At 35.0% G+C, this 42,236-nt stretch carries 43 protein-coding genes and 6 pseudogenes; 37 read left to right on the top strand and 12 right to left on the bottom strand.

What is annotated here, in order from left to right; translation table 11 throughout:
* A partial coding sequence (locus HNQ98_RS08605; protein ID WP_184285047.1) for an IS3 family transposase occupies nt 1-675 on the top strand: 675 nt, incomplete at its 5' end.
* A gap of 101 nt (nt 676-776) precedes the next feature.
* On the opposite strand, the gene HNQ98_RS08610 is transcribed toward HNQ98_RS08605, so the two are convergent.
* Complete coding sequence (locus HNQ98_RS08610) at nt 777-1,142, bottom strand: hypothetical protein (RefSeq protein ID WP_015007089.1); 366 nt, start codon at nt 1,140-1,142, stop codon at nt 777-779.
* 229 nt (nt 1,143-1,371) lie between these two features.
* Between HNQ98_RS08610 and HNQ98_RS08615 the strand changes: the two are divergent.
* The 3 genes and pseudogenes from HNQ98_RS08615 to HNQ98_RS08630 form a co-directional block, all read left to right on the top strand.
* Nucleotides 1,372-1,548 (top strand): annotated as a pseudogene (locus HNQ98_RS08615) (DUF536 domain-containing protein); the annotation flags it as partial.
* A gap of 201 nt (nt 1,549-1,749) precedes the next feature.
* Nucleotides 1,750-2,424: an N-6 DNA methylase gene (locus HNQ98_RS08625; protein WP_019040190.1), complete on the top strand. Its 675-nt coding sequence runs from the start codon at nt 1,750-1,752 to the stop codon at nt 2,422-2,424.
* A 7-nt stretch (nt 2,425-2,431) separates the two neighbouring features.
* Nucleotides 2,432-6,832, top strand: a complete 4,401-nt coding sequence (locus HNQ98_RS08630; RefSeq protein ID WP_184285049.1) for an Eco57I restriction-modification methylase domain-containing protein — start codon at nt 2,432-2,434, stop codon at nt 6,830-6,832.
* A gap of 194 nt (nt 6,833-7,026) precedes the next feature.
* Here HNQ98_RS08630 and HNQ98_RS08635 read toward each other — a convergent pair whose 3' ends face one another.
* From HNQ98_RS08635 to HNQ98_RS08645, 3 genes are all read right to left on the bottom strand, one after another.
* On the bottom strand, nt 7,027-7,329 hold the full coding sequence (locus HNQ98_RS08635; protein WP_019040192.1) for a type II toxin-antitoxin system YafQ family toxin: 303 nt from the start codon (nt 7,327-7,329) through the stop codon (nt 7,027-7,029).
* Nucleotides 7,319-7,597 carry a plasmid mobilization protein gene (locus tag HNQ98_RS08640; protein ID WP_003625288.1) on the bottom strand — a complete coding sequence of 93 codons (279 nt, stop codon included), beginning with the start codon at nt 7,595-7,597 and terminating at the stop codon, nt 7,319-7,321. Before HNQ98_RS08640 ends, HNQ98_RS08635 begins: the two co-directional genes overlap by 11 nt.
* A 291-nt stretch (nt 7,598-7,888) precedes the next feature.
* Nucleotides 7,889-8,152, bottom strand: a complete 264-nt coding sequence (locus HNQ98_RS08645; protein ID WP_002823325.1) for a transposase — start codon at nt 8,150-8,152, stop codon at nt 7,889-7,891.
* A gap of 177 nt (nt 8,153-8,329) precedes the next feature.
* On the opposite strand from HNQ98_RS08645, the gene folE reads away from it, so the two are divergent.
* Complete coding sequence (gene folE / locus HNQ98_RS08650; protein ID WP_019040193.1) at nt 8,330-8,977, top strand: GTP cyclohydrolase I FolE; 648 nt, start codon at nt 8,330-8,332, stop codon at nt 8,975-8,977.
* 8 nt (nt 8,978-8,985) lie between these two features.
* Nucleotides 8,986-9,747 (top strand): SDR family oxidoreductase, encoded by a 762-nt coding sequence (locus HNQ98_RS08655; RefSeq protein ID WP_184285050.1) that lies wholly within the window; start codon nt 8,986-8,988, stop codon nt 9,745-9,747.
* Between the two features lie 224 nt (nt 9,748-9,971).
* Here the strand turns inward: HNQ98_RS08655 and HNQ98_RS08660 are convergent, their stop codons facing one another.
* Nucleotides 9,972-10,118: a hypothetical protein gene (locus HNQ98_RS08660; RefSeq protein ID WP_221429602.1), complete on the bottom strand. Its 147-nt coding sequence runs from the start codon at nt 10,116-10,118 to the stop codon at nt 9,972-9,974.
* A gap of 148 nt (nt 10,119-10,266) precedes the next feature.
* Between HNQ98_RS08660 and HNQ98_RS08665 the strand changes: the two genes are divergently transcribed.
* A complete protein-coding gene (locus tag HNQ98_RS08665; RefSeq protein ID WP_068222488.1) occupies nt 10,267-11,445 on the top strand; it encodes an IS256 family transposase in 1,179 nt (392 codons plus the stop codon).
* Between the two features lie 180 nt (nt 11,446-11,625).
* On the opposite strand, the gene HNQ98_RS08670 is transcribed toward HNQ98_RS08665, so the two are convergent.
* The 4 genes and pseudogenes from HNQ98_RS08670 to HNQ98_RS08685 form a co-directional block, all read right to left on the bottom strand.
* A complete protein-coding gene (locus HNQ98_RS08670; protein WP_019039877.1) occupies nt 11,626-11,997 on the bottom strand; it encodes a DUF488 domain-containing protein in 372 nt (123 codons plus the stop codon).
* A 32-nt stretch (nt 11,998-12,029) separates the two neighbouring features.
* On the bottom strand, nt 12,030-13,241 hold the full coding sequence (locus tag HNQ98_RS08675) for an NAD(P)/FAD-dependent oxidoreductase (protein WP_019039876.1): 1,212 nt from the start codon (nt 13,239-13,241) through the stop codon (nt 12,030-12,032).
* A gap of 182 nt (nt 13,242-13,423) precedes the next feature.
* Nucleotides 13,424-13,792, bottom strand: a pseudogene (locus HNQ98_RS08680) (transposase); the annotation flags it as partial.
* Between the two features lie 126 nt (nt 13,793-13,918).
* Nucleotides 13,919-14,845 carry a glutathione S-transferase C-terminal domain-containing protein gene (locus HNQ98_RS08685; RefSeq protein ID WP_003688755.1) on the bottom strand — a complete coding sequence of 309 codons (927 nt, stop codon included), beginning with the start codon at nt 14,843-14,845 and terminating at the stop codon, nt 13,919-13,921.
* 97 nt (nt 14,846-14,942) lie between these two features.
* On the opposite strand from HNQ98_RS08685, the pseudogene HNQ98_RS08690 reads away from it, so the two are divergent.
* From HNQ98_RS08690 to HNQ98_RS08745, 12 genes and pseudogenes are all read left to right on the top strand, one after another.
* Nucleotides 14,943-15,332: pseudogene (locus HNQ98_RS08690) on the top strand (transposase); the annotation flags it as partial.
* 784 nt (nt 15,333-16,116) lie between these two features.
* Nucleotides 16,117-16,413: a DUF5839 family protein gene (locus HNQ98_RS08695; protein ID WP_019040614.1), complete on the top strand. Its 297-nt coding sequence runs from the start codon at nt 16,117-16,119 to the stop codon at nt 16,411-16,413.
* Nucleotides 16,414-16,822: 409 nt separating this feature from the next.
* A pseudogene (locus HNQ98_RS08700) lies at nt 16,823-17,044 on the top strand (IS30 family transposase); the annotation flags it as partial.
* 722 nt (nt 17,045-17,766) lie between these two features.
* Nucleotides 17,767-18,150 (top strand): annotated as a pseudogene (locus HNQ98_RS08705) (TrlF family ATPase); the annotation flags it as partial.
* Nucleotides 18,151-18,489: 339 nt separating this feature from the next.
* Nucleotides 18,490-19,047, top strand: a complete 558-nt coding sequence (locus HNQ98_RS08710) for a recombinase family protein (RefSeq protein WP_019040612.1) — start codon at nt 18,490-18,492, stop codon at nt 19,045-19,047.
* 64 nt (nt 19,048-19,111) lie between these two features.
* Nucleotides 19,112-19,273: a hypothetical protein gene (locus HNQ98_RS08715; RefSeq protein WP_019040611.1), complete on the top strand. Its 162-nt coding sequence runs from the start codon at nt 19,112-19,114 to the stop codon at nt 19,271-19,273.
* 87 nt (nt 19,274-19,360) lie between these two features.
* Nucleotides 19,361-20,152 carry a ParA family protein gene (locus HNQ98_RS08720; RefSeq protein ID WP_019040610.1) on the top strand — a complete coding sequence of 264 codons (792 nt, stop codon included), beginning with the start codon at nt 19,361-19,363 and terminating at the stop codon, nt 20,150-20,152.
* 64 nt (nt 20,153-20,216) lie between these two features.
* Nucleotides 20,217-20,417, top strand: coding sequence for a hypothetical protein (locus tag HNQ98_RS08725; protein ID WP_019040609.1), 201 nt, complete (start codon nt 20,217-20,219; stop codon nt 20,415-20,417).
* Nucleotides 20,418-20,449: 32 nt separating this feature from the next.
* The gene (locus HNQ98_RS08730) at nt 20,450-20,791 is read left to right on the top strand and encodes a hypothetical protein (protein ID WP_015007079.1); all 342 of its coding nucleotides are present in this window, start codon (nt 20,450-20,452) and stop codon (nt 20,789-20,791) included.
* 874 nt (nt 20,792-21,665) lie between these two features.
* Nucleotides 21,666-22,703, top strand: a complete 1,038-nt coding sequence (locus HNQ98_RS08735) for a replication initiator protein A (protein ID WP_015007077.1) — start codon at nt 21,666-21,668, stop codon at nt 22,701-22,703.
* 156 nt (nt 22,704-22,859) lie between these two features.
* Complete coding sequence (locus tag HNQ98_RS08740; protein ID WP_019040607.1) at nt 22,860-23,045, top strand: hypothetical protein; 186 nt, start codon at nt 22,860-22,862, stop codon at nt 23,043-23,045.
* Nucleotides 23,045-23,725: an ATPase gene (locus HNQ98_RS08745; RefSeq protein WP_184285058.1), complete on the top strand. Its 681-nt coding sequence runs from the start codon at nt 23,045-23,047 to the stop codon at nt 23,723-23,725. The genes HNQ98_RS08740 and HNQ98_RS08745 overlap by 1 nt, the downstream gene beginning before the upstream one ends.
* On the opposite strand, the gene HNQ98_RS08750 is transcribed toward HNQ98_RS08745, so the two are convergent.
* Nucleotides 23,715-23,993 carry a hypothetical protein gene (locus HNQ98_RS08750; RefSeq protein WP_015007074.1) on the bottom strand — a complete coding sequence of 93 codons (279 nt, stop codon included), beginning with the start codon at nt 23,991-23,993 and terminating at the stop codon, nt 23,715-23,717. The two genes, HNQ98_RS08745 and HNQ98_RS08750, sit on opposite strands and share 11 nt — an antisense overlap.
* 21 nt (nt 23,994-24,014) lie before the next feature.
* The gene (locus HNQ98_RS09350) at nt 24,015-24,299 is read right to left on the bottom strand and encodes a hypothetical protein (protein ID WP_019040605.1); all 285 of its coding nucleotides are present in this window, start codon (nt 24,297-24,299) and stop codon (nt 24,015-24,017) included.
* Between the two features lie 275 nt (nt 24,300-24,574).
* On the opposite strand from HNQ98_RS09350, the gene mobQ reads away from it, so the two are divergent.
* The 18 genes and pseudogenes from mobQ to HNQ98_RS09325 form a co-directional block, all read left to right on the top strand.
* Complete coding sequence (gene mobQ / locus HNQ98_RS08760) at nt 24,575-26,602, top strand: MobQ family relaxase (protein WP_184285051.1); 2,028 nt, start codon at nt 24,575-24,577, stop codon at nt 26,600-26,602.
* Between the two features lie 71 nt (nt 26,603-26,673).
* Nucleotides 26,674-26,994 carry a hypothetical protein gene (locus tag HNQ98_RS08765; protein WP_019040603.1) on the top strand — a complete coding sequence of 107 codons (321 nt, stop codon included), beginning with the start codon at nt 26,674-26,676 and terminating at the stop codon, nt 26,992-26,994.
* A gap of 35 nt (nt 26,995-27,029) precedes the next feature.
* Nucleotides 27,030-27,656 (top strand): hypothetical protein, encoded by a 627-nt coding sequence (locus HNQ98_RS08770; RefSeq protein WP_019040602.1) that lies wholly within the window; start codon nt 27,030-27,032, stop codon nt 27,654-27,656.
* A gap of 6 nt (nt 27,657-27,662) precedes the next feature.
* Nucleotides 27,663-28,007, top strand: a complete 345-nt coding sequence (locus HNQ98_RS08775; protein ID WP_015007068.1) for a CagC family type IV secretion system protein — start codon at nt 27,663-27,665, stop codon at nt 28,005-28,007.
* Nucleotides 28,008-28,039: 32 nt separating this feature from the next.
* Nucleotides 28,040-28,390: a hypothetical protein gene (locus HNQ98_RS08780; RefSeq protein ID WP_019040601.1), complete on the top strand. Its 351-nt coding sequence runs from the start codon at nt 28,040-28,042 to the stop codon at nt 28,388-28,390.
* A complete protein-coding gene (trsD, locus tag HNQ98_RS08785; protein WP_019040600.1) occupies nt 28,371-29,024 on the top strand; it encodes a TrsD/TraD family conjugative transfer protein in 654 nt (217 codons plus the stop codon). The genes HNQ98_RS08780 and trsD overlap by 20 nt, the downstream gene beginning before the upstream one ends.
* Before the next feature lie 105 nt (nt 29,025-29,129).
* A complete protein-coding gene (locus HNQ98_RS08790) occupies nt 29,130-31,055 on the top strand; it encodes a VirB4 family type IV secretion system protein (RefSeq protein ID WP_376698404.1) in 1,926 nt (641 codons plus the stop codon).
* Nucleotides 31,048-32,466, top strand: coding sequence for a conjugal transfer protein (locus HNQ98_RS08795; protein ID WP_184285053.1), 1,419 nt, complete (start codon nt 31,048-31,050; stop codon nt 32,464-32,466). Before HNQ98_RS08790 ends, HNQ98_RS08795 begins: the two co-directional genes overlap by 8 nt.
* Nucleotide 32,467: 1 nt before the next feature.
* Nucleotides 32,468-33,622, top strand: a complete 1,155-nt coding sequence (locus tag HNQ98_RS08800) for a phage tail tip lysozyme (protein WP_184285054.1) — start codon at nt 32,468-32,470, stop codon at nt 33,620-33,622.
* A 12-nt stretch (nt 33,623-33,634) separates the two neighbouring features.
* Nucleotides 33,635-34,252: a hypothetical protein gene (locus HNQ98_RS08805; RefSeq protein ID WP_019040599.1), complete on the top strand. Its 618-nt coding sequence runs from the start codon at nt 33,635-33,637 to the stop codon at nt 34,250-34,252.
* Nucleotides 34,242-34,607 carry a thioredoxin family protein gene (locus tag HNQ98_RS08810; protein ID WP_019040598.1) on the top strand — a complete coding sequence of 122 codons (366 nt, stop codon included), beginning with the start codon at nt 34,242-34,244 and terminating at the stop codon, nt 34,605-34,607. Before HNQ98_RS08805 ends, HNQ98_RS08810 begins: the two co-directional genes overlap by 11 nt.
* 5 nt (nt 34,608-34,612) lie before the next feature.
* Complete coding sequence (locus tag HNQ98_RS08815) at nt 34,613-35,071, top strand: conjugal transfer protein (protein WP_184285055.1); 459 nt, start codon at nt 34,613-34,615, stop codon at nt 35,069-35,071.
* On the top strand, nt 35,068-36,630 hold the full coding sequence (locus HNQ98_RS08820; protein ID WP_019040597.1) for a VirD4-like conjugal transfer protein, CD1115 family: 1,563 nt from the start codon (nt 35,068-35,070) through the stop codon (nt 36,628-36,630). The genes HNQ98_RS08815 and HNQ98_RS08820 overlap by 4 nt, the downstream gene beginning before the upstream one ends.
* 12 nt (nt 36,631-36,642) lie before the next feature.
* A complete protein-coding gene (locus HNQ98_RS08825) occupies nt 36,643-37,038 on the top strand; it encodes a hypothetical protein (RefSeq protein WP_019040596.1) in 396 nt (131 codons plus the stop codon).
* A 16-nt stretch (nt 37,039-37,054) separates the two neighbouring features.
* On the top strand, nt 37,055-37,891 hold the full coding sequence (locus tag HNQ98_RS08830; protein WP_015007094.1) for a conjugal transfer protein TrbL family protein: 837 nt from the start codon (nt 37,055-37,057) through the stop codon (nt 37,889-37,891).
* Between the two features lie 19 nt (nt 37,892-37,910).
* On the top strand, nt 37,911-40,079 hold the full coding sequence (locus tag HNQ98_RS08835; protein WP_184285056.1) for a type IA DNA topoisomerase: 2,169 nt from the start codon (nt 37,911-37,913) through the stop codon (nt 40,077-40,079).
* A gap of 115 nt (nt 40,080-40,194) precedes the next feature.
* Nucleotides 40,195-40,413 (top strand): hypothetical protein, encoded by a 219-nt coding sequence (locus tag HNQ98_RS08840; RefSeq protein ID WP_015007092.1) that lies wholly within the window; start codon nt 40,195-40,197, stop codon nt 40,411-40,413.
* A 2-nt stretch (nt 40,414-40,415) separates the two neighbouring features.
* Nucleotides 40,416-41,291: pseudogene (locus HNQ98_RS09325) on the top strand (ArdC-like ssDNA-binding domain-containing protein); the annotation flags it as partial.
* A gap of 673 nt (nt 41,292-41,964) precedes the next feature.
* On the opposite strand, the gene HNQ98_RS09330 reads toward HNQ98_RS09325, so the two are convergent.
* On the bottom strand, nt 41,965-42,069 hold the full coding sequence (locus tag HNQ98_RS09330; RefSeq protein WP_015007090.1) for a putative holin-like toxin: 105 nt from the start codon (nt 42,067-42,069) through the stop codon (nt 41,965-41,967).
* Nucleotides 42,070-42,236: the final 167 nt, after the last annotated feature.

Below are 42,236 nucleotides of genomic sequence, written 5' to 3' on the forward strand. Positions count from 1 at the left end.
AAAGCTTTGTTGCGTGAAATTTGGCAAAATAACTATAAAGCTTATGGCGCGCCACGTCTGCGATTAGCATTAGCTGATCTGAATTTGCATCATGGCACCAACCGAGTTCGTCGTTTAATGCGAGAAGCTGGCATATACTCTGTCATGAGTCGTCGATTTAACAAACCAACGACAACTGTTGATTATCGTCAACGTCCCAACTTAATCAGGCATTTACCCGAAGCCAACGCTTGGCGCATGGACATCACTTATTTAAAGTTGAGTAATGGTCAGTGGGTCTATTTAGCGTCAGTTTTAGAGTTACAAACGCGTAAGATATTAGCCCATCAAATCAGTGCCACGATGGATACCAAATTGGTAGTTACAACACTACAAAGATCGCTGTCAACTGATAAAAAACCAAATTATTTACATATTGATATGGGCAGTCAGTTCACTAGTTTTGGTTTTGAAAATTTGTTAAAGCGACATAAAATTGATCATTCGTATTCAAAACTAGGACATCCATATGATAATGCCAAAATTGAAAGTTTTCACTCCCTATTAAAGCGTGAAATGATTTATCAATTCCGGTTTCCATCGATTGCACATCTAATTTTAGATGTGTCCAAGTATATTCATTGGTTCAACAACGAAAGAATCAGTCTTGCCAATCAAAAAATAAAAGTTGCCTAATCAGTTCAGCCCTAGATAAAAAACATTCCGAATTATTGACATATGAGCAAGCCACCGCCTTAACTTCTCTACTTGAACCATTATACAGGAGAAAGCTTGATTTACCTATTGATAATTAATGCTCTAATATCCTGAACGGCTAGTTTTCTATTTTCAATATAAATATAATTATCCGACATGTTTTCAATGAAGCCAGATATATTTTTTTTGGTTTCATGATTGAAGTTGGTTTCATCTAATTGAATAGTTACAGTATAATAATTTGCTAGTGCATGCATTGCATTATGAAATATTTTATCCGTAGTCATTTTGGGTAACTTTTTTTCACTATACACATTGTCCTGATCCATTTTCCTTAATGCAGAAGTATGGTCGCTTAAAAAGAAGCCACGCCACTTTTTAATGCCCCTATCTCTATAATCATGTTGAAAGTAATTATTAATTAAAGCGCTAAAATCTTGATCCATTGCATTTCTCATTTCAATTTTTTATTCTTCAATTATACGAACATTTGTTCCCTTTTGCAACTTAAAGCATAAAAGTTCTTATTGTTATATTATTATATATAAGTAAGTAAATTTTATTTTTTAACTATTTACTTGTATTTTGTTCACCTTCAAGCATTCTGCGCCCTTCTTTAACAGCAGTGCTTGGATCTTCAGATGGCGTATTTCTTAATATTTACGTATTGAAATTGAGGAAATTAAAGAGAACCGGGATAAACAATTAGCTGTGAAAGATAAGCAACTAGAAAATAAAGATTCACAAATATCTCAAATGCATAAGTTACTAGACCAGCAACAGCGATTAGCTTTGCAAGACAAAAAATTGCTCGAAGAATACAAGGAAGAAATAAAGGAATTGAAATCTCTTTAAATACCATTATCTGATAAAAATGAAATGGATTTGATAAATGATAGAGAACAAATTGAACGTTTGAAAGCTGAAGTGGTCTTCTTTAAAAAAGAACTATCTAAAATAGCAGAACAGCATGAAGTAAAGAGATACTCCAAAAAATGGTGGCACTTTTTTGGGGATAATTAAGCAATCTTTTTATCAGATAGGAGGAGTACTGTGGACTATGAAAAATTAATCAAGTCAAAAGAGCGTGTGCAACAGCACGGAGAAGTTTTCACCCCTCAATGGATGGTTCAAAAAATGTTAGACATTGAAGGGATTAAAAAAGCTAGCGAAAATATAGATGCAACATTTTTAGAACCTGCCGCAGGAGATGGTAACTTTTTAGTGAAAATTTTAGAACGTAAATTAAAATCTGTCACTGATAATTTCACTTATGGACACTGGAAAACAAAATCATTATTTGCTTTGAGTTCGATTTATGGAATTGAATTTTTAGCAGATAATTTAGATATTGCACGTTCTCGAATGTTCATTCAATATTTAAATTGGTATGAAGAAGTTTTTAAAGAGGAATTAAAAATCAAATCAGATGTTTACAAATCTGCGATATATATCATAAATCACAATATTGTACGAGGGAATACTTTAACAAAAAAACATCCTGATTATGATAGTCCCATTGTGTTTAATGAGTGGAAAAGAGTTCCGGGATCTAGTAGTAAAGTGGAAATAATACAATTCTCTTTTTCAAGTTTATTTGAGAATGAAGAACCTCTAGGTAAAATCATTCCAGAAGGTCAGTTAAGTTTATTTGATTTTGAAATGACTAATGAAAAACTTTCTTTAGCAAGAATATTAGATATTAAGCAAGTTTATCAGATAGGATAAGGATGACATGTCAAATTTTGATTTTTTAACTTTGGAAATAGAAACAAGTAATTTATTTCAAACCGCTAACTATGCTGAAAAAAATTACGCAGAAAAAGATTATGAAGGCACACTTACGAAAGCCAGAAAGTTAGCTGAAAATACAGCACGAGAAATAGCTCTAAAAGAAAAAATTAGCTTGTCAGATCGTGACAGCTTTAATGATATTCTGCGTGAGCTTAAAAAGTTTCCAATTGATCATTTTATAATTGAGGCGTTTTATGACATTAAACGTCTTGGTAATGATTCAGCTCACAATCTAAATAGTCATAGCTCAACCCAAGAAAATGCGAAGCAAGTACTTCATAAAATTTTTATTATTTTAGTGTGGTATATGAATAAGTATTTTACCATTGAGATTCAGAAGGAATATTTAGATTTTTTAGAGCCACAAGCTGCAAAACTCTTTCAATCATACGAGCGTAAAGTAATTTATGTTCAAACAACCGATAATTCATCTGGAATGTTTCCAGCCTATCAGGATGCACAAAAAATAGGTGAAACTACAGCTCCGGATGACGATTTTGAGGTGGACTGGTCGCCAAATAGTGAGTTTTTAAGAAAAATAGGTGAAACAAGAGTTAATAAATACATGAAGACTTCAGGGCTTCCATTTGTACTGGAGTGGGTAGAGTTAGCATGGAAAAAATCAACAAAGACTTGGTTTAGTGACCATGATGTTCATGAAGTATTAAAGCGAGCAGGCATACAGCGTCCGCAATTCCTAGATGGAGCAGAATGGTTTAAAACAGATTTAGAAACAGCCAAATTAGCAATTAAAGCAGTAAAAGAAGGTCAATCTGCACTAAATAGTGTTGAAAAAGAAAATTCTGACGATCATATTATTCTTCGTCCAGAACAATCATTAGCGGTAGAAAAAACTCGAAAAAATTTCAAAAAGAATAAAAAAATGCTATGGAATGCCAAAATGCGTTTTGGGAAAACTTTGACATCCTTAGAGCTTATAAAAGAGCAAAAATATTCTAAAGTTTTGATCATGACCCATCGTCCGGTAGTTTCTGATTCCTGGTTTGAGGATTTTGGAAAAATGAACATGGCTGAAGAAGGATATCGTTATGGTTCAGATGGTGCACATTTTAAATTGAAAGATCTAAAATCAGGAAACACGCCATTTATCTACTTTGTGTCTATTCAAAAGCTCCGTTATGGAGGAGGGAAAGTTAATCTGAAGGAGTTTTCTGATGTTGACTGGGACTTAATCATCGTTGATGAAGCACATGAGGGGACACAGACTGAACTTGCAGAAAATGTATTGAAATCACTTGAAAAGGACAATACCAAAGTGTTGTCATTGAGTGGCACTCCGTTCAATATTCAAGATCAGTATAGTGAGGACTCTGTTTACACATGGGATTACACAATGGAACAATCGGCGAAACTCCGTTATTCATTGGAACATCCCACAGAGAAAAATCCTTATGAATCATTGCCAAGAGTTAATATGTTTACGTTTGATATGAAGAATAAAGAACGTTTTTCGGACGAGTCAAAATCTTTTAATTTCCGTGAATTCTTTCGTGTGAATGAAAATAATGAGTTCGTTCATAAGTCTGATATTCAGTCATTCTTAGATAATATTACTAACGAAAATAGTAAAACTAATTATCCCTTTTCAACTAATCAATATCGTAACGAATTGCGGCATACATTATGGTTATTACCTGGAGTTAAAGAAGCAAACGCTTTCGAAAAGTTACTTAATGAGCATCAGATTTTTGGAAATGAATATAAAATTGTCAATGTTGTGAAAGATGATAAGTCAGATATAAACGAAGTTGCAACAGAAGGTGATTTGGATAAAGTGCGGCAAGCAATAGGAGATCCGAGTCAGAGTAAAACCATTACACTTACTGTTCGTAAACTGACAACGGGGGTTAATATTCCGGCATGGACAGCTGTTCTTTTTCTTTCCAACACTAATAGTGCTATGAATTATCTTCAGGCTGCCTTCCGAGCACAGACGCCATTTTCTCATGAAAAACTAGGAATGAAGAAAAATTCTTATATATTTGATTTTGCGCCAGATCGCGCACTTACTGTCATGGCTGAAAGTGTACAAATTAATTCTGGGGTGGGAAAGAAAAATACAATACAACAAAAAGCATCTATGACACAATTGCTAAATTTCATGCCTATTTTGGGACAAACAGAAAACGGTATGAAGGTTTTTAATGTTGATAAAATGCTTACCCAACTAAAAAAAGTTTATGCGGAAAAAGCTGTTCGTTCAGGATTTGAAGATGATTCACTTTACAATGATGAATTACTTACGCTTAATGAAGCAGATTTGAATGATTTTAATAACTTGAAAGAAATTGTTGGAAAAACTAACCTATCAGGATTACCGAAGAAAGTTGAAATCAACGTCAATGGATTAACGGATGAAGAGTATGAAAAAGGAGAAAAAGCCCAGAAAAAGAAGCCTCGAGAACGTACTGCAGAAGAAAAAGAAGTTATTGAAAAAATCCAAAAAGCAAAAAAACAACGAAAAACAATGATCTCAATTTTGCGTGGGATTTCCATACGAATTCCAATGATGATTTATGGTATGCCTATAGAGATTGATAAGGAAATGGGGATTGATGAATTTGTCAATCATGTTGATAGCGTTTCATGGGAAGAATTTATGCCAACTGGAATTGAAAAGTCTGATTTTAAGCGGTTCGCAAAGTATTATGATCCAGAGGTATTTGTCGAAGCTGGTCGAATTATCCGACAGAAGGCTCAGTCTTATGATGATTTAGAATATACAGAAAGAGCAGAGAAAATTGCAGAACTTTTCGGAACATTCAAAAACCCAGATAAAGAAACTGTTTTAACTCCATGGAGAGTAGTTAATCTACAACTTTCTAAAACAATTGGCGGATTGCGTTATTTTGATGAAAACTTTGAAAATACCACATTGAATGGGCAAGATTCGATCACTTGGGTTGATACAGAGATCACAAAAGAAGTATTTGAGGACAATACTAAAATTCTTGAAATAAATTCTAAAACAGGCCTATATCCTCTCTATGTAGCAAGTTCATTATTTTATCAAAAACGAAATAAGCTAAATGATGATCTGGCAGGAAAATTCAGCAAGATTGATGAAGATAAAATAATACAAGAAATATTGAGAGAAAATATTTACGTCATTGCTAAGACACCTATGGCCAAAACGATCACGCAGCGCACACTAGTAGGATATAATAATTGGACAACTAATATTTTATATGTAGAAGAAATTAATAAAAAAATTAGTGAAGATATATCGGATACCATAGAGGAAATACAAAAAGGATTGAATATAATGAAATTTGATGTCATAGTGGGTAATCCTCCTTATCAAGAGAATGATAACGATAGTGGTAACGGAAGTGCTAAGCCTCTTTATCACCATTTCATAGAGTTATCTATTGAGTTAAAACCTGAATTTATAACGTTAATTACGCCCAGTGTATGGTTTACTGGTGGGAAAGGACTAGACTCATTTAGAACTAAAATGCTAAATGACGTGTCTCTTGAAAAGATAGTCAATTATGTAACACCAAAAGAAGTATTTCCTACAGCTAATTTACGAGGAGGGGTTAATTACTTTCTTTGGAATAAGCATTATAATAACGAAAAAGATGGTGTTTTGATACAAACTATCAAAAATTCTGAATTGAAAGAATCAGGAAATCGCCCCCTTACTTTTGACGGACTAAACATACTAATAAGCAGTAATACTAGTTATAAAATTATTAATCGTTTGGTAAAAAATAATAGCATTATATTAGATATTGATTCTAAAAATATGCTGTCACATTATGTTTCTTCTCGTAATCCTTTTGGTTTTTCTACTACGTTTACCAAAACTAATGATTTTAAGATCACTGATAAAGATATAAATTCTCCTGTAAAAATACATGCAAGCGGTGGTAAATTGGGATATATTGACCGAGATACAATAGTTCGTAATACTGACTGGGTTGATAGAGTTAAAATATTAACGCCGTTCGCCAATAACATCGGAACAGATTTAAATGATGACAATCTAAACACAATAATTGTTGGGGAAAATGAAATTGCAACAGAAACATATCTAGTTATTGGAGCGGAACTAGAGTTAAATAAAAAACAAGCGGAGAATGTGGAAAAATATCTACATACTAAGTTTGTCCGATTTTTGATTAGTCTAGCTAAAGCCAATCAGAATGGAACTCGATCGACTTATTTATTCGTACCTATGCAGGACTTTTCGCTTAATTCTGATTTGAATTTTGATACATCTGCTAATAACCTAGATACTCAGCTATTCAAAAAATATCATTTTTCAAATGAAGAAATCGATCATGTAAATAACCATATCAAAGATATGAGCTAAGATGTAATGTTTCAATTTTTTAATTTAATTTTACGGTAATGACCCTAAGACGGCTACCGGATCAATTATAATAATAGGGGTGATATTATACAAATCGCCCCTCAAAATCATTGTTAAAATAGCCCCCAATATCTATATTATAGATATTGGGGGCTATTTTAATTTATTTTTTTATAAGTGCCCCTAAACTATAGTTATTGATTCAAGATTTCATGGGAGCCAGTTGCAACCAATAACAAAATCAATTCATCATGATCTAGCTGATAAATAACAATCCAGTTGTCATAATTTTTACCATAGTTTCCATATCTGGCAGGGTGAAATTCACGATAGCCACGCCAATTTCCTTTTAATGCATGATCTTTAATCTGTTTCAAAACAAGTACATCTTGTTCAACAATTGCTTCTAAACAAGGCTTCAAGACAGTTATTGGGAAATGTTCTTTGACTAGTTTTTTTAATTCACGTTCAAAAGATTTGGCCTGTTTAATTTGCATCTAACTTATCGATCCAATCTTCAAAGTCAGTCAATGAACCAATATTTTTGACCTGCCCTGTTTCTGCTTCTTTTTTAGCGGCTAAGGCTTCCGGAGAATCTAAAAAGCTGACTAATCGAACTTCATTATTGGCCGCTTTAACTAACGATAAGCGTATATACTCAGAAACGGTTAGCCCTTGTTTTGCTAGATTAGCTTTAGCCCGTTCACTAATGTCAGGTGTTACACGAGTTGAAATTGTCTTGTTTTTAATAATAGTATTACTCATACTAATCCGCCTCCTTTAAGTTTACCATCGTACTACATTATAATATTCGATTTTTAAGTTTTCTGCAACTAAATTAATTTTAAAGTAAAGGAACTAACAGCTTATGCAACAAGTTGTCTTACCCATCAAAGATCTGGCTTTTTAAAATCGTATCTTGTTTATCATGACGACTTATCTGATAGTGTTTCCAATGATAATACGTACTTTTAGAAAGCCCTAAGGCTTTCAAGATTATCCAGAGGCGGTGTTTACATAATTGTTCGTTGATAAAGTCTATGGCTTTAACTTTGCCTAATGCCTTCCCAGTAACACCGCCGCTGCTTTTAAAATTTCATTTTCTTCTTTTAACTGCTGGTTTTCTTTCTGTAGTTGCTTGAAGGCTTCAACACTCGTTACGCCACCGTCAGGTAGTTCAACTAATTTGGCCCGCTTGATCCAATGACTGATGGTGGTTGGATGAACCCCATATTCATTGGCTAAGGATTTCTTTGAACGATTTTCATTGTGATAAAGCTTAACGATGTTGTTTTTAAATTCATCTGAATAATATTTCATAAAAAAAACTCCTATTCTGATTTTTATCATTATGACACAAAATCTAATGAATTTGGTACCAAATTTCAGTATAGGAGCAGACTCGTCTTTTTTGATGCAAAGTTGAAAACAAATCGTTGTTCAAAATCATGAACTTGAAGTAGACTTAAGTTATTATTGAGTTAGGAGATTCATATCATGACAACAAACAATGATCATTACAATGAAGCTGAATTACTTGCCAGCTATTTTTTCGAAACTGCAAATAACTCAGAACTATTACAGCAAAAGTTAACTGATGTTCAACAAATCGAACAAGCACTGCAAACTTTAATGGCTCTCTGTGGTCAAGACGACAATAATCCCGATTTAGATAAAACGCCCTTTCGTGTGGTAAAAGCCTTTCTTGAATACACCAGTGGTTACCGCGAAGATCCTACTGCCCATCTAGAAAAAGTCTTTGATATTCAACAAAATGATCCTATTATTGTAAAAGATATCGAATTTTATTCGATGTGCGAACATCATTTTGCACCCTTCTTTGGCGTAGCTCACGTTGCATATCTTCCTGATCAAAAAGTCACCGGACTTTCCAAAATTGCACGGGTCGTTGAAGGTTACGCGCGGCGTTTCCAAGTTCAAGAGCGCTTAACGAATCAAATTGCCGATGCAATTGATACCGTCTTGCAGCCTAAAGGGGTTATGGTAGCTATTGAAGCGAAGCATTTATGTGTTTCAAGTCGCGGCGCTAAAAAAGAACAAGCGCAAACTTTCACGCTGGCTAGTCGTGGTGCTTACATTAAAGATAGCCAATTGCGGTCAGAATTTATGACTGCTATTAAGTGAGGTCACTAATGAGTAAAAGAGTCGCTTTTATTACAGGGAGTACTACGGGACTGGGCGTGCAAATGGCCCATAAACTTGCTCAAGCAGGCTATCAATTAGCCTTAAATTACCGACACAGTCAAACAGCTGCGTTACAATTACAACAAGATTTGGCACGATGCTATCAAGTCAATGCTCGCCTTTACCAAGGCGATGTAAGCCAACAAGCTGACGTGGTACGAATGATTGAACAAATTAAACTTGATTTTGGTAACTTAGATATTTTAATTCTTAACGCTGGTCCCTTTATTCACGATAAATTAAAACTCGTCGACCATACCCCAGCCCAGTGGCATGACATGATGAGTGCTAACCTTGATAGTTTTTTCTATTTAGTTAAGGCAACGGTACCTATGATGGAAAAACAAAATTGGGGCCGCATTATTGCGCTAGGCTTTGACCAAATTGACCAAGTCTCGGGTTGGCAATATCGTGGTGCTTATGCCGCCGCTAAAACTGGTGTGGCCGCGGCGATTAGAACTTTAGCGCTTGAAGAAAAAGACCATCAAATTACTGCAAATATGGTCTGCCCCGGTGATATTAAAGCTGATCTTAAAGAAGCTGACATTGAACAAGCCCAGAAACTTGCACCTAATCAGACTAAACGAAAAGCTGCTGGTGAAGATGTTGCTCGCGTTATTGCCTTTTTATGTGCAGAAGATTCAGACTATTTAACCGGCAACATCATTAACTTAGCTGGCGGCGAAAATATTATTCATCGTCATGACTAAAATTTAAACTACTAGTAACAACTAAATATGGTATAAAATTAGCCTTCCGAAAATCACTCAATATTTTCGGAAGGCTATTTCTATTCTTGATAAATTTTAAATAGCCACACTTTGACCGACGCCGCCAGCAAATATAACCAGTTATTGAACACCATGGTGTCTTAACATGTCTTTCAGTTCCGGGAAGCCCAATTCGAAATGCGCCACTTCATGTGCATCAGAACCTAAAGTGAATTTAGTGCCACCAAGTGACTGCCATAACTCAATCGCATATTCATATAGGCTAAATTATGACGCAAAACAATACTTTTAGCATTCACTTCCAGTGTCAAATCATGTGCAATCGCATTGCGAAACACTTGCACCAGCATTGGTTCTGCTAACCGTTGGAGACTGTAAAATAGTTTGTGTAAGGATGAATGATTCCTTAAATTAATTTTCAAAAACATTAGAAAAAGGAGTTCCTTTCTCGTATGATTGGTTTGAACAAAAAACACATACAGAAAGAAGAACTCCTTCATGAATGATTTTACCAAAAATATGGCTCAAGCTCTATTCAATCAAGACAAAATAAACGATTTATTGCGCAAAGAACTCCAGCAAGCAGTTAATGACTTGTTAGAAGCTGAATTAACTGCCTTTTTAGGTTATGATCCTTATGCAAGAGACGGCTGGAATACTGGTAATTCTAGAAATGGCGCGTATTTCCGTAAAATTGATACCCAGTTTGGATCAATTGAAATCCAGGTGCCACGAGATCGCAATGGTATGTTTCATCAACACACACTGCCAGACTATAAACAACATACTGATCTCTTAGAAGATATGGTTATAAAGCTTTATTCTAAAGGTGTAACCACTAGAGAAATAGCTAATTTGATCGAAAAAATGTATGGCAGCCATTATAGTCCCGCTCAAGTGTCTAATATCTCTAAGCAAATGATTCCTAAAGTTGAGGCTTATCACAAGCATAAACTGAGCGATAAGTTCTTTTGTGTTTATCTTGATGCAACGTATATACCGTTGCGTCGAGAAACTTTTGAACGAGAAGCAGTATATATTGCCATTGGTATCAAGCCCAACGGTCACAAAGAAGTGATCGATTATTGCATAGCTCCTAGCGAAAATATCGAAGTCTGGACGGAGTTGCTTCAAAATATGAAAAGCAGAGGCCTTAAACAAGTTGAATTATTTTTATCAGATGGTGTTGTGGGTATGAAAACTGCACTAATGCAAACTTATCCTAAAGCTCACTTCCAGCGCTGTTTGGTTCACGTCATGCGTAATATCTGCGCTAAAGTACGTGTAGAAGACCGTGAGGCAATTATGAACGAATTCAAGCAGATTCACCAGCAAGCCAATAAAGCAGCTGCTGTTGATGTATTGCATGCCTTCTATGCCAAATGGGACAAGAGTTATAATCATGTCATAAGAAACCTGAAAGACATCGAGCCGGACCTGCTAGTTTTTTATAACTATCCGAAACAGATCAGAAGTTCAATCTATTCAACTAACATGATTGAATCCTTTAATAATGTTGTTAAGCGCAAAGCCAAACCTAAAGCAGAGTTTCCAACTGAACAGTCGCTTGATACTTTTATTGGAATACAAGCAATGAGCTACAATGATCGATATTTCAAGCGAATCCACAAAGGCTTTGGTCAGGTTCAGAACACCTTAGAATCTTACTTTGATTAAATAAAGAATAAAAAATCAATCTATGAGAAAGATCTATTTACACAAAAGATTTGACAGTTTCTGATTTTTTGACGCTGATTAATGACTTTACTTATATTTCATGCTCTTAACTAAACAAGTCAATTAATGCTAAATAAAAAAGCCTGAATCAAGTGATCCAAGCTTTTTATCAGGTATAACTTATTCCAATTTTTGTTCTAACCATGCTTTTAAAACCACAGCTTGATTGTGTTGCTCGTTTTTGGCACCATAAATTAAAATTACATCTTCACTTTGTAAACAGAGACTAATAAAATCAAGCACCGCTGCACTTAATGGATTGGCGGCAATTTCAGCAAGATAGCGTTGCTTGAATTCAGGATAGCGCTCTTCTTGATGATTAAACCATTTCCTTAACTCAGAACTTGGCGCTAATTCTTTAAGCCACCATTGATAAGGTAAATCAGCTTTAGCGAGCCCCCGAGGCCACAAGCGATCCACTAAAATTTTATAACCAGATGCCCGTTTAACTGCTGCTTGATCATAAGTGCGAATTAATTTAATTTGTGGCATAACAACTTGAACCTTCTTTTAAAAATCACATTTTATAACGTGGATAATGGCTGATTAGTATCGGCAAACCGTTCTGAATCTAATGGTTGACGGTGTGACATTAATTCGGTAACGTCAGCACGCTCGTCATTACCATTAGCAAACAAAATAGCCAATGGTACTTGATTTTCATCAACATAAGCAATTGTAAACTTACCAGAATCAAGATTACCGCGGATAAAAGTTTGATCCCACTTAGTCGTATGACCTAAATATTCAAAGGCTTGATCATACTGATCTGTCCAAAAATATGGTAAGACATCATAAGGCTGACTTTGTGGCTGGATCAGATTAGCGGCAACATTTTTACCGTGACTTTGCGCATTTTCCCAATGTTCCACATGAATCTCTTCACCCTGGAACGGCCAAATAGTAGCATCGCCAACAGCGTAAACATCTTTCAGTGCTGTTTCGCCATATTCATTAACGACAATATTCTGCCCTAATTCCAAATGATCTGCTTTAATTGACGTGTTAGGAACTGCACCAACACCAACAACAACCATTTGTGCAGGAATTGTTGCACCCGTATCAGTTACCACCCCAGTGACTTGATGCTGTTGGTCATGCGTAAACGATTCAACACCACTACCTAAAACAAATTTGACGCCCTGTTCTTGATGCATCTTAACGAAATATTCTGAAGCCTGTGGACCAACTACACGTCCCAATGGATGTTGACCATGTTCAACAACTGTGACATTAAGGCCTAACTTTCTAAAGGAGCTAGCCAATTCTAAACTAATAAACCCAGCGCCAATTAAGACCACATCTTTAACTTGCTCGCTCCACTGCTTAATCTTGATCGCATCGTGATAACTTCTTAAGTAAAAAATTCCTTCAGCGTCATCATTAGGCAAGTGCAAATGACGTGACTCTGCACCCATAGCTAGAACAAGTTGACCATAAGTAATTTCTTGATGATCTGCTGTGACAACTTTCTTCTTCTCATCATGAACCGCCACAACTTCGGTATTTAATTGTAACTTAATCTCATTTTCAGCAAAGAACGATTCCGGTTTAAAAATAGGTGCATCTAACTTCTTGCCTGTCAGCCAATTTTTAGATAATTTATAACGATTATAAGGCAGTGCGTCTTCGCGATCAATTAAACAAATACTACCTGAAAAACCTTTAGTCCGTAATGCCTTCACCAAATAAAATCCGGCCGTTGAACCACCGACAACTACAATATCAAACTTCATAGAGATCCTCCTAATCTGAATTCGAATTATAACTTAAGTCTAATGCAAAAAGAATAACCACGCAAAATATCGGCTTGTTAGTCTAGCCGATTGACCAAATAAAAACACCATCCAAAAAGGACGAGAGCGTCAAGAAGTTTGTGTAAATAACAAGAAGACTTCTTCGTATCATTTTGTCTAGCTTAAAACATTGATTCTAAAGTATCTTGGCACTGCTTAAAGCCATTATGAGCTCTGCCGAAGTATTTCTCGTTGTACTCTAAGATAATTGTCGCAAGGAAACGGTCAAGTGCTGATTCATTTGGAAATTGTTCTTTGACTTTCGTCTTGCGCTTCAGCTTTTTATTGAATGATTCAATAATGTTCGTTGAGTAAATTGTTCTGCGAATACTCGGAGGAAATTCTAAGAAGGTTAGTAAATTAGACGTACTGGCTAAATTTCTAACCATTCGAGGATACTTTGACTCCCAATGATCGATAAAACGATTTAAAATTAGCTGGGCTTCATCACGTGTTTTTGCTCTGTGGAGTTCTTTGAACTCATTAACGACCACTTAAATGTCTTAACTGGCACACACCAATCGAGATCTTCTTGCTTAATCTACGTCACTAAATTCGTTCAAGTTATTTCTTGCAATCTGCCTCTTTCAAAAAAATCTGTCAAGCCTTTTTTCAAATTAACTTAACCACTTCTGTTCATCTAGTAATGGAATCACTCGCTCAAAGGTTGTAATCGGCCGATCATCTTGCTGATAGAAGTGCTTTTTAATGTCTTCAAAATCTGTATAGTTCTTAAACGCTGGAATCTGGGCCAAGCGCTTTGCATAAGCCCAAAGTGCCGGGTAATCTGTTAATCGGTGCAAGCTTAATTTATTTTGATAATAATAAACTAAATCAAACCTTAGCAAAGTGACGTACAGCCGAACATCTAATTGCGTTAGCTTATCACCCCACAAGTATTTTTGCTGCCGCAAGACCTGGTCAAATTTAGCTAAATGATCAAAAAAAATCTGCACTAATTTTTCATACTCAGCTTGTGATTTAACGGTTGTAATTTTCCCAGGCAAACGATTGATGTTTTCTAAAATATCAGCTGCTGCAGTTTTGAATTCACCAATCCGAGTTTGCGGGAAAAATTCGATCTGCTTCTCATTGGCATAACGTCCCCATTTCAAAGCCAATTCATCTAAAAGCGTATTGGTAACATTATTGACGACTTTCCCAGTTTTAATATCAACTAACGCTGGAACGCTAGAACGGCCCTCAAAACTCGGCAGAGCTTTCTGATAATTTTGCGATAGACGCGTTGTTTTTAGGACTGGATCTGCGAAATCATCACGTTCACCAAACCACCAATCAGTTTGGATTCCATTGCGGCGCAAAGGATAAATGACACCCTTGGAAATTACTTGATCTAATCCTAAGTAATCAATTTCAATCGCTACTTGAGTTGCCCAGGGACAAAACCTGCCAAGGATCAAGCGATAGCGACCAGCTTCAACTGGTAGCTCATTGGTTGAAAAACGTTTATCAATTGTTACGGTTGATTGCGTAACGGTCGTTGGTTGCTTGGGCTGAAATTCACATGTTAAATTTTCTGTCATAATTTTACCTCCCACTGATATTTTGATCATAACACGTTGCTGATTTAATTGGGTATTTGTTGCTCAGCATTTAAGAATTAGCTATTTTTTTGAGAGCGTAAAAGACCGCAAGGCCGTGATCAGTGACTTTAAACAAGTTCATCGGGCCGCCAACCGTGAAGCAGCCGAACTGAAACTGAATGAGTTCGCCAACAACTGGCATCAGACCTATCCCAAATTAATCAAAGATCTGCTTAAAATGCCGAATTTACTCACTTTCATGGACTTTCCACCAGCTATCCGGCAATCACTATACTCCACTAACCTGATTGAGAACTTTAATAAGCATCTCAAGCGCACCACCCACCACAAAGAACAATTTCCAACGGAAGATTCACTGGATCGCTTCCTGGTTTCTCAGTTTAATGTTTATAACGAGAAGTCTCTGAAGCGGATCCACCGAGGATTCAAAGGACTCCAGGACACCTTGGAAGCATCATTTATTTAAGTTAGATACATATTATATGTACGAAGGCATTTCATTTACACAAGATTCTTGACGCTACCTATAAATGACGTGCTTGCTAATACTTTAGGATTTGTAGTTGGTTATTATCTATCAAAGTTAATTGATAAATAACCCGTAGGTAAATTTATTTGGGTCTAGAATTTTTGGTGTTGGAAAGTATTTCCATTCCAAAAGTACTAGGCCCTAATTTAAAAAGCCATTGATAATGGATCAAAAAAGGCCACTAGGGTATACCTTATTGGCTTTACTTGGCTGTATGAACTGATGCCACCTGCAATAGTTCAGTAGGATTGTCCAAATTAGGCGATATTTATCAAACAGTATGCAAGCTAATTTCGTGTTTGAAGATGGTAAAGGTTTGATATACATGCTGCTGTCACCACACAGAGGGCACCAGCCCCGAATAGCCAGATTCAGTTCCAGGTCTGCCGGATCCAAGACGACGAGCAGGGTTGTTGCAATAATTACCACGAAAGAAGGTTGCCAAGTTTTTGACAAGCATCAACGTGCAATAAGGACGGTAAGCTAACCGTAACGCCAAAGGCTGATAAAACCGCGGAGTATGCTGGTAACCCAGCAAAACCAACGACTCCAGCACCTAAGTCAACGGTTACTAAAGTAGTTAAGATGGCCCAAACTGGTCATCACCAAGCTTGGTTTGATCGATTGGTGGCTTGGTTCAAATAATTGCTAGTTTGAGGGCTCAGCACGTATACTAATGGTGTTAAGAAATGACTACTGGCCAATAATGGGAGGAATCAACATGGCTGATAATGTGTTAATGGCCTATCATATTGTGCATGATCCTGATGAGCGGGCAAAACATGTTTTGAATATGAAAAAGTTGTATAAGTGGCGGATTACCGAAAAGACGAAGGGCACCCCGGTAGTTGGTAATGTGGCGTTAGTCCAAACCCAGTTTGCGAAGCGCACCCCAGTTATGATTTATGCGACGAAGGAAGTTGCCAATGATTTGAGTGACTTACAATCAGTTAAAGTCTTTACGAACAATCGTGATCAAGAGACGGTTAATCAAACCTTTGATGAACTGCTTAAATAGATTAGTGGTCTATAACAATGTGGAATCATTAACATTGTTATGGACCATTTTTGCTAACAAGAAGTGCTAATGTAAAACATACTTGAAATAGCCATGGTGGCAGTTGTGAATACATATTTTGCGCCCAGTATATAAGTTTAACTTAGCTATTATTCCACTAGATTTAGAATGCTAATACTTGCTGATGGATATAAGAATTTAAATGAATTGATAGAATGATGGTAGTAGTCGCCAAAACTATTGACTGGTTAACAGTTGATTTATATGTGCCAGTTATGCTGATGGCCTATTCTCTAATGAATAGTAGGCTCTATACATGTAATAAGAGTGAAGGTCGAATAGGCTTGAGCAACTTAAAAAATAGTTTTTGTTCAAACTTCCTTCGGATTGATTTTACAATCTACCTTGCGGCACTGAGTTTAGCAATCTAATATCATTTGAATCACAATACGGTATTTAGACCTATTACTGCCATGCTTACACGCCGGCTGAACGCGGCAGTAATGAACGATTTAATCAGAACTTACGTTATTTTTACCCTAAATAGAATTGTTTTGAACACATTGGTACTCAAGATTTAACAACTACGTTACTACAAATTAATCAGAGACCGCTTAAAGTACCCAACTGACAAACACTTTACCAAGTTATGTTGACCAATTTGCCAAAAAAATCAGATTAAATTTGTAATTTACCATCATACATTGGATATTTAAGCCAAATAGCTAGTAACTGTTGCTTGACTAATTGACTCCGACGAGAAGTTTTGCTGGGTTACCAATGACAATAACCATCATACGTTGAACTGGAAAACTTTAGCGTTTTTAAAATATGAGGAATGCGGTGCTGGGCTTGTAAACTAGCCTAAATCATTTCTAAGATGACCGTTCGCTCTCTCACCATTCTTTTTTTGTCAATAGCATGCCGCTCGTTTTAAAATATCGAGTTCCTCCCTAAGTCGTCGATTCTCCTCGATTAGGGCTCACTCATGATCCGAAGGGACCTTGGAATTATTGGGATCAGCCTGATTCATCCATTTAGTAACGGTGGAGACACTAACGTTGTATTCCTTAGCTAAGAAATCAGCTGAGCGGTTGTTTTTGTGTAGTAACATGATAGATGACTTAAACTCAGGCGAGTATCGATTCGAATATTTAATGGTCATAATAAAAGACTCCTTTGAAATAATTATAGTGAACAAGTTGTCCGTAATTACATCATAGGAGCCAACAACGGTTACATCCATTCTATGTCAGTAACAGTTAATTTTTATGTAAGCGCCGTCATGCTAATCCTTATACCCCGTGCTCAGGCACAGGCGTTGTATTTAATCCCCCTGTTTAGAGTATCGGGGGTAAGCAGGCATTTATCTTGTTAATGATGCAACTAAGTTTGGACAAGGATGATAAGCCATTTTTGATCGATCAGCCTGAAGATGAGCTTGATAATAAGGCTATCTATGATGAACTCGTTTCTTATTTAAGGCAACAGAAACAACACCGACAGCTATTTGTCGTTACTCACAATGCAAACGTTTTGGTTGGCGGAGACAGTGAATGTGTGACTTTAGCTTCAGAAGAGATGGATTCCAAAACAAGTAAAGGACGAAAATTTAAATATAGACAAGGCCCTATCGAAAATCCAGCTATGCAAACCGAAATTTGCGAAGTCTTAGAGGGTGGAAAACGTGCATTTCAGAAACGTGAAGAAAGATATGCATTCAGTAGAGGTGTTTGATAGAACAATGTGCGATGTTACTGATCCAATTAATGCTCTAAAACACTGGCTTTACGGGTTCAGCAATGATTAACGGGTAAACAGTTAATACACGAATATTCTGATAACGTCATTCCACTATAGATGTTGTTAAAGCAGAAGGATATGATGGCATTCACGAAAGTCGAATATAATAATTAAAGCCTTTCATTCAGGTCACAACTTAACAGTTGTGTCGCCTTTTTTTGTGCCTTATAATTAAAGGTGTTAGAATGCGTCATAACTTACCGCCATAAATATATACCCTTTTTTACTGCAAAAGTACCAAATTTGCGATATAAAACCGATTGGAGAAATAATATGAAATATGGTTACGCCAGAGTGAGTACCACGGATCAAAAACTAGAAAATCAAATTGAGAGCTTAAAAAATTCAGGTGCTGAAATAATCTATAAAGAAAAGTTTACTGGTACGACTATTGAACGTCCTGAATTTAACAAGTTGCTCAATGTAATCAAAACAGATGATACACTGATTGTTACAAAATTAGACCGCTTCGCACGCAATACTAGAGAAGCCCTTGATATAATTCAAGACCTATTTAAGTGTGATATCAAAGTTAATATCCTTAATATGGGAATAATTGATAACACCCCCACAGGACAACTTATATTTACAATTTTCAGTGCCTTTGCTCAATTTGAAAGAGATATGATTGTGACAAGGACACACGAGGGAAAAGAATATGCTAAGCGGAATGACCCCTATTTTAGTGAGGGACGCCCACAAACCTACACAGATGAACAAATACGTTTAGCTTATGAGTTGCGTCAGCAAGGCATGACTTACAAAATGATTGCTAGAAAAACTGGCATAAGCGAACGAACGCAACAAAGACGATTTAAAGATATGACATAGCATGTTATAGCATGACATATTATGCTATAACATGAATAATAGATAATTCAAAAGGAGGTTAATTATGTTAATGTTAGAGATTATGTCTATTGCTTTTTTACTCTTTCAAGCATTCAAATCAAAAAGCACCATCATTAGATATGTTGCAGTTTTCTTTTTAGTAGCAACAGCTTTAGTTATCATCAGCCCTTTTATTAAAAGTTACTTTGACAACTTTTTTGTTTAAATTTCAGAGCATATAACGTATTGTAATATATCATTGCATATCATAGCATGATATGATATAATGTACTTATAAACAAGGAGGCTTACTATGAAAATAATTACTTTTTCTGCAATTAAGGGCGGTGTTGGCAAGACAACATTAACTTTTAATTATGGTGAATGGTTATCCAGCAAAGGCTATAATGTTTTGCTGATTGATAGCGACCACCAATGCAGTTTAACCCAAACCTATGACATTTATAAAGATCATGGCACCCTAGCTAATATTTTTACAAAAGATAGTGAGAAAGTAGAAATTATTAAGTTGCATGAAAACTTATCAATTATTCCTGCTTCTATGAAACTTGATACTATTAATAACGAACTTCAAACAAGAGCCAACAAAGAATTATTAATGTACATGTGGTTTTCGGATAATTACAACGAACTAAAAAAATTTGACTATGTACTAATAGATACACACCCCGATTTTTCAACTATCACACAAAATATGATTGTAATTTCAGATTTTGTATTTAGTCCGATTGAACCAAGTGAATATGGTTTTATATCAAAAAGTAATTTGGAACTAAGAATGGATCAACTAAAACAAGATGTAATTAATGTTGAAAGTCGACAAAGTTTTGTTACAGCAAAACTCAAATTTATTGGCAACAGAATAAAACATAATACTAAATCTTCACATGAGTTTGTAGTACAAATGGAAAAAGACACCAGAACTATTGCACTAATTCCTGAAAGGGAGATATTTAACAAGACCACTCTTAATCATGAACCACTGATTAATATGGAAAAAGAAAAAAATTCAACTCAAAAAGCAAAAGATTTTTTCGACAACATCGACAAGATCTTTGATACTTTTACTAATCAGGAAGCATAGTACAATACATCAGGGCACGTCATATCATGACATAGCATGATATGCAATAGAAAGGATTAAAATTATGGCATTTGAAGATAAAATGGATCAACTAAAAAGTAGTATGAATAACAAAGCGGTTAATGAAAGTCCTGCACCTAGAATTTCTAAGTCTTACACGTTAAAGCAAGATATTGCCAATGAACTAGCTAATCGTGCTAAAGAAAAAGAGCTAACAGCTTCAAGATATTTGGAACAATTATTAAAAAAAGAGTTTGACAAATAAGCATTGCTACCAGAAAACAAAAGGCAGACTTTATGTATACAAAAGAACAACGATTAATTGATAGTGCAATTTCTGAAATAGAGGAAATGACTGAAAATATGCTAGAAATTCAATACTTGTTGAAAAACATGATAGACAAGCCTGTGAAGCGCCTAAATAATCAATACAATCATATTGATGAGCTAGGGGACAGCATTAAAAGCCAAACAGTGAGAGATGATTTGTTTAAGTATAAACACCGTGGAGGAGCACACAGGGATCAAGTTTTGTCAGCATATTTACAACGAACAGAATATTCATTGCAAGGTTGCAAAGAAACATTAACAATTCTAGAAAAAGAAAAACAAAGATTATCTCAAAAACACGATAAATAATTTTCAAAACTAACAGCAAAAAAGGGTAATCAAGGGAAAAGAGGAGAGTAAGTCATGCAAAAAAATCTAATAAATTTTTGGCTTTATTTGTATCTATCTTGTATCTATTTTTTACCCTTAGTAAAACTTATGCGTTCAAGCAAACAAGATAGCCAATTTTTGCTACGTAAGTTACTTTTCCCACTAGAGTATCTAATACAGGTAAAACTTGAAAAAACAACAAATTACAGCCGTTCAGCAATACGTCTAGGTCATATATTGGTTTGGTTAATTAGCATATTTGGCTTAATGTTTGCAACCGTACCAATGTATATTTTTAATGAACCATACGAGAACCACACGTCAATTCTGTTATTTATAACGTACTATTTAATGTTTGCACCAATCAGTTTTTGGTTTCAACCACGGTCATACCACAGTAAGTAAGGTTTGCTGATTACAAAGCCTTATGCTAAAATGAAAACAACTTAATACGAATTAAAAGAAAACTAAAAAAAAGTCCTAATCCAAAGGATTAAGACTTGAATTTAGAAAGTAGCTTCGACCAGCTACTTAGTCCAATTAACTTTAACCGCCAAGTAAAAGTTAATTGAATATTTATTTTCTTGATTACTTTCATTATACCGTAGACATACCCAAAGTGGCAAGTCTACAAGAATAGTAATTTATAGAATGTAAGGACTAAGTAGGGTTAATCTACTTAGTCCTTTTATTTTTATTAATTCAAGGAAAATAAAAAACTTGTCGGGCGGACAAGTTCGGTTGCTAACTCATGTATTTGTTAGTTGCTAGTAAATTATAGCAACTATGTAAGAATTTGTAAAATAATGCAACTATTTTTATTTTCCTTTCAAATCGAAAGGGAGTATTAATTATGTCAGAAGAAAGCTTTTATAAAGCAAAAGAGATTTACGGAGAAACATTTTACCAACTACCAAAAGTCCTTTTTACTAATCCTCTATACAAGGGAATTAGTAATGACGCAAAAGTTGCTTATGCGTTGTTAAAAGATCGCTTTAACTATTCTATACGTAACAATTGGGTAGATGAAAACGATAATATTTACTTTATTTTCACTAATGATGAATTAATGAGTTTATTATCTAGTGGCAATCAAAAAGTGATTAAAATAAAGAAAGAGCTAGACAGCGTTGGATTGTTATTACAAAAAAGAATGGGAGTAAATAAACCCAATCATTTATATTTATTGCGTCCAGAGGTTGAAGCCACAGATGTTTATAAGCAAGTAAATAGCTCAAACGTTGATAAAAGCGGAAATGTGAAAATCACACTTCCAGAAAACGTTGATAAAAGCGGAAATGTGAAAATCACACTTCCAGAAACAGCAAATAATACAAGTTCTGAAAACGTTGATAAAAGCGGAAATGTGAAAATCACACGCAATCTATATCTACAACCTTTAGATACTAATATAGATACTAATATAGATACTGCAAAGCTTGACTTTTCTTCCAAAAATTTTTCTCAATCTGAAATTAAAGAACAAAACCAAGATCTAGTTTCAAATGCTTACAAATATCTTACTGGAGAAAACGTAGATAATAGCATGCCGTTTGAACCAGAAACAATTCAACTAATCAGCTACTGGGTAAGAACCCCAGAACAAATGAGATCTTTTATTGGCATAATATTAAATGCAAGAAAAGACATTCAAGCAGATATTGAGAAACAAACAGGACGTCCAGTAACCATTATCATGGATACGGAGCCAGAATTACAGAAAGGCATTACAACTACACTTAGAAGATACTTTAATAGCATGAGAAACACAGATAATAAAAACAAAAAAATTAATAGTCCTGAAAATTATCTATATATCTCTATGAAAAACTACTTTGGATATTGGTATAACTCTGTAATGGCAAAAAGAAATAAAGAAGCCTCTAATTAAGCATGTAAGCTTATCTTTTTGAATGACGTACAAAAACAAGCGCTAAGTTACAAAACGCCTGATACGCTTAATAAGGAGCAATTCAGGAAGGCATAAATAATTAGTCCATTGTATAATTGACTTAGGAAACAAATACATTTAGCAGGAGGAAATATAATGACTAACCAAAACGTTTTTGATGAATTATTGTTAGAAGCTGAAAAAACAAACTTACAAGTATTAATGGATAATGCTTTAAACGAGAAAAATCCCGACAAGAAAAAAGTTTTACATGCAATTTATACGTATGCGCTTGATAAAAAACAGGACGAACTACTTAAAGACAAAAAGTTTGTTATTTAATTATGGAAAAGCCAAAATATGTGATTATCGGAGGAATAAACGGAGCAGGAAAAAGTACATTATACCGATTACAACCTGAATTATTTAACAGCACAGAACGAATTAATGCTGACGAAATTCTGCAAAAAATGGGTGGCGATTGGAGAAAAGAAATTGACAACTTTAGAGTCATGCGTGAAGAAGTCAAGCAATTACATGACGCTCTCAATAATTGTAAAAGTATTCATGTGGAAATAACACTTGCCGGTAGTGGTAAAGCACAATTAAATTTGATTGACGAAGCCCATAAAAAGGGTTTTGAAGTCACACTACTGTATGTCACAGTTAATAGTGCTGAAATGGCTATTGATCGAGTACAGGAAAGAGTTGAAAATGGCGGTCATGGTATACCACAAGAAACGATTAAAAAGAGTTACAGTCAATCCTATAATAACTTGCCAGTAGTTTCGTTTAAAAGTGATAATGTTTTTATTTATGACAATAGCAAAAGATTTGTCAATGTCTATACAAGAAAACATAATCAAGTTGAAATTAATAACTTGAAACAATATCCATGGATTAATCAAGGTGTAACCTTTTCAAAAAAAATACAAACTCAATTAGAAAAATTTGTTGAAAATAACCCAACAATAACTGGAAAATTAGATAAGACAATAAAAAAGGATAACCTTAAAATTTAGGGTTATCCTTTTTATATTTATCAGGCTTATTTGAATTAACGTAATTAGAAAATATTTTTAAAAGGTTTTCTGTGTCATCAACTGATAAACTTTCAGTCTCAAAGTATTTATCTAGTAGGGCGCCTTTTTGGATTAAAAGGCGGGTACGTTCTTTTCTAGCTTTAGAGTTTTCAAAATATTTTGATTGGCGTAAAATAAATTCTTCCTGATCAATTTTTTTTTGAAGTTTATCTTTTGATGAAACCAATTGATTTAATTTTTTACTCATAGGCTAAAACCTCTAATTATTTCAAGATATACCATTGTTGTTATCACTAACATTTGTAGATGAATTACTATCATTTTCTTTTGAATTATTTTCATCATTAATGCTAACACTACCTGAATTAAAAAAATCAGCTACTTGTTTTGAAATATCTTTAATTTTATTTTGATCCAAATTTGAGTAATCTAAATTTGAGAGCTTGATTATTTCATGACCCAGATTTTTATCAATCTTTTCTTTTTCATTCTTTATTTTTTCATTTAACTTATTCAATTTTTGTTGTTGTTTCTCTAAATTGCTTAAAGACATATTTACACCCCTTACTAATACCTTATTTATTTATTTCAACACAGAATAACATAATGATGAAAGCAAGTCAACATATTGGTTGCATAAACAAATATTAAATAGTACACTGAAAATGAATTTAAGAGACATCAGAAGAACAAATAAAATGAGTTCAATGCGCACTTACACGTCATCTTTCATGACGTTGTGCTAAAACCATTAAAACCTGTATCAGAAGTTGCCTTTGGCAACAACAAATTCAAAACCATAAATTAAAAAAAAAGGTAGTGAACGACATGGCAATATTCCACATGAATTTTAGCAACATAAGTGCAGGAAAGGGAAGAAGTGCTATTGCAAGTTCTAGCTATCGAAGTGGCGAGAAACTACATAGTGATATGGAGGGGAAAAACTACTTTTATTCACGAGATGTAATGCCAGAAACATACATATTAGCACCAGAAAATGCACCAGAATGGGTTAGTAATAGGGAAAGGCTTTGGAACGAAGTTGAAGCAGTAGATAGAAAATCTAATTCAAGATATGCAAAAGAATTTAATGTTGCTTTACCAGTAGAATTAAGTACAGATGAACAAAAAGTATTACTGTTAGAGTATGTTCAAAATACATTTGTTAATGAGGGTATGGTTGCAGACATTGCAATTCATAGAGACCACACAGAAAATCCACATGCACATGTTATGCTAACTAATCGTCCTTTTAACGCAGACGGAACGTGGGGACAAAAGACAAAAACTGAATACATTTTAGACAAAAACGGTAACAAAACAAAGACACCAGCTGGTAATATCAGAAACAGAAAAATATGGCTAGTTGATTGGGATAAAAAAGGAAAAGTCGAGCAATGGCGTAAGGAGTGGGCTAAGTCAGTAAATAGAGTTTTTGAACAAAAAAATATGCCAGATCGAATTAGTGAAAAAACATTAGATGAACAAGGTATTGACGGAGTAGCAACGCAACATGTTGGTGTAAACGGACAGCGACCTGAAAGAGAAAAATTTAATCAACTAGCTTTGGAAAATAGAAAGCACAAAGCACAGCTAAAAAACGTTGATGAAAAAATTCATAACGAGCGCAGAATTCAAACATTACAAAAACACTTATCGTTTAGTGAAAAGCGTTCTGTTTCACAACTAAGTAAGGATTTACAAACATTTGTTAGCTTAGAAAATTTAGACGACAAAAAACGTATGCTGTTTAATTGGAAAAATAGTCTATTAATTAAACAAGCAGTTGGGGAAGATATATCTAAACAAATGTTCACTATCAATCAGCAAGAACAATCATTAGAAAAGGCGAATGATTTACTTGATAAAGTTGTTGATAGAACAATTAAGAGTATCTATCCAGATGTTGATATTGAACAAACAACGGTTGCTGAAAGAAGAAAATTAATTAAAGAAACAGATAGCGAAAAAACAATTTTTTCAGGGAAAGAATTAAAAGATCGTTTAGCTATGATACGAACGGATATTTTGAATAAAGAAATACTATCATTTACTAAGCGACCTTATGTTAGTTGGTTAGTGTTAGAAAATCAGGAAGAACGCACTAAAGACTATATGACAGAAATCTTAGCTCAAAAAGGATATAAGTTTGCTGATATACACCGTTCCAAAGGTAGTATTTTACGAAACTTTAATGATGAAGAACAAGATATTTTGAAACGTGGAATTAAAGATTTACAAGCTACAAATGAAATTAAAAATATTGTTGAAATTCAATATTCAGGTGTATTAAAAAGGACGTTCCCTGATATGGATATTGATAATGTGAAAATGGTTGATCGAGAAAAGATTTACACGGCAATTGTCTACTTTAATCCTGAATTGAAACAATTATCAAAACAAGAATTTGATGAATTAAAAGATAATCCACCAGTTAAATTTAATACGAGAGAACATCAACAGGGGCTTGTGTATTTAAGCGGTAAGATAAAGGTTAATGATATTAAAAACCCCAATCTAGTCAGAGTATTAGCTAATGAGGGAACTAAACAGTTATTTATAGGAGAAAGCAGTCAAGACCCTAACATTACTAAGGAACAAATAGAACAGGTCAAGCAAGTAATGACACAAAATAATGGTGCGTATGAGGATTATCGTAAAGCCAATATTAGTGATTATCAAAGTGTCAATTATCGTGAAACAACACCAGCTGAGTATCTAAATAATGTATTTAGTAGTGTCATTATGAAATTACTGTATATTGATGAAGCACGTAGAAAGAAAGGCTTGAAAGAAACAGAATGGGAAATGGAGAAGAAGAAGAGACAGCACGAGAAGCACGGTAGACAAATGTAATAGTTAATTGAACACATTGTGTTCAATTAGTGGTATAATGGTTTTATAAATTAGGAAAGGAGAAACCGTGTGTGGCAGAAAATCAGGAGTGGTACAGTCTTACAAAAGCCAGTGAGAAACTAGGTTATGGCAGAACTTATGTTAGTTTGTGGTTGCGTAGACATAAAGACGACTTCCCAAGCAGTATGTTAATGGAGTCAGGAAACAGCAAGATGATTTCTGAACAAGGCATAGAATGGATTAAAGAAAACACAAAAAAAGCGGGCGTCCTCGTCAGCAATAGCAGTGCTAATGAGGATAAATACCTAATATTGCGAGTATTAGGTAAAGCCCTTAATATCCATTTTACAGGGTGGGCAAGGGGACGTCTAGGTCATTTACTAACGCCATAGCCCACAAATAACTTAAATTTAAAGGGGGTGACAGAATGAAAAAGGAGAGCTGGCAAGGAATTAAAGGAAGTCTAGTCTATGAAGATGATAAAGCCATTATTGTTGATGAAACAGACGATATTAAAGACACTGAAAAACTTTCAAAGCAACTAGCTGAAAAAGGACAACCAATAAAAGAAGTCAGGCATCAGTTACTAAAAAATTCTATTAAGAAAAATATTAAAACTGATCCCTTGAAATTAAGTAGTTGGTTTAATCGTAAATACGATAGTGATAATGCTAAAAAGACTGAAAAGTTGGAAAGTAACAAACCGACAAGGCAGTATAAGCAAATCAAAAATGAATTGACTTTTTTTGGCGAAAGTTTTCTAGAGGGTTTTCTAGGTTTTTACGGTTTGGAAGTTGATAATGCGCTAGCTAGGTATGAAAACAACCTACAAATCATTGAAACCCAAGACTTAGGATTAAGTAATGAGAAAAAATATTACTTAGGCCAAAGCAACAAGGGAGAATTAAAACTAGCTACTTCTGAATTACCAAGTCAGCAAATTGCAAAAGAGGAACTAAACAAGTTCTACTCACGACAGCAAGAACAAGTTCAGCAACAAAGTAACAGTATTAAATTGCCAGATGAAGATACTGATACAAATGGAAAGGAGTAACACTCAATGAAAATATTGAACAAAAGTAAAATCACAAGTATTTTAGCTTCTGTTAGTACAGCGGGATACTTAATGCTTACGAATGCTCAAATCGTATTAGCTGCAGACGGTGGCGAAGTGCAGAGCAAAATCACGAATGCTGCTAATACGATTAAAGGAATTTTGACAGGTATTGTCGTGTTAGTTGGTGTCTGTGTGGCATTATTTATTATTATTAAGCGACTACCAGACGCAGATGATCCACGAGAAAAATCAGAAGTCTATAAAGCAGTCGGACGAGTGGCAGGTCTTGTGGCATTAGCAGCCGCCATTGTTTGGATATTACCATGGGTATACAGTCTATTTACTTGATAAGAAAGACTATATGAAAAGGAGCTTGCCAAATGAAAAAAGGTAAAGAATTTATTTTTCCAGAAAACGTTGATAAAGATTATGGTATTTGGAAAGATTACACCTTAAAAGATTTTGGCTATGGTATTTTAACACAATTAATTGGGTTAATTTTTATTGCAATACCCCCTTATGGTTTTATTCTTGTATTAGTAAAAATTGTAATTGTTGTATTAGCCATGACGGTGGTCATGGCTATTTTAACAGTAAGACCAATTGCTTCACGCAAGAATATCAAAGTACGTGATAATTTGAGGCTTAAGCAAAAATATACTCATAGTCAAAAGCTCTACTATTTAAAGCCAAAGAAAAGAGATGAACCTAATGAAATTGAAAAATACTAAGGCTAAAAAATCTAAATTAGAGTGGGATTATCAACCGCCAAAAATAAATGGTGGTAAACAAACAATTGATGATATGAGTTTAGTTGCAGGAATGTATGAGAATTACGAAGTAACTAAAACAGGTAATCTGGTTGGTATCTTAGAAGTTAGCGGTATCAATCTTGACCTACTAAATGATAATGAACAGCAGGACGTGTTTAGCGATTATGGGGCGTTTCTAATGAGTACGTTGGGCGAGGGTGTAGATGATAGCTTGCAGTTCATAGAGCCAACAATACCAGTCAATATGACAGAATGGTTGAATGGATTAAAGCGTAAATATCTTGATTTAAAAAATAACCACCCCGAAGAAGAATTTAAAATTCAGCTGATAGCTAGTTATTTGGATCACTTTACAACCGTACAAAATTCAAAGAACATGACAACTAAACAGCACCTTTTAATTGTTAAAGTACCAATTAAAGACAAAACAATGGAAAGTCTAGATTTAGCAGTCCATAACCTTGATGAAAAAATTAATCAGGTTAAACGTGATTTAGAAAATGCTTTAACCGATTTTGACTTAACGGCAAAAGTCTTATCTAGTCAAGAAGTACAAGAAATATTGAAGAACTTAATTAACTTTAAAGGATAGGCGGGTGTAAATATGAGTTTTGGAGAACATTTAATCAATCTGTTTATGCCACCTGCAAAGGGAAAAACAGAGAAAAAAGAAGCAGAAGTCATTGATCCCAGAAATATGGATAAAGATAATTTCATGGACTTAATCGACCGTGATAGTCTACATTCACTATTTCCATTTAGTTGGGAACAATACCCCACTTATGTACAATCAGGCGAAAACTTTATGCGAGTAATCGCTATTGCTGATTATCCTAAGCGTGTCTATGGTAACTGGTTATCAGAATTAAAGCGCAAAAAAGGCGCCATTGATATAGTGCAATATATCGACAGCGCCAGTAATAATTCAATGATTACCTACTACAAGAAAACTATTCAAAACAAGGAAGCACAGCTTTTAAATACGTTTGACCCTTATAAGCAAAAAGTGCTAAAAAATTACATTGATAGTGCAAATATGCAGTTAGATAAATACTTAGATAATTCTACCACGTTTGTGTACCAACACATGCTAGTTTATTTAAGAGCTAACAGTTTAACAGAGTTGGAAGATTTAACAGATAATGTAAAAAATACGTTGATTAAGCTTCAAATGAAGCCACTCGTACCAGTAAAAGCTACCTTTCAAAGTTTTTGGTCTACTATGCCAATCAACGAAAATCTATTAGGCGATTATACGTATAAGGAAAGTAATACAGAAGTTGCTAGTTCAATGTTTCCATTTGATGACGCAGAAATAACTGATTTAAAACCACGTAGTGATATTGAGGGTGTTAACAAAGATACAAATTCGATTATTGCAATTGATATGTTGGATAGAAATAAGACATTGAACCAAAACATGGTTGTTATTGGAACTAGTGGCGTTGGTAAAACAACGTATATGATCCAAAAAATATTGCGTTATGCTATTCAAGATTATCAAATTTACATTATTGACCCAGAAAATGAATATACAAAAATTGTTGAGCTGTTAGGTGGGGCAGTGCTTCACTTAACATCAAACGCAAAAAGCAAAATTAATCCCATGCAAATCTTTTCCGAAGAGATTTTAAGTGCTGATGAAGCCGTGACAAATCTTGATGAATTGGTAAAAGATAAAATTCAACGTCTGAAAGGTTTCTTTGAAGTCCTGAAAGATGATATGAGCCAAGTTGAAAAAGCGGTTATGGATAACGTAGTTAAGCAAGCTTATATTAACAGTGGCATTTTAAAATATGAACGGCTTAGCCAAATCAAAAATGATCAATGGCCAACCCTAACTAACGTTTATGACGAAATGGCAAAGCTTGCTGAGAAATACCCAGATAAGTTTGAACGTGTAAAAGACTTTTACTACATTCTAGGAAGTTACACTCACGGCTCAAATACTTTGTTTGACGGATATACCAACGTTAATTTGAACGCTAAGATTGTCTCATTTGATTTAAAGCCATTGCAGAGTGAACAGGAAGTACAGGCAGGGGCTTACTTAACAACATTCCAGTATTTATGGGACGAAATTACCAAAGACCGTCATAAGCGTAAGAAATTGTTTGTTGATGAATTTCACTTTTTGACCCTACACAAGTCAGCGTCAACATTTTTCCACCAAGCTTATAAGCGTTTCAGAAAATATAATGCAGGAGCCATAGCGGGAACTCAACAAATTCAAGATGTTATTGAGGGAACAACAGATAGCGGACAGAATATTGGGGAAGCGATTATTGGTAACAGTTTTACAAAAGTGTTCTTTGGATTAGACGGTAAGGGTGTAGATGACGTCATTACAAAATTACGTATGACCTTTTCAGAAAAAGAAAAGAAACTACTTGAACGTAGGCGTCAAGGAGACGCACTCATGATTTATGGTAGTCAACGCGCTTTTATGAATGTTGAATTAACCGAAGAAGAATTACGACTAATCGACCCAGAAGCCTACCAAGAAAGATACAATCGTGAGACACCAGAACAACCAGATTATCAAAAAAGAGTTGTCCTAACACCAAGTGAAATTGAATTACTAACCACGACCGAAGAAAAAGGGGGTGTAGATAGTGAGTAAAAAAGACCTTGAATTGCTAAATATTGAAGTTGGTACATTTAAGAGAGTGAATGATAAACTCACGCTTAAAATCGACCAATCTCAATTTAGATATGATAGCCTAGCAGAATTAAATGAGGTTAAAGCACAAGAGCCTAATTTTCTACACTTGCAAAATATCGTTGAACAAGATAGCCAAGTGGTATTGACTTATGGTTTATCAAAAGAAGCAAAGTCATTAAAGCATTTGCCAACAGAAAAGAAAGCTATTAGAACAGCCATAGCTAAGCAAATCATGACACAAGACGTGTTGAGTGACGGAAAGTATCATATCTCACTTAATCCTGCTAATATTTGGTATTATCCAATGACTAATGTTTGGTACGCATACCGTGCCAATGAACTTATGCCCTTTGATGATAAATTTAATAGCTTGTCAAAATATAAGGCGTTAGTTCTATATTGCTTGACAGGTACACCATACGAAAGACTATTGAGTGAACCTAAAGAAGCACTAGCCAAAAATCAAGATGAATTATTGCAACAAATTGTTAATGCTAATGATACAGAAGAATTGAAGCTTGCGATTAAAGGGATTGATGATTATGTTTCTTATCGTGAATGGCAAGACGTAGATAATAAAGAGCAAAAGTCCAAAAAGAAATTATGGATTACTGCTGGATCAATTGCTATCGTTGCCATAGTTGGTATGGGATTAATTCACAAGAACGACCAAAAAAAATATGTAGCGTTAGAAAATCAACATCAGGAACAAATTACCAAGTTAAAATACAGCACAGCCGTTAAAACAGCACTTGATGATAAAGAGTGGAAAGAAGCAGGTAAAGCTATGGATAAGGCAGGATATAGCAAAAACAAAAAAGCAATGACCTACCTTAATATAAACAAATATCAAGAAGCTTTGAACACAGACCCTAGTTTATTGTTAAAGATTGTCAAAAAAGCTTATAAGAATGATGATACTAAAGATATTTTGGAATGGCAGACACCAAGTGGTGCCAGTTCTAAGACAAACGATCAGTTAAAGCTTGAAAAGGCGATTATCAACTATGATGTTGATACTTTAACAGGTCAGCTATCCTTTGAACAAAATGGAGATGTATTATTGCGCGTGGGTAAGGCATTTAACGACCATGACGACACACAGGACGCTTCAACAGCTCAAACAAAATTAGTGGCAATTAACAAGGATAAGGGCGATTATTTAAAAGCCTTAATGACCTTGAAGTCAGCTAACAAGTCAGTAGATGATAACCAAAAGAAGTTAGATGACGCCAACAAAATTGATGATAAGGACAAAAGCAAAGGCGATAAAGTCAAGGAAGCAAAATCTAATTTAGAAAATGCTAAAAGCGACCAAAGCACAGCGCAAAAGAAGGTGGATCAATTACAGAAAAAAGTAGGTGATTAGATTGCAGGCACTATCATTAAAGTACAAAGCCAAAAAGTATAAATGGATAATCTATACAGCGCTAGGTACAGTCCTACTAATGATTATCCTATTTGCTTCAATATTTGGAAAATTGCAGACAGATAGTTGTGACACGACCACAACCGTCACTAATCTTGAAAGTAAAGATATGGAGCAAAACGCCAAAAATATTTATGCTCATTGGAAACAAAAATATAATGCCACACCACAAGCCAGTGCGGGAATTTTAGGGGTATTAGAACTAGAAAGTAGATTAAATCCAAGTGCAGTTAATTCTAGTTCAGGAGCCACAGGATTAGCCCAGTGGTTAGGTGGTCGTAAAGATAAATTAGAAGCCCTAGCAAAAAAAGAGGGTAAAGAGGCAACTAATTTGGGTGTACAGCTAGATTATTTAGACCAAGAATTAAATGAAAGTTACTACTCAAAAAACAAAGAAATATTTACTTATACAGATGTTCGTAAAGCGACAAAAGCATGGCTTATGGACTTTGAGGGCATGTCTAAAAACCCAGAACAATGGTATCTAAGCCAACGATATGCGTATGCCGATCATTGGTATTCTGTATTTGGAACCACAGACCCAATTTCAGGTAGTGCCCTAGCAAATGCTAGTCAAGGGTCAATTGATGAGCTAGGTTGTTCAAGTGATACTAGTTATTCAGGAAGCGACATTGTTAAAACAGCCGAAAGCATGAAAAGTTATTTCTATTATGTACAATCCCACCCTAGCAGTGACTTAGGAAGTGATTTGAAAAACCCTAGCAAAACAGGTGGTACTGATTGTTCAGGCTTTATATGGCTGACATTGAATAAAGCGGGCTACAAAGTACCCGCTAATATGGGTTGGTTTACTGGATCAATGGCAAGTGACGCTAAAGGATCACACCAATACTTGAAACAAATTAATGAAAATGACGCCAAAGCAGGCGATATTGTCATAGTTAATCAGGGTGCGGGTGCAGGAAATAACGGACACACCGCAATTCTATTAGGTAAATGGCAGGGTAAAGGAACTAAGATTATTCAAGAGGGTGGCGACACATCAGGACACGTAAACGAGGGTAAGTTTGGTGCATCATTCTCAATCTTGCTAGACGGTGGAGATGTTGTATTGGCACGTCCAGTCAAAAAATAAGGAGGAGAGAAGATGAAACGAGGTTTAATAGTGATTATATCTGTTATTGGTGTCGCTTTACTTGTTTCTTTATACGGAAACATCTATCAACATTCAAAGATTAGTAAAGCTAACAATACGATTTCACAAGTTAAAAAGGATAAGCAAAAAGTTAGTAAAAAACTAGCCACAGCTAATCGTGAAAATGATGTTTTGAATAGTCAGGTTGATAACTTCAAAACTTACCAAAATAACAAAGATAAGAGCCAATCAGAGTTGAATTTCAACAATGTAGCTAATAAGTTTCTTACAACAATGTTTACGTTCGAGCCAGACACATATAGTAACCGAAAAGACAGTATTAAAGGGCTAATCTCAACTGATTTATACAATCAATACTTCCCTAAAAATACCAACTATGGAGACGCTAATAGTGTGACTTCTAAGCTAGATAACGCAACAATCTATACCCAAGCTAAGCAGGGTAACAGCATGAAAGGATTAGCAGTAGTTAGTTTTGAAAGCAAGAGTGGCGATAACGACTGGAAAAAAGAAACTGATTTGTACCAATTAACCTTTGATACTTCCACCAATCAGCTTACAGCCGTGCAAAATCTAGGAAGCAGTTTTAAAGCTTCAGATGTTAAATAATAAATGGTTTAAAATTATTGTTTCAGCCGTGGTGGCGGGTGGTGTAATAACCTTTGTAGGACATGACTACGTGAACTACGTTGAAAAGAAACAAACGCCAGTTACTATTTCAAGTAGTAACAAAAAGACCTTGTTTTTCTACCGAGACGACTGTTCCGACTGTCAATCAATTTTTCATCAGGTTTATTGGAAGAGTGCTTTAAAAAATAATGTTGTCTTTATCAATATGAATCAACAAAAAAATCGAAAATATATTGCTAAATATAATCTAACGTCAGTACCAACATTTATTAATGGCGACAAACAATATTCAGGTACAAACCTAGATCAAATTAATCGGGTTTTGGGGGATTAAAAATTATGGAAAATAAGGGATTAAATTTTTTAAAACATCTTATACCGTATCTCATTGCATTACTGGCAGGGTTGTATCTAGTTGTTCTAATCACTGGATCATTTATGGCACTATCACAGTATAAGCTTGATTTACCACAACATTTTTCAAGCATTATCACTGGATTAGCTACACACCCCATACATTACTATTCTTTATATATCTCACAGAAAAACCCATTAACTATTATTCTAAGTGTTGTCATTATCTTGTACCTTGCTTACTTTGCATTGAAGCGAAGCAAAAAGGGTAAAGAGTGGGAAACAGCAGATACCGATACGCACGGTAGTGCAACGTGGGGAAATATCAGAGACCTACTTTCACAATATTTTAGTATCACACCAAAAAACCTAAGTGACAGTTTTAATAAGAGTTTAAATGCAGATACAATCAAGAGCTTACAAGAAAAGGGGGAAGAAAAATGAATGGCACCATACTAGGCGTAGTTGATAAGCAAATTGTGTACCAAAATAATAGTACCAAGCCCAATCGAAACATTTTTGTTGTAGGTGGTCCCGGGTCTTATAAAACACAATCCGTTGTTATTACTAATCTATTTAATGAAACAGAAAATAGTATCGTAGTTACCGACCCCAAAGGCGAGCTTTACGAAAAAACAGCAGGTATTAAATTAGCACAGGGTTATCAAGTGCATGTCGTTAATTTTTCAAATATGATCCATTCAGACCGCTATAACCCCTTTGATTATATTGAACGTGATATACAAGCCGAAAATGTCGCAACAAAAATCGTACAATCTGAAAATAAAGAGGGTAAAAAAGACGTTTGGTTTAGTACCCAACGTCAGTTGTTAAAAGCATTAATCCTATTTGTTTTAAAAGAACGTGAGCCAGCGGAACGCAATTTGGCAGGTGTTACTAAGATACTACAAGAGTTTGATGTAGAAGCCCAAAAGGACGAAGATAACAGCCCACTGGATCAAGTATTCTTAGATTTAAAATTCGACCACCCCGCACGGAGAGCATACGAACTAGGTTTTAAAAAAGCAAAAGGCGAAATGAAAGCTAGTATCATTTCAAGTTTACTTGCCACCGTCAGCAAGTTCACAGATGAGGAAGTTGCTAACTTTACCAGTCGTTCAGATTTTGATTTAAAAGATATTGGTGCTAAGAAAATTGTTCTCTATGTGATTATTCCAGTCATGGACGATACGTACGAGAGTTTTATTAACTTATTTTTCTCACAACTCTTTGATGAATTATATAAGTTGGCTTCCGACAACGGCGCTACATTACCTAATCCAGTAGACTTTATTCTTGATGAATTTGTCAACTTAGGGAAGTTTCCGAAATATGAAGAATTTTTAGCAACGTGTCGAGGGTATGGGATTGGTGTGACAACCATTTGCCAAACACTCACGCAGTTACAAGCATTGTACGGTAAAGAAAAGGCTGAAAGTATTCTAGGTAACCATGCCGTTAAAATTTGCTTGAACGCTGCTAATGATGTAACCGCCAAATATTTCAGTGATTTACTAGGGAAATCAACCGTTAAAGTTGAAACAGGTAGTGAAAGTACCAGTCACAGCAAAGAGACTAGTACAAGTAAAAGTGACAGTTATAGTTATACAAGCCGTTCACTGATGACCGCAGATGAAATTATGCGTATGCCAGACACACAGAGCTTATTGATATTTAGTAATCAACGTCCAGTCAAAGCAACCAAAGCCTTTCAATTTAAGCTATTTCCAAACGCTGATAGTCTTGTAAAATTGGCACAGAATGATTATCAAGGTCAAATGGAGCTAAGCCAACAAGCTAAATTTGAAGCACTTAATGACAAGTGGCAGGAAGAACTATCTGATAAAAAAGCAAGTCATGCAAAAAATGATGTGTCCGAAGAAGAAGAAGAAGATTTACAGGATGAATTAGATCAAGCTACTAGTTCAAAAGATAGCAACGAAACTAAAGATGATGCGTTTACTAAAGATGATGTGTTTACTAAAGATGATGTGTTTTATTAAGGAGGAAGTAAAATGACAAAGCAAATGAAGTATCTAATTGGGTTAGTAGTTGTAATCTTAATTGCATGTGGTATTGGGTTTACAGTTGTTCACAAATCAACGGAACAAGCCCTACAAGCTAAAGAATGGACGTTTAAGGCAAGTAAAGGAGACGGACTAGCACAGACCGCTAAGTTTTCTGAAAAAAGCCTAACCTTATCAGAAGCGGGGTTAAACGACACGTACCGATACAAGATTAGTAAGAAAAACGGTAAAGAACAAATTACTTTTACTAGTCAAGATGAAAATTCAGGTACGAATGAAGTGAGGACATTTAACATCAAAAAGAGTTCAGATGAATACAAACTCACACCAACCAACAGTCTTGCTAAAGAGGACACAGGAGACGTTACGCTAATACCAAAGTAAGAAAGGAGGATTAGCAATGGGTGACATGATTTCTAAAGCAATAAATAGCTTCCTAGAGGGTATTATCAAAGGCGCTTTAAAATGGATTATTAATATTTTAACTGGCACAGTCAAACTACTTAATACCAATATGAATGAAATTGCAGTCTATTACGGTATTTTCTTAGGTTTTGCGACTAGTTTAGTGCTTGTGGTTGTCCTAGCTCGAATTATTGTAACCATTATGAAAGAAGCTGATGATAGCACGGACGCCACATGGGCTAACATCATTATGGACGCTGTAAAATCAGCAATATCAATTCCACTCATGGTCTTTATTCAAGGTTTTCTAATCAGAGCCTTTACCATTCCGCTTGTTACTTATATTTTCAAAGACGCAGGCGGACTATCAGAGGACACGGTTAATCATGCAGTTAAAGTCGCTACTGGTAATGGTACTGGATATGGCTACGGCGTACCATTATTAATCTTAGGTTTCTTCCTAGTCGTATTGGTTGTATTCTTTGTTAAAATTGGTATTTTCTTTGCAGACCTAGCCTTTTTCAATATTTCAATTCCAATTGTAGCCGTATCAGTAGCCACTGAAAGTTTTGAATATGCGTCGACGTGGTGGAAAAAACTTTTATATCTCAATCTCACGTTAATTGCGCAAACAATGGCAATGGCGCTTATGGTAGCAAGTTTTGGCTTACTAGATAAAGGTTGGGGGTACTTAGCCTTTACAATCGGCTTCGGTGTCCTAGTGATTAAAGCACCAACAATCTTGCAAGATATGTGGCAGTCAACTGGATTAGGAAAGGCAACCGCCACAAGTGGTATGCGTGCAATGGCTATGATGTTGAGAAGTAGATAAAAGAAAGGTGTGAATACTCATGACGACAGTTATATTAGCAGAAAAACCTAGTCAAGCTAGATCATATATTGAAGCATTTAAAAATAGCACAAAAAAACAGGGTTACTATGCAGTTAGTGACCCTGTTTTACCCAATGAGACATTTATAACGTATGGTTTCGGGCATTTAGTAGAATTAGCAACACCAGAACAATACGACACAAAATATAAACAATGGGCTTTATCTAATTTACCTATTTTCCCAGAAAAATACAAGTTCACAGTGCCAACAGATAAGAAAGCACAGTTCAAAATCGTAGAGGACTTATTAAGTAAAGCAGATACGATAGTTGTTGCCACGGATAGTGACCGTGAGGGAGAAAACATTGCATGGTCGATTATGACCCAAGCCAAAATAAATCTCAAAAGCAAAGAAATTAAAAGGCTATGGATCAATTCTTTAGAAAAAGAAGCTATTTTAAAAGGATTCCAAGAATTAAAAAATGGGTGGGATTACTACCCTGCTTATCAAGAAGCCCAAACCAGACAGATCAGTGATTGGTTAGTTGGTATGAATGGCAGTCCACTGTACACTTTGTTATTAAAAGAAGCAGGATTGCATGGTGTCTATTCAATTGGTAGAGTACAGACACCTACTCTGTATATGGTGTATCAAAGAGACTTAGCTATTCAAAATTTTAACCCAGAACCTTATTTTGAACTAAAAGCAGAAATTTTAGCAGAACAGGAAAAATTTGTCGCAAAATTAGACCCCTATCAGCGCTTTAAAGATGAAAAAGGTCTACTAGTATTCATGAGTGAAAAAAGACTAGAAAAAGGCTCACAAAGCGGTTTAATCAAAGATGTTCAAAAACAAACGAAAAAAACAAGCAGTCCACGCTTATTTTCATTATCTAGCTTACAAAGTGAGATAAACAAGCGTTACCACGCTAGTGCCAGTGATACATTACAAGCCGTTCAAAATTTGTATGAAGCAAAATTACTTACCTATCCTAGAACTGATAGTAACTATATTACAGAGCAGGAATTTAATTACTTAGTTGAAAATCTGAATGGGTATCTAGGGTTTTTATCTAAAGATGTATCTTTAAATCATCAAGAACCGAATAAGCGTTGTGTCAACGACAAAAAAGTACAAGAACACCACGCCATTATCATGACGAAAACAGTTCCAACACAAGAAAAATTATCAAAGTTCCCTGCATTGGAACAAAGAATATATAACCTTGTTTTGAGAACTACCCTAGCAATGTTTGCTGATCCATACGAATATGAAGAAACGGTTATTTTAACATCAGTTGGCGACGCCATATTTAAAGCAACTGGTAACGTCCCTAAAAATCAAGGTTGGAAAATATTATTTAGCGAGTGCAAGACCGAAAAACAGGAGGAAGAAACGACCCTACCCCCTGTTGAGGTAGGTCAATCCATTAATGCTAATCTAGCACCAGACCAAAAAATGACAAAACCCCCTGTTCCATTTACCGAGGGTACACTCATTACAGCAATGAAAACCGCAGGAAAAACTCTAGATGACGAAGAAGCCCAATCAATTTTAAAAGATAACGAGGGTATTGGCACAGAAGCCACCAGAGCTAATGTGCTAGACGTATTAAAAAAACGTGGTTACTTGCTAACTGAAAAAAATAAATTACATGTTAGTCAGCAAGGAATTACCTTATGTAAAGCCGTAGAACTTGAACCACTGCTTACAAGTCCTGAAATGACAGCAAAATGGGAAAAAGCACTAAAACAGATAAGTTCTAAGGAGCGAACACAGGAAAACTTTTTAGAACAAGTTAAAAAGTTTGTATCAAAAATAATTCATGATGTACCAACACAAATGAAACAAAGTGATAGTTTAACATTACAGGTTGCGAGCCAGAAAGATACTGAACAACAAGCAGAATTAGACGCTCAAATAGGTTTTTGTCCTATTTGCAAGACAGGTAAGATAGTAGATAAAGGCAAATTCTATGGTTGCACAAACTACAAAGCACCTGAACCATGCACATTTTCACTACCAAAAAAATGGAGTGAAAAAACCCTGGGCAAAACGGCAATTAAAGACCTGATTACCAAAGGCACAACTACTAAGTTAAAAGGGTTTAAGAGTAAAAAAACAGGGAAAAAGTTTGACGCCAAATTAACAATCAAAGAGGGCAAACTTAGTTTTGACTTTGGATAACCCCCTACCGACTTACACTACGTTTTAGTTGGTATACCCATTATTTAGTGTTCCTTTTCAAAACCAGAAAAGAAACACTAAAAAACGGGTTCTATTGAAAAGAAAAGGAGCAATTATGACAAATAACGAATTAGAAATATTAGCTAGTGAATTACCTATTTTAGATGATAAACAAGATTACAAATATTTTGAAGAGATTGCGGGTATAGGCTCGTATTATCATGTAGCATGGCAAAAAAAACTAGACGGATATATTGCACTATATGGTACTACCCCTATTGAATTGAAGAATATTGATACCAGTAATGATGTTTTTGAAGATGAGGAGGTTTAAATATGCCAACTAAAGAAGAAGCAGAAGAATGGAAGAAGCAACTTGTAGATAATGCAGAACAGCAAATTTTGAACTTAACTGATAGTGACAAGTTCAAAAACTATCTTAATACTGTGGCAAAATTTCATCGTTATAGCGCTAGAAATATTGATTTAATCTACTCTCAAAACCCAGAAGCTACTCAAATAGCAGGTTTTAAACAATGGAAAAATGATTTTAATAGATCAGTTAATAAGGGCGGAAAGTCTATTAGAATTTCTGCCCCAATCATCAAAAAATTAAACCCCGAAGAACAGCAACGTCTTAACACGACAGAAGAAAGAGCGATAGTCGGCTATCGTTATATACCTGTCTTTGATATAGAACAGACACATGGCGCCCCCGTTCCTAATGTTAATGATTTTGTAAAAGAAAACTTATCAGACCATAAAAACGTCAGCAATCTATACAATGAGCTAAAGAATTATTTAAACGAAAATACCGACCTGAAAGTAAGCGAACAGAATTTAGACGCACAAAAAGGTGTAAAAGGATATTTTCAACCTGATACTAATGAAATTGTTATTGGTGAAAGTCAACCAGACAGTGCATTAAAACTTAAAACCTTATATCATGAATATGCACATAGTCAGTTGCATGGCTTAACATCAGAGTTTAGAAACCGCCCCAGAGAGTACAAAGAGACACAAGCCGAAGCGGTAGCTTATATAGCCATGCAAAACATTGGCGTTGATACAAGTGAATATTCATTAGGGTATGTTGCAACGTGGGCGCAAAATAAAGATGTGATCCATGAAGCGTTGAGTGAAATTCAAAAAGTAAGTAATAAAGTTGTAGACCTTAGTAATGAATTAACAGAAAAACTTGGATTACAACAAGAAAAAGATAACAAAATAACTGAAAAAATTGAAGATATTGCTAAAGAAAAATTAGTAGTAAAAGCTGATAATCCAGTAGAAGCTGTTAAAAAACTCTATAATAACAATTTACAATACGCCATTCAAGAAAGTTATACCCTTTCAGATATATCAGAAAAAGAGGCTGATTATTTTAGAAAGACTGCCACGTGGGAAGATGTAGCGGACATTGAAAAATCAAATAATGCTATAGAAGCCTTAGGACATGGCTATTATGCAGATGAATACATTGAACGTAATGACAATAACCCTCATTCCGCTAATCAGTCTATTTTAAAGACTAACGATCCAGAGCACCCTACCCTATCTCAACAGTACAAAAGTCTATTAAATCAACTAAAAGAGCCTGATAAGAATAGTCAGCAAACAGAAAAGCAACTCAAACAAGTACGTCAAAATATCAGTGAGCAAACACAATCCGAACTACAATCATTTGCAAAAAACACCCCTACCCTTAAACAACCCAAAATAGAGCATGACGAACCAACAATATAGCATAAATTAATAATTGATGATATAATACAAAAGAAAAGGAAGCCTTGCTTGAACAAGACTTCCCCATAGAGACGTTTAAGACGGTGGCAATAGTTATAATAAAATTAAAATAACCGCTAGCTTGCCAGAGCTAAGGCGGTTATTTTTTTTGTTGGTTTTTAATCAACTCAACAACTAATGCTAATAAGGTAACTATAAAAGTACCAGACATCAACATGAGCTGTAAAGCGTCCGATACGGACACTTGGGCTTCTCCTTTCCTAGAATGTGAGTTTATAGTTTTTACACCATAAGCACCACCCCCTTTAAGGAAATAGCTGCTCGTATACTGAAAATCCGGACCGCTTTATTTCTAGGGCATAATCCGAGATAATCAAGTATAGGAGTTTTTTTATATTATGAAAGCTAAGC

It is taken from the genome of Leuconostoc carnosum, assembly GCF_014207505.1.
Lineage (GTDB): Bacteria > Bacillota > Bacilli > Lactobacillales > Lactobacillaceae > Leuconostoc > Leuconostoc carnosum.

Coding starts and splice junctions, on each gene's coding strand:
- HNQ98_RS08610 (WP_015007089.1), bottom strand. CDS start 1,142: ATGGATCAAGATTTTAGCGCTTTAATTAATAATTACTTTCAACATGAT.
- HNQ98_RS08630 (WP_184285049.1), top strand. CDS start 2,432: ATGTCAAATTTTGATTTTTTAACTTTGGAAATAGAAACAAGTAATTTA.
- HNQ98_RS08635 (WP_019040192.1), bottom strand. CDS start 7,329: ATGCAAATTAAACAGGCCAAATCTTTTGAACGTGAATTAAAAAAACTA.
- HNQ98_RS08640 (WP_003625288.1), bottom strand. CDS start 7,597: ATGAGTAATACTATTATTAAAAACAAGACAATTTCAACTCGTGTAACA.
- HNQ98_RS08645 (WP_002823325.1), bottom strand. CDS start 8,152: ATGAAATATTATTCAGATGAATTTAAAAACAACATCGTTAAGCTTTAT.
- folE (WP_019040193.1), top strand. CDS start 8,330: ATGACAACAAACAATGATCATTACAATGAAGCTGAATTACTTGCCAGC.
- HNQ98_RS08655 (WP_184285050.1), top strand. CDS start 8,986: ATGAGTAAAAGAGTCGCTTTTATTACAGGGAGTACTACGGGACTGGGC.
- HNQ98_RS08660 (WP_221429602.1), bottom strand. CDS start 10,118: ATGCTGGTGCAAGTGTTTCGCAATGCGATTGCACATGATTTGACACTG.
- HNQ98_RS08665 (WP_068222488.1), top strand. CDS start 10,267: ATGAATGATTTTACCAAAAATATGGCTCAAGCTCTATTCAATCAAGAC.
- HNQ98_RS08670 (WP_019039877.1), bottom strand. CDS start 11,997: ATGCCACAAATTAAATTAATTCGCACTTATGATCAAGCAGCAGTTAAA.
- HNQ98_RS08675 (WP_019039876.1), bottom strand. CDS start 13,241: ATGAAGTTTGATATTGTAGTTGTCGGTGGTTCAACGGCCGGATTTTAT.
- HNQ98_RS08685 (WP_003688755.1), bottom strand. CDS start 14,845: ATGACAGAAAATTTAACATGTGAATTTCAGCCCAAGCAACCAACGACC.
- HNQ98_RS08695 (WP_019040614.1), top strand. CDS start 16,117: ATGGCTGATAATGTGTTAATGGCCTATCATATTGTGCATGATCCTGAT.
- HNQ98_RS08710 (WP_019040612.1), top strand. CDS start 18,490: ATGAAATATGGTTACGCCAGAGTGAGTACCACGGATCAAAAACTAGAA.
- HNQ98_RS08715 (WP_019040611.1), top strand. CDS start 19,112: ATGTTAATGTTAGAGATTATGTCTATTGCTTTTTTACTCTTTCAAGCA.
- HNQ98_RS08720 (WP_019040610.1), top strand. CDS start 19,361: ATGAAAATAATTACTTTTTCTGCAATTAAGGGCGGTGTTGGCAAGACA.
- HNQ98_RS08725 (WP_019040609.1), top strand. CDS start 20,217: ATGGCATTTGAAGATAAAATGGATCAACTAAAAAGTAGTATGAATAAC.
- HNQ98_RS08730 (WP_015007079.1), top strand. CDS start 20,450: ATGTATACAAAAGAACAACGATTAATTGATAGTGCAATTTCTGAAATA.
- HNQ98_RS08735 (WP_015007077.1), top strand. CDS start 21,666: ATGTCAGAAGAAAGCTTTTATAAAGCAAAAGAGATTTACGGAGAAACA.
- HNQ98_RS08740 (WP_019040607.1), top strand. CDS start 22,860: ATGACTAACCAAAACGTTTTTGATGAATTATTGTTAGAAGCTGAAAAA.
- HNQ98_RS08750 (WP_015007074.1), bottom strand. CDS start 23,993: ATGAGTAAAAAATTAAATCAATTGGTTTCATCAAAAGATAAACTTCAA.
- HNQ98_RS09350 (WP_019040605.1), bottom strand. CDS start 24,299: ATGTCTTTAAGCAATTTAGAGAAACAACAACAAAAATTGAATAAGTTA.
- mobQ (WP_184285051.1), top strand. CDS start 24,575: ATGGCAATATTCCACATGAATTTTAGCAACATAAGTGCAGGAAAGGGA.
- HNQ98_RS08770 (WP_019040602.1), top strand. CDS start 27,030: ATGAAAAAGGAGAGCTGGCAAGGAATTAAAGGAAGTCTAGTCTATGAA.
- HNQ98_RS08775 (WP_015007068.1), top strand. CDS start 27,663: ATGAAAATATTGAACAAAAGTAAAATCACAAGTATTTTAGCTTCTGTT.
- HNQ98_RS08780 (WP_019040601.1), top strand. CDS start 28,040: ATGAAAAAAGGTAAAGAATTTATTTTTCCAGAAAACGTTGATAAAGAT.
- trsD (WP_019040600.1), top strand. CDS start 28,371: ATGAAATTGAAAAATACTAAGGCTAAAAAATCTAAATTAGAGTGGGAT.
- HNQ98_RS08790 (WP_376698404.1), top strand. CDS start 29,130: ATGGATAAAGATAATTTCATGGACTTAATCGACCGTGATAGTCTACAT.
- HNQ98_RS08805 (WP_019040599.1), top strand. CDS start 33,635: ATGAAACGAGGTTTAATAGTGATTATATCTGTTATTGGTGTCGCTTTA.
- HNQ98_RS08810 (WP_019040598.1), top strand. CDS start 34,242: ATGTTAAATAATAAATGGTTTAAAATTATTGTTTCAGCCGTGGTGGCG.
- HNQ98_RS08815 (WP_184285055.1), top strand. CDS start 34,613: ATGGAAAATAAGGGATTAAATTTTTTAAAACATCTTATACCGTATCTC.
- HNQ98_RS08820 (WP_019040597.1), top strand. CDS start 35,068: ATGAATGGCACCATACTAGGCGTAGTTGATAAGCAAATTGTGTACCAA.
- HNQ98_RS08825 (WP_019040596.1), top strand. CDS start 36,643: ATGACAAAGCAAATGAAGTATCTAATTGGGTTAGTAGTTGTAATCTTA.
- HNQ98_RS08830 (WP_015007094.1), top strand. CDS start 37,055: ATGGGTGACATGATTTCTAAAGCAATAAATAGCTTCCTAGAGGGTATT.
- HNQ98_RS08835 (WP_184285056.1), top strand. CDS start 37,911: ATGACGACAGTTATATTAGCAGAAAAACCTAGTCAAGCTAGATCATAT.
- HNQ98_RS08840 (WP_015007092.1), top strand. CDS start 40,195: ATGACAAATAACGAATTAGAAATATTAGCTAGTGAATTACCTATTTTA.